The organism is Rhizobium sp. YAF28 (assembly GCF_052113285.1).
Taxonomy (GTDB): domain Bacteria; phylum Pseudomonadota; class Alphaproteobacteria; order Rhizobiales; family Rhizobiaceae; genus Rhizobium.
The window spans coordinates 1-57,671 of the sequence record NZ_JBFRCX010000013.1; the positions used below are offsets into that span (position 1 = coordinate 1).

The 57,671-nt window shown below is 61.2% G+C and carries 52 protein-coding genes and 1 pseudogene (1 of these 53 running past the window's edge); 38 read left to right on the plus strand and 15 right to left on the minus strand.

The features are described from left to right. The coding region (locus AB4Z13_RS26015) for a MobA/MobL family protein (protein WP_442207169.1) at positions 1-1,364 on the minus strand (1,364 nt) is incomplete at its 3' end. A gap of 909 nt (positions 1,365-2,273) precedes the next feature. Further along, positions 2,274-2,744, minus strand: a complete 471-nt coding sequence (locus AB4Z13_RS26020; RefSeq protein ID WP_113324417.1) for a DUF992 domain-containing protein — start codon at positions 2,742-2,744, stop codon at positions 2,274-2,276. A 524-nt stretch (positions 2,745-3,268) separates the two neighbouring features. On the opposite strand from AB4Z13_RS26020, the gene AB4Z13_RS26025 reads away from it, so the two are divergent. Genes AB4Z13_RS26025 through AB4Z13_RS26035 form a run of 3 tightly spaced genes read left to right on the plus strand, consistent with a single transcriptional unit; the run spans position 3,269 to position 6,871 of the window. Beyond that, the gene (locus AB4Z13_RS26025; protein WP_113324418.1) at positions 3,269-4,102 is read left to right on the plus strand and encodes a formate/nitrite transporter family protein; all 834 of its coding nucleotides are present in this window, start codon (positions 3,269-3,271) and stop codon (positions 4,100-4,102) included. 7 nt (positions 4,103-4,109) lie between these two features. Continuing rightward, on the plus strand, positions 4,110-5,258 hold the full coding sequence (locus AB4Z13_RS26030) for an HlyD family secretion protein (protein WP_442207170.1): 1,149 nt from the start codon (positions 4,110-4,112) through the stop codon (positions 5,256-5,258). Further along, complete coding sequence (locus AB4Z13_RS26035; protein WP_442207171.1) at positions 5,255-6,871, plus strand: MFS transporter; 1,617 nt, start codon at positions 5,255-5,257, stop codon at positions 6,869-6,871. The genes AB4Z13_RS26030 and AB4Z13_RS26035 overlap by 4 nt, the downstream gene beginning before the upstream one ends. Positions 6,872-7,027: 156 nt before the next feature. On the opposite strand, the gene AB4Z13_RS26040 is transcribed toward AB4Z13_RS26035, so the two are convergent. Together AB4Z13_RS26040 and AB4Z13_RS26045 are read right to left on the minus strand one after the other, a co-directional pair. Beyond that, entirely contained in the window at positions 7,028-7,675 is a 648-nt protein-coding gene (locus AB4Z13_RS26040; RefSeq protein WP_442207172.1) for an HAD hydrolase-like protein, read from the minus strand. Between the two features lie 58 nt (positions 7,676-7,733). Continuing rightward, positions 7,734-7,920, minus strand: a pseudogene (locus AB4Z13_RS26045) (non-homologous end-joining DNA ligase); the annotation flags it as partial. Between the two features lie 324 nt (positions 7,921-8,244). Between AB4Z13_RS26045 and AB4Z13_RS26050 the strand changes: the two are divergent. The 6 genes from AB4Z13_RS26050 to AB4Z13_RS26075 all read left to right on the plus strand — a co-directional run bounded on the left by AB4Z13_RS26050 (position 8,245) and on the right by AB4Z13_RS26075 (position 16,039). Next, positions 8,245-9,432, plus strand: coding sequence for an efflux RND transporter periplasmic adaptor subunit (locus tag AB4Z13_RS26050; protein ID WP_442207173.1), 1,188 nt, complete (start codon positions 8,245-8,247; stop codon positions 9,430-9,432). Between the two features lie 3 nt (positions 9,433-9,435). Next, positions 9,436-12,546: an efflux RND transporter permease subunit gene (locus AB4Z13_RS26055; RefSeq protein WP_442207174.1), complete on the plus strand. Its 3,111-nt coding sequence runs from the start codon at positions 9,436-9,438 to the stop codon at positions 12,544-12,546. Positions 12,547-12,577: 31 nt separating this feature from the next. Further along, positions 12,578-13,828, plus strand: a complete 1,251-nt coding sequence (locus tag AB4Z13_RS26060) for an oxalate decarboxylase family bicupin (protein WP_442207175.1) — start codon at positions 12,578-12,580, stop codon at positions 13,826-13,828. 180 nt (positions 13,829-14,008) lie between these two features. Continuing rightward, entirely contained in the window at positions 14,009-14,548 is a 540-nt protein-coding gene (locus AB4Z13_RS26065) for a sigma-70 family RNA polymerase sigma factor (RefSeq protein WP_442207176.1), read from the plus strand. Next, positions 14,535-15,302: an anti-sigma factor family protein gene (locus AB4Z13_RS26070; RefSeq protein ID WP_442207177.1), complete on the plus strand. Its 768-nt coding sequence runs from the start codon at positions 14,535-14,537 to the stop codon at positions 15,300-15,302. The genes AB4Z13_RS26065 and AB4Z13_RS26070 overlap by 14 nt, the downstream gene beginning before the upstream one ends. 20 nt (positions 15,303-15,322) lie before the next feature. After that, on the plus strand, positions 15,323-16,039 hold the full coding sequence (locus AB4Z13_RS26075) for a Bax inhibitor-1/YccA family protein (protein ID WP_113185105.1): 717 nt from the start codon (positions 15,323-15,325) through the stop codon (positions 16,037-16,039). Positions 16,040-16,180: 141 nt separating this feature from the next. On the opposite strand, the gene AB4Z13_RS26080 is transcribed toward AB4Z13_RS26075, so the two are convergent. The 3 genes from AB4Z13_RS26080 to repA (AB4Z13_RS26090) form a co-directional block, all read right to left on the minus strand. Continuing rightward, positions 16,181-17,308 (minus strand): RHE_PE00001 family protein, encoded by a 1,128-nt coding sequence (locus AB4Z13_RS26080; RefSeq protein WP_442207178.1) that lies wholly within the window; start codon positions 17,306-17,308, stop codon positions 16,181-16,183. A gap of 196 nt (positions 17,309-17,504) precedes the next feature. Beyond that, a complete protein-coding gene (gene repB, locus AB4Z13_RS26085; protein ID WP_442207179.1) occupies positions 17,505-18,494 on the minus strand; it encodes a plasmid partitioning protein RepB in 990 nt (329 codons plus the stop codon). Beyond that, on the minus strand, positions 18,491-19,687 hold the full coding sequence (gene repA / locus AB4Z13_RS26090; RefSeq protein ID WP_113320303.1) for a plasmid partitioning protein RepA: 1,197 nt from the start codon (positions 19,685-19,687) through the stop codon (positions 18,491-18,493). The genes repB (AB4Z13_RS26085) and repA (AB4Z13_RS26090) overlap by 4 nt, the downstream gene beginning before the upstream one ends. A gap of 201 nt (positions 19,688-19,888) precedes the next feature. On the opposite strand from repA (AB4Z13_RS26090), the gene cobF reads away from it, so the two are divergent. The 5 genes from cobF to AB4Z13_RS26115 all read left to right on the plus strand — a co-directional run bounded on the left by cobF (position 19,889) and on the right by AB4Z13_RS26115 (position 24,211). Beyond that, entirely contained in the window at positions 19,889-20,653 is a 765-nt protein-coding gene (gene cobF, locus AB4Z13_RS26095) for a precorrin-6A synthase (deacetylating) (RefSeq protein ID WP_442207180.1), read from the plus strand. Between the two features lie 78 nt (positions 20,654-20,731). Beyond that, positions 20,732-22,093 carry a precorrin-3B synthase gene (cobG, locus tag AB4Z13_RS26100; RefSeq protein ID WP_442207181.1) on the plus strand — a complete coding sequence of 454 codons (1,362 nt, stop codon included), beginning with the start codon at positions 20,732-20,734 and terminating at the stop codon, positions 22,091-22,093. Positions 22,094-22,095: 2 nt separating this feature from the next. Next, a complete protein-coding gene (locus tag AB4Z13_RS26105) occupies positions 22,096-22,728 on the plus strand; it encodes a precorrin-8X methylmutase (protein WP_442207182.1) in 633 nt (210 codons plus the stop codon). Then, positions 22,725-23,450, plus strand: coding sequence for a precorrin-2 C(20)-methyltransferase (locus AB4Z13_RS26110; protein ID WP_442207183.1), 726 nt, complete (start codon positions 22,725-22,727; stop codon positions 23,448-23,450). The genes AB4Z13_RS26105 and AB4Z13_RS26110 overlap by 4 nt, the downstream gene beginning before the upstream one ends. Further along, on the plus strand, positions 23,447-24,211 hold the full coding sequence (locus tag AB4Z13_RS26115) for a precorrin-3B C(17)-methyltransferase (protein ID WP_442207184.1): 765 nt from the start codon (positions 23,447-23,449) through the stop codon (positions 24,209-24,211). Before AB4Z13_RS26110 ends, AB4Z13_RS26115 begins: the two co-directional genes overlap by 4 nt. On the opposite strand, the gene AB4Z13_RS26120 is transcribed toward AB4Z13_RS26115, so the two are convergent. Then, positions 24,175-24,945 (minus strand): cobalt-precorrin-6A reductase, encoded by a 771-nt coding sequence (locus tag AB4Z13_RS26120; protein ID WP_442207185.1) that lies wholly within the window; start codon positions 24,943-24,945, stop codon positions 24,175-24,177. The two genes, AB4Z13_RS26115 and AB4Z13_RS26120, sit on opposite strands and share 37 nt — an antisense overlap. Here AB4Z13_RS26120 and cbiE point away from each other — a divergent pair. After that, positions 24,944-26,173 (plus strand): precorrin-6y C5,15-methyltransferase (decarboxylating) subunit CbiE, encoded by a 1,230-nt coding sequence (cbiE, locus tag AB4Z13_RS26125; protein ID WP_442207186.1) that lies wholly within the window; start codon positions 24,944-24,946, stop codon positions 26,171-26,173. The genes AB4Z13_RS26120 and cbiE overlap by 2 nt on opposite strands. Before the next feature lie 4 nt (positions 26,174-26,177). Continuing rightward, positions 26,178-26,936 carry a precorrin-4 C(11)-methyltransferase gene (cobM, locus tag AB4Z13_RS26130; RefSeq protein WP_442207187.1) on the plus strand — a complete coding sequence of 253 codons (759 nt, stop codon included), beginning with the start codon at positions 26,178-26,180 and terminating at the stop codon, positions 26,934-26,936. 5 nt (positions 26,937-26,941) lie between these two features. Here the strand turns inward: cobM and AB4Z13_RS26135 are convergent, their stop codons facing one another. Continuing rightward, positions 26,942-27,754 (minus strand): TIM barrel protein, encoded by an 813-nt coding sequence (locus AB4Z13_RS26135; protein WP_442207188.1) that lies wholly within the window; start codon positions 27,752-27,754, stop codon positions 26,942-26,944. Positions 27,755-27,965: 211 nt separating this feature from the next. After that, on the minus strand, positions 27,966-28,994 hold the full coding sequence (locus AB4Z13_RS26140) for a LacI family DNA-binding transcriptional regulator (RefSeq protein ID WP_442207189.1): 1,029 nt from the start codon (positions 28,992-28,994) through the stop codon (positions 27,966-27,968). Between the two features lie 134 nt (positions 28,995-29,128). On the opposite strand from AB4Z13_RS26140, the gene AB4Z13_RS26145 reads away from it, so the two are divergent. The 14 genes from AB4Z13_RS26145 to AB4Z13_RS26210 all read left to right on the plus strand — a co-directional run bounded on the left by AB4Z13_RS26145 (position 29,129) and on the right by AB4Z13_RS26210 (position 43,399). Next, positions 29,129-30,217, plus strand: a complete 1,089-nt coding sequence (locus AB4Z13_RS26145) for a fatty acid desaturase family protein (RefSeq protein WP_442207190.1) — start codon at positions 29,129-29,131, stop codon at positions 30,215-30,217. Between the two features lie 36 nt (positions 30,218-30,253). After that, positions 30,254-30,568 carry a MocE family 2Fe-2S type ferredoxin gene (locus AB4Z13_RS26150; protein WP_192732019.1) on the plus strand — a complete coding sequence of 105 codons (315 nt, stop codon included), beginning with the start codon at positions 30,254-30,256 and terminating at the stop codon, positions 30,566-30,568. An 8-nt stretch (positions 30,569-30,576) separates the two neighbouring features. Next, positions 30,577-31,803 (plus strand): NAD(P)/FAD-dependent oxidoreductase, encoded by a 1,227-nt coding sequence (locus AB4Z13_RS26155; RefSeq protein WP_442207191.1) that lies wholly within the window; start codon positions 30,577-30,579, stop codon positions 31,801-31,803. A gap of 50 nt (positions 31,804-31,853) precedes the next feature. Then, positions 31,854-32,657 (plus strand): 3-methyl-2-oxobutanoate hydroxymethyltransferase, encoded by an 804-nt coding sequence (locus AB4Z13_RS26160; protein WP_442207192.1) that lies wholly within the window; start codon positions 31,854-31,856, stop codon positions 32,655-32,657. A gap of 99 nt (positions 32,658-32,756) precedes the next feature. Then, positions 32,757-33,653 (plus strand): NUDIX hydrolase, encoded by an 897-nt coding sequence (locus AB4Z13_RS26165; RefSeq protein ID WP_442207193.1) that lies wholly within the window; start codon positions 32,757-32,759, stop codon positions 33,651-33,653. A gap of 71 nt (positions 33,654-33,724) precedes the next feature. Further along, positions 33,725-34,696: a quinolinate synthase NadA gene (gene nadA, locus AB4Z13_RS26170; RefSeq protein ID WP_442207194.1), complete on the plus strand. Its 972-nt coding sequence runs from the start codon at positions 33,725-33,727 to the stop codon at positions 34,694-34,696. Further along, positions 34,693-36,237 (plus strand): L-aspartate oxidase, encoded by a 1,545-nt coding sequence (locus tag AB4Z13_RS26175; protein ID WP_442207195.1) that lies wholly within the window; start codon positions 34,693-34,695, stop codon positions 36,235-36,237. The genes nadA and AB4Z13_RS26175 overlap by 4 nt, the downstream gene beginning before the upstream one ends. Position 36,238: 1 nt before the next feature. Beyond that, a complete protein-coding gene (gene nadC / locus AB4Z13_RS26180; RefSeq protein ID WP_442207196.1) occupies positions 36,239-37,138 on the plus strand; it encodes a carboxylating nicotinate-nucleotide diphosphorylase in 900 nt (299 codons plus the stop codon). Between the two features lie 219 nt (positions 37,139-37,357). Next, entirely contained in the window at positions 37,358-38,170 is an 813-nt protein-coding gene (locus AB4Z13_RS26185; RefSeq protein ID WP_442207197.1) for an aldo/keto reductase, read from the plus strand. A gap of 683 nt (positions 38,171-38,853) precedes the next feature. Then, positions 38,854-40,809, plus strand: coding sequence for a BTAD domain-containing putative transcriptional regulator (locus tag AB4Z13_RS26190; protein WP_442207198.1), 1,956 nt, complete (start codon positions 38,854-38,856; stop codon positions 40,807-40,809). A gap of 102 nt (positions 40,810-40,911) precedes the next feature. Next, positions 40,912-41,055, plus strand: a complete 144-nt coding sequence (locus tag AB4Z13_RS26195; RefSeq protein ID WP_439018821.1) for a hypothetical protein — start codon at positions 40,912-40,914, stop codon at positions 41,053-41,055. Between the two features lie 13 nt (positions 41,056-41,068). After that, entirely contained in the window at positions 41,069-42,331 is a 1,263-nt protein-coding gene (locus AB4Z13_RS26200; protein WP_442207199.1) for a YcaO-like family protein, read from the plus strand. Beyond that, positions 42,328-43,074, plus strand: coding sequence for a TfuA-like protein (locus tag AB4Z13_RS26205; protein WP_442207200.1), 747 nt, complete (start codon positions 42,328-42,330; stop codon positions 43,072-43,074). Before AB4Z13_RS26200 ends, AB4Z13_RS26205 begins: the two co-directional genes overlap by 4 nt. A gap of 58 nt (positions 43,075-43,132) precedes the next feature. After that, positions 43,133-43,399, plus strand: coding sequence for a hypothetical protein (locus tag AB4Z13_RS26210; protein WP_007812121.1), 267 nt, complete (start codon positions 43,133-43,135; stop codon positions 43,397-43,399). A 46-nt stretch (positions 43,400-43,445) separates the two neighbouring features. On the opposite strand, the gene AB4Z13_RS26215 is transcribed toward AB4Z13_RS26210, so the two are convergent. From AB4Z13_RS26215 to AB4Z13_RS26225, 3 genes are all read right to left on the minus strand, one after another. Continuing rightward, positions 43,446-43,853: a helix-turn-helix domain-containing protein gene (locus AB4Z13_RS26215; RefSeq protein WP_113320281.1), complete on the minus strand. Its 408-nt coding sequence runs from the start codon at positions 43,851-43,853 to the stop codon at positions 43,446-43,448. A gap of 219 nt (positions 43,854-44,072) precedes the next feature. Continuing rightward, entirely contained in the window at positions 44,073-44,897 is an 825-nt protein-coding gene (locus AB4Z13_RS26220; protein ID WP_442207201.1) for an amidohydrolase family protein, read from the minus strand. Between the two features lie 77 nt (positions 44,898-44,974). Further along, on the minus strand, positions 44,975-45,760 hold the full coding sequence (locus AB4Z13_RS26225; RefSeq protein WP_113320279.1) for an IclR family transcriptional regulator: 786 nt from the start codon (positions 45,758-45,760) through the stop codon (positions 44,975-44,977). Positions 45,761-46,128: 368 nt separating this feature from the next. Here AB4Z13_RS26225 and AB4Z13_RS26230 point away from each other — a divergent pair, with 368 nt between their 5' ends. The 8 genes from AB4Z13_RS26230 (at position 46,129) to AB4Z13_RS26265 (ending at position 55,819) form a co-directional block, all read left to right on the plus strand. Beyond that, positions 46,129-46,863 (plus strand): SDR family oxidoreductase, encoded by a 735-nt coding sequence (locus AB4Z13_RS26230; RefSeq protein WP_113320278.1) that lies wholly within the window; start codon positions 46,129-46,131, stop codon positions 46,861-46,863. Between the two features lie 59 nt (positions 46,864-46,922). Beyond that, positions 46,923-48,200, plus strand: coding sequence for an L-fuconate dehydratase (locus AB4Z13_RS26235; protein ID WP_113320277.1), 1,278 nt, complete (start codon positions 46,923-46,925; stop codon positions 48,198-48,200). A gap of 750 nt (positions 48,201-48,950) precedes the next feature. Continuing rightward, entirely contained in the window at positions 48,951-50,171 is a 1,221-nt protein-coding gene (gene repA, locus AB4Z13_RS26240) for a plasmid partitioning protein RepA (protein ID WP_442207202.1), read from the plus strand. A 193-nt stretch (positions 50,172-50,364) separates the two neighbouring features. Beyond that, complete coding sequence (repB, locus tag AB4Z13_RS26245; RefSeq protein ID WP_442207203.1) at positions 50,365-51,357, plus strand: plasmid partitioning protein RepB; 993 nt, start codon at positions 50,365-50,367, stop codon at positions 51,355-51,357. Between the two features lie 206 nt (positions 51,358-51,563). Next, positions 51,564-52,775, plus strand: coding sequence for a plasmid replication protein RepC (repC, locus tag AB4Z13_RS26250; protein ID WP_442207204.1), 1,212 nt, complete (start codon positions 51,564-51,566; stop codon positions 52,773-52,775). A 34-nt stretch (positions 52,776-52,809) separates the two neighbouring features. Beyond that, positions 52,810-53,076, plus strand: coding sequence for a hypothetical protein (locus AB4Z13_RS26255; protein ID WP_442207205.1), 267 nt, complete (start codon positions 52,810-52,812; stop codon positions 53,074-53,076). A gap of 54 nt (positions 53,077-53,130) precedes the next feature. Beyond that, on the plus strand, positions 53,131-53,712 hold the full coding sequence (locus AB4Z13_RS26260; protein ID WP_442207206.1) for a sugar transferase: 582 nt from the start codon (positions 53,131-53,133) through the stop codon (positions 53,710-53,712). 118 nt (positions 53,713-53,830) lie between these two features. Next, positions 53,831-55,819, plus strand: coding sequence for a polysaccharide biosynthesis protein (locus tag AB4Z13_RS26265; protein ID WP_442207207.1), 1,989 nt, complete (start codon positions 53,831-53,833; stop codon positions 55,817-55,819). Positions 55,820-56,134: 315 nt separating this feature from the next. On the opposite strand, the gene AB4Z13_RS26270 is transcribed toward AB4Z13_RS26265, so the two are convergent. After that, positions 56,135-57,112 (minus strand): L,D-transpeptidase family protein, encoded by a 978-nt coding sequence (locus AB4Z13_RS26270; protein WP_442207208.1) that lies wholly within the window; start codon positions 57,110-57,112, stop codon positions 56,135-56,137. Between the two features lie 149 nt (positions 57,113-57,261). Then, positions 57,262-57,671, minus strand: the 3' portion of a protein-coding gene (locus tag AB4Z13_RS26275) for a nuclear transport factor 2 family protein (RefSeq protein ID WP_442207209.1). 82 nt of this gene lie beyond the right edge of the window; only the last 410 of its 492 coding nucleotides appear in the window; its start codon lies off the right edge, out of view — the gene reads right to left on this strand; it ends in the stop codon at positions 57,262-57,264.

Genomic DNA, 57,671 nt, shown 5'->3' on the forward strand with positions numbered 1-57,671 from the left:
CAGGACGACAGGGTGCGAGAGACGATGCCCGCTTCCTTCTCCAGTCCTTCCGCCGCCTTGCCGGCAAGTGCTGCGCCGATGACACGGTAACCTTGCGCCTCCCAGGCCTCGCGGGCCGCCTTCATCATCGTCGTCTTGCCGGCACCGGCACGGCCGATCACGGTTGCGATCCGCTCGCCGCCGGCAATATGTTCGATCGCCACCTTCTGCTCGTCCGAAAGACGCGGATGGCGCAAAAACGTCGCCTCCAGAACTCTGTGTCTGACACCATGCGACGAGCGCTGCGACAGCCAGATCGCCCGGTTCGCCATCTCGGCTTCCAGGCGGATCATCTCGCGGGTCGTGTACTTCGCCGGCGAGCGCAGGCCGGTGGCAAAATCGGTCCGCGCCTCCTCGAGTTTCAAAGCACGCGGGCTCTGGACGATCCGTGCCATCACGCTCTGAAACAGGCCAGGATCGTCGATGTAGCGATGCAGCACCTTGGCCACATCGCGCTCGTCGAAAACGCTTTTCTCCCGCGTGACCAGGTCAAGCACGATATCGGGAGTGAGCTGGATACGGCGAGCATTCTCTGCACGCCGCGCCTCCTGCAATTGCAGTCGATCGAGCACAACGGCTTGACCGGAATTCGAGGCCTTTTGTAGGAGCGCCTTCGTGGCAACACCCAGATGGGCGGTTGGCGCCAGCTCGATCCCCTGCTTTTCGAAGGAGCGCCCATCGACCCTGACGTCGAGACCGGCAAGCGCCAGATGCCGGTTCTGGCAGGCAAACCACCCGTCGCGGAATGCATTGAACTCGTCGATGTCGCCCACCCAGCGCTCGTAGACGATCTTACCGGCGCCATAGCGGATCGGTTGGCCGTCAGGACCGAGCACGGCGACGATCTTGGGTCCGAATCCATCCTCGGTCAGCGGCCGCAGCGTCATCATCAGATGCACATGCGGATTGCCCGGAGCGTCGTGATAGACCCAGTCGGCAACCATGCCCTTCGCGGTGACATGGGTCTCCACGAAGTCGCGCATCAGGGCGATATTCTGCTCGGACGAGAGCTCGATCGGCAGGCCGATTGTGACCTCCTTGGCAAGCTGTGCGTTGGCTCGCTTCGAGGAAGACTCCACCTTGTTCCAGAAGGACTCGGATGCGCTGGAAACGGAAAGATCATCGATCATCGACTGTAGCCACTGCGGCGCGTCCCAAGGAATGGAGAACTCCTCGTGCAAAAGCCCCTTCTTGCGCGTGTAGTCGATAGTTCGCGCTTCCCGTTCGAATTCCATTCTGGCGCAATGGCAATAGGCCGCCAGCTGCACCGCGCTGCGTCCAGAGCCGCGGCCGACGATCCTGACGAAGAAATGTGATATGGCCACGTAAAAGCCTCTTGCGAACGAAACCTATGGGTTCGTCGAAAGCGGAGACACTCTTACGAACAAGACGCGACGGAAATGCTCTTAGCTCCGCTCCTTCGGAACGGTCGCAAGGATGCGCAAACGTGTTGTCTGCGCCAACTCGCATTTGTGTTAGTTATCGCACCGAGGCGCAACCAACTGACGCTGTACCAATGCGGAGCAGTCGCCGCACTCAGTCCAATCTAAAGAATTTCTCAAGTGTGTTGACGCACTTATTCGGGTATTTCATGGATCGCGGCTACGGCAATCGTAGCCTCACCCGCCTGTGTCCTCCGTGTTGGCCTTACTCTCCACGAGACGTTGCGCCCGTCGGCTAGCATCGCAAATACGTTCGTATTCGCCAAAGATGAACACGGCTGCTTCAACGCTGGGGGCGTCAATTTGAATAGTCTCAAGACGGATTCGGACACGCCGTGCCGCAAGCCATGATTTGTAGCACGTTGATAGGGCGAACGCTGTGGCGGCAATAGCGCCGGGAACACCTGCCATGCGTGCAATCTCTTCTAGAAGGTCGCTCATAGGCCAACCATTACGGCCGAATGGTTGGTGCCAAAACTATCTCGGAAGGAGCGCGAGTTGAGATCAGTGGCTCGTCCGCTCGATTTGGCTGATCCGCTATGTTTGCGCGGCTGCCAGCATCAGCTCCACGCACTCATTGGACTTGCTCTCTCAACGAGGTGACCCTCTTCGTTCCTCAAAAGGAGTGAGCGCACCTTGCAGGACGTTCCGGAGGTGAGAACGATGATTGATAGCCTCGGGGGGGTGTGGCCATGTTGCGAGCCATCGGCGATCGCAATAGAAGCTCGTTCGCATTTTGCCGGCCTCCCGAACGCTGCCCGCGAAGCCGGTCTTTTGGGCTCGACTTCGGGATCAGTTTGCCGGCTGCAGCTTCAGAGCTGTGACGCCGACGGCCAGATTGACGCCGACATCGCCTTCGAGCGAAACCGGCTGCAGCGAGACGGTTCTGCTCGTTCCGCCGACCAGCACATTGGCGCCGCCGCCAATACCGACGCTGGCGTCAGCCGTGACACCGGCATAATTGCCCTCCAGGCCGGCAACCGGTTCGCGCGTGGCATTGAAGACGAGCCAGACCATCCGACCCTTCTCCACGGTGCCGACATCGAGGCCGAAATCGGTGATGGTGCCGACATAGTGCTGGCCAGCATCGCCGGAAGCGCTCGGCGTAAAGATGCAGTCGACATCCTGCTTGGAGCCGACAATGACACCGATGCCCTTGGAAACGTCGCAATCCAGCTTGCCGACATCGGCCTGGGCGGCGTTTGCAACGACAGGGGCGGCCAGCATGCCGGCGACGAGAAGGGAAAGAAGGGCGGTTTTCATGATGGATCCTGTTCGAAGTTAAGGTTGCTGTCGGCAGCGCAGTTCATGGGAGCTGACCGCGGGTACTGCCTGACATCGTCGACGAGGACTCGCCGATCGACGAAAAGAATAGGGGTGCGGTCGGATCGGATGAAATCGCGCGCTGGTCTAGGCGGGCCAATACGTAAGTTTAGTTCCGCCCGGTACGAATTGGGCGTAACTTGCTACCCGTCGCCTGGGGCCTCCTCCTGACAGGCGATAGAAATCTCGGTTAAGGCTTCCCGGTGTCCCTCCCCTCCGCTCGAAGTCACGGATTGCCCGAGGATCCGCAAATGGCCGCCTTTCCGTATCGGAAGGCGGCCTCTTTTTTTTCAGCATTGCGCGATGTCGCGACCGAAGTAGCATGCGAGCATGACAACAGATGTCCCGGCCTGTTCGGAGATAGCCTAGACGTAGGTATGATTCAGCAATGCGGCTTGCGCGACTAGCTTTTCGAGCGTCCGGGACGAAGCCCGGTTCGACCATCAAAGAGACGAGGTACTGTCATGTATCAGGATTCGATTGATCACTTTGCCCAGTCCGGCGAAGAGAAAGCCGAAGAGGTCCGTAGCCACTTTCCCGCCTTCCTGATCGGGGCGGCGATGGCCGGCGCCTATATCGGTTTCGGCGATATCATCATGTTTACCGCCGGCGCTCATGCCGATCCGGCCTGGGCGCATCTCGTTATGGGCGTGGTCTTCTCCTCTGCCCTGACAATCGTCGTCTTTGCCGGCAGCGAGCTTTTCACGGGAACGGCGATGTATATGCCGCTTGCCGTGCTGACGCGGCGCAGCCGCGTTGCCGATATGCTACTTGTCTGGATCGCGGCCTGGATCGGCAACCTGATCGGCGCCGTGGTACTCGCCGGCCTCTTCCATCTGGCCGGCGGCGGTGTGCTTCTCGGCGACGGAAGCCAGGCGTTCTTTTCGATTGTCTCGGCCAAGATGTCGGCGGGATCGCTGGAGCTTCTTGCCCGCGGTATTCTCTGCAACTGGCTTGTTTGTCTCGCCATCTGGATGGCTGGACGCACGGAAAATGCCGCTGCCAAGATCATGTTGATCTTCTGGCCGATCACCATCTTCGTGGCCGCCGGCTACGAACACAGCGTCGCCAACATGTTCACTTTCTCGATGGCGCTGATGGGTGAGCATCCCGCAAACATCACGCTTGCTGCCGCCGTCCATAATCTCGTCTGGGTCACGCTCGGCAACCTCATCGGCGGCGCGGTTTTCATGGCGCTTGGCTACTGGCTGCAGGTCCATGGCACCGGCCACGTCTCTTTCACGCCGGTCCCGGTTCGCGTCCGCGCAAAGATTTCCGCTGACCACAGCAAGAAGTGAGGCGCGCATGGCCAAGCAGATCACCGTCACCAGCCTTAGCCCATCCGAGCCAGCGCGCTCGCCGCCGCCGGAAGCTCCCGCCGCGCCGGCTGCGCCCTCCCCGGGAGCCGTGGTGTCGTTGAGACGGCTTGCCATTCCCCTTCTCGCCATCACGCTCGTGGGCGCCGGAGTGGCCATCGTGAGCGTCGACTGGAACCGTTGGGTGGCGGGCGCATCGCATCAATCGACGGACGATGCCGTGGTCAGCGCCGATGTCTCGACGCTGAGCGCCCAGATCAGCGGCATCGTCCAGAGCACCCCGGTCACCGATTATCAGGCGGTGACGAAGGGCCAGTTGCTCGCTGAAATCGATCCGCGGGAATATGACGCCGCGGTCGCCGCCTCGAAGGCCAATCTTGCAGCCGCAAACGCATCGCTTGCCAATCTCGCAAACCAGATCGAATTGCAAAAGGCCGTCGTGCAGGTGGCTGAAGCGCAGAACGCATCGGCCCTGGCACAGCAGACACAAACGGAGCAGGAGTTCCACCGCCAGACCAGCCTTGGCGGCGCGACCTCGCAACAGCTGCTGCAGCAGGCGCAGGCCGCCTATCTGCAGGCTCAGGCTTCGGTCAAATCGACGGCAGCCTCGATCGCGCAGCAAAAGGCCCAGTTGAACGTTCTGAACGGACAATCTCCGCTGCTGCAGGCGCAGGTGAATGCGGCTGAGGCATCGCTCGATACCGCCCTGATCCACCAGGGCTATGCCCGCATCTACGCGCCTTTCGATGGCGTCATTGGCCGCAGGCTCGTCCATGAAGGCGATTTTGTCGCGGCCGGCACCAACCTCGTGTCGGAAGTGCCGCTTCCGAGCGTCTATATCACCGCGAATTTCAAGGAGACACAGCTTTCCCGGATCACGCCGGGCCGCGCTGCGGAGGTTTCCATCGACACCTTCCCCGGCCAGTCGCTGCATGGCAAGGTCGTCGGCCTGTCTCCGGCAAGCGGCTCGATCTTCGCGCTGCTGCCGCCCGACAACGCGACCGGAAACTATACCAAGGTCGTCCAGCGCATCCCGGTCAAGATCGTCTTCGATCCCGGCCAGCCGCTAGTTGATCGGCTCAAGCCCGGAATGTCGGCCGTCGTCAGGGTGGATACCAAGCAGGACCCGGACCAATGAGCGCGGCTCCGCGCGCCTTTGGTCCGCTGACCAGCGGCACGACGACGAGCCATCCGTATCTTATCGTCGCAGCCCTGTTGCTCGCTTCCTTCGTCGTCGGCTTCGATACGCGTGTCTTTGCCGTCGGCCTGCCCGATATCCGTGGCGCCTATTCGCTTGGCTTCGACGAAGCCTCATGGCTTAGCACCGTCGCCAACGCACCGCAGATCCTCATTTCATCGGCGGTCGCCTGGATCGCCACCGTTTTCGGTGTGCGCCGCGTAATGATCCCGACGACATTGGTCTATGCCTGCATTTCGCTCATTATTCCCATGGTCCATGACGGCGGCGCACTCTTTGCGCTGCATGCGGCGCGAGCGCTGCTGCTCGGCGTCTTCATCCCGGCCACCATCATGGTTATCTTCCGCAATCTCGACATGAAATACTGGCTGATCGGCCTTTCGATCTACGCGCTTCGCGTTCCGCTATCGCAGAATCTCGGCTTCGTGCTCGTCGGCATCTATGATGATTATCTCGGCTGGCAGTGGGCCTATTGGCAGGATGTGATCGTCACGCCGATCATCGCCCTTCTCCTCATCATCGGTGCTCCCAAGGAAGAGATCAATTCAAGCCTGCTAAAGGATGCCGACTGGGGCGGCATGATGCTGCTCGGATGCTCGATGACGATGATTTATGTCGGTCTCGATCAGGGCAACAGGCTGGACTGGTTCAATTCCGGCATCGTCACCTCGCTGCTGGCAGGCGGGACGATTCTCTTCATCGGCTTCCTCATCAACGAGAGTGTCGTCGCCAATCCCTGGGCGCATGCGAGCGTGATCCTGTCGCGCAATATCGGCATCGGCTATGCGATCATCATTGCCTTCACCTTTGCCAGTTCCGGCGCCTCGATTTCCATTCCGGGCTTCCTGCAGTCGGTCGTCGGATTGCGGCCGATCGCCATATCCGAACTCTACATTTTCGGCGCGGTCATCCCGGTCTTTCTGTTCATCGCGTTTGCGATCTTCCTGCTGCGCCGGATCGATGCGCGCCTTTGCATCATGATGGGGTTATCGGCGATGGCGCTCGGCTCTCTCTGGGGATCGAACCTCTCCATAACATGGGCGCCGTTTAATTTCCTGCCGGCCGTGCTCCTCCATACGGCGGGGCAATCCTTCGCCTTCTTCGCAACCGTCGTCTACCTGATCGCAAATTCCGACCCGAAACGCTCGACGGCCGTATCCGCCTATATCCAGGTCATCCGGCTCGGTAGCGTCGAACTGGCCCTGAGCCTCTTGAACACCTGGTTCCGACAACGCGAGCAGTACCATTCCAATATCCTGACGGGGCCGATCTCGGGATCGTCGAGCAATCTTCACGGCGTACTGGCTAAGCTGGAGACGCTGTTCGGGACAAGCCATCGCGGGAGTCTCGAAGCCCTCTCCGCAGTTGCGGCTGATATCCATGCGCAGGCAAGCGTGCTTGCCTATGCCGATATCTTCGTCCTGTCCTTCTGTTCTGCGATCGCCGGCCTTGCGCTTGTCGCCTGCATGGGCGCCATGCCCTTCGGACCGCTGCATCCCGATTTCCGCAAGAACCCGCCGGCCGCCGACGCACACCCGGCCTCAGCCAGCTGACCGGGCGACGCTCGATATTCCTTCGAATAAGCCTTGGTGCATCGATCGCGGCATGGACGGATTCCCCATAGCCCTCCCCTTGTCTTGCGGGCCGTCGGCCCGCGCGCTGAGTTGCGCAACAATTCGTAAGTGACGCGCCAGCCTCGATTTCCCCCGCTAAGATTGCGACTGACCCTTAGCCCGAGCGAGGCGGACAAGATCATCTGCCGTCTCGACCAGATGCGTCGGAGAAGCGGCTTCGAGCGCCTCGCGCCGGGCGTATCCCCAGGTCACCGCCGCTGACGCCACACCCTGGCTGGCCGCTGCCTCGACGTCTCTCACCTCGTCGCCAACGACGATGGCCTCGGCTGGCGGTCGGCCGGTCGCTTGCAACACACGTCTGATCCGTTTGCCCTTGCCGAAGAGAGAGGCACCGCATTCGAAATGCGTGAACAGGCCGGCCGACGGACCGAGGGCGCGCTCAATGTTGACGCGGCTGTTCGAGCTAACGATCGCGAGCGAGACGCCCTGCGCGGCGAGTTCCGAAAGGAGTTTCCCCGTGCTCGGGAAGAGCTCGACGGTTGCCATGCCGGCGAGTTTGCGCATGTCCCGCGCGATGAAGGGTAGCCGCCAACCTGGGATCTCCAGCCATTTGAGGATTTCGCGATTGGAAAGACCGCGAAGATAATCGATCTCGGAATCGGTGGGCTTCCTGAACCCGTGACGATCGGCCATCTGCCGGAGCGCGCCGACCATCCAGGCGCCGCTGTCGGCCAGCGTGCCGTCAAAGTCAAAAAGAAAAAGCCGGTAGGTCGAGGCGATCATAAGTAGCTGAGTAACAGGTCCGAGCCTTCTGATCGAGGGGGCCGATCTCGACCTATCGTCACGGTAGCCCGTCGGACAGATCGAAGATAGTGGCGTTGTCCTCTACCTCGCCCAGTCCCTTGTAGGACGCATGACGCGGGCTCCTTCATGATCCAGCCGCGAAACTCGATCTCGGCAATCAACGTCGGCTCGCCGAAGTCCAGGGTCTTCCCCTGAGCGGGACCGCCCGGCGTCGTCGTCTTCAACGTGTTGTATAGGTGCAGTGAGCCGGTGCGACTGCTTTTCGCGCCGGTCCTTCCACATGCCGGCGGCTATCCGGATGCGGGAGCGTATACCTATGGGGAACGGCGACTAGACCTGCGTATAGATGCGCCAGTGCCCGCCCGGACGTAGCCTTCTCGCATTGAATTGATCCGGCAGGACACAGAAGCGCCGGTCGGCCTGCCGATAATCGGCAGCCTGACCCCTGGTTTTGGCACCAGCCCGTCAATTCAGGAGACAGATACGGAGGCCGCCCAATGCCGGCGGCCGTTGCAGCATAATTCAACCTTTAGCCTATGGAGCCGGCAGTGACATCCATCCGTACCGTGATTGAACCCCGTCGTCGCCGCAAACCGGCGATCCTCGCTGCTGCCGCCATTCTCGCCATTGCGGGCGGTTCGGCCGCAGCCTTCTGGTTTGCAGGAACCGAGCCGACCATTGCCGCACCGGAGCCCGGTACGCCGGCAGTGCCGGTCGAGGTCGCGACCCCAGCCGTTACCGACGTGCCTGTCTATCTCGACGGCCTTGGCACGGTGCAGGCGAACTATACGGTCAATATCACGACGCGTGTCGACGGAGAGCTCCAGAGCGTGATGTTTGTCGAGGGGCAGGCCGTCAAGAAGGGCGATGTGCTCGCCATCATCGACCCGCGCCCTTTCCAGGCAGCCGACGATCAGGCTGCCGCCAAGATCAAGCAGGACCAGGCCGATCTCGCCAACGCCCAATATCTGCTCGGCAAGGACCAGAAACTGGGCCAGCAGCAGATCGTCACGCAGGAAACCGTCGAGCAGCAGCAAAGCATGGTGGCAAGTGCACAGGCACAACTTGCGCAGGATCAGGCCGCCAAGGAGGCTGCTGACGTGTCGCTCTCTTATACCGAGATCCGCTCACCGATCGACGGCCGCACGGGTATCCGTCGGGTCGATCCCGGCAACGAAGTCCAGACGACCGATACGACACCGATCGTCACCGTCACCCAGACGCAGCCGATCACTGTCATCTCCACGCTGCGTGAGGACGATCTCGACGCAGTGCGTAACGCGCTGAACGCCGGCCCGGTCGAGGTGACGGCGATGTCGATGGACCAGTCGCGGCAGCTTGCGTCAGGCACGCTCTCGCTCATCGACAACGAAATCGATCAGGCAAGCGGCACGATCCGCATCAAATCGATTTTTGAGAACAAGGATGATGCGCTCTGGCCCGGTCAATTCGTGACGCTGAGGGTCAAGCAGCAGACGCTCCAGAAGGCCGTGACCATTCCTTCCGCAGCGCTTGAGCGGGGAGAGGACGGCTTCTTCGTCTACGTTATCGATGCCACCGGCACGGCTGCCGTGCGCAAGGTCACCCCCGGGCCGATCGAGAACGGCCACGCCGTCATCGAAAAGGGCCTTTCCGGCAACGAACAGGTCGTCACGTCGGGCCAGTATCGGCTGGATGTCGGCACTCATGTCAGCATTCAACAGGCGGCCGCTACGCAAGCCGCCAGCAAGGAGTAGGCCATGTCGATCTCCTCCTGGTTCATCGAGCGGCCGATCGCCGCCTCACTAATGATGGCAGGCCTCTTCGGCATCGGTATAGTCGCCTACCCTCTGCTGCCGGTTGCACCCCTGCCGCAAGTCGATTTTCCGACAATCCAGGTTTCGACACAGCTCCCCGGCGCCGATCCAAAGACGATGGCATCGGCGGTAACGCAGCCGCTAGAACGGCAGTTCGGGCAGATCCCCGGCGTCACCCAGATGACCTCGACGAGTACGCTCGGCTCGAGCGCGATCACTCTGCAATTCGATCTGTCGCGCGACGTCGATAGTGCCGCCCAGGACGTGCAGACCGCAATCAACGCAGCCGGCGGGCAATTGCCGACGGACCTGCCTTCGCCGCCAACCTATCGCAAGGTCAATCCCGCCGATCCGCCGGTCATGGTTCTTGCGCTCACTTCAGATACCCTGCCGCTGACGCAAGTCGACGATTTTGCCGAGAGCGTGCTCGCGCAGCATGTCAGCCAGATCGACGGCGTTTCGCAGGTTCTGATCTTCGGCCAGCAGAAGCCGGCCGTACGGCTGCAGATCGATCCCGGCAAGATCGCCGAGATGGGACTTTCGCTTGAGGATATCCGCAGCGCCGTTACCGGCATCACCAGCAACTCACCGAAAGGCAGTGTGCAGGGTGGAGAGCACACCTACACGATCTATGACAATGACCAGCTCCTGAAGGCCGCCCCCTGGAACGATTCGATCGTCGCTTATCGTGACGGGGCTCCGGTCCGCATCAGCGATATCGGCCAGGCGATCGACGGACCGGAGAACGATCAGCTGGCGGCCTGGGCTGATGGCAAGAGGGCGATCCTTCTGCCGATCTTCAAGCTCCCGGGTGCCAACATCATCGATACGGTCGGTGCGATCCGCGCTGCCCTGCCGCAGCTGCAAGCGATCGCACCGGCCGCCATCCACCTCTCCATCCTCAGCGACCGGACGACCACGATCCGCGCCTCGGTGGCGGATGTCGAAACGACGCTTGTCATCACCATCGCCCTTGTGGTCATGGTGATCTTCATCTTCCTGCGCAATGTCTGGGTGACGGTGATCCCGAGCGTCACAGTGCCGCTGGCGCTACTGGCCACATTGGCGCTGATGTATGCCGCTGGCTTCAGCCTCGACAATCTCTCGCTGATGGGCTTGAGTATCGCCGTCGGTTTCGTCGTCGACGATGCGATCGTGATGGTCGAGAACATCCATCGCCATATGGAGATGGACAAAACGCCGAAACAAGCGGCAATCGACGGCGCGCGCGAAATCGGCTTCACCATCATTTCGATCAGTATCTCGCTCGTCGCCGTCTTCATTCCGCTGCTCCTGATGGGCGGCATTGTCGGCCGGCTATTCCGGGAGTTCGCAATCACCGTGACGATGACGATCGTCGTCTCGGCAATCGTCTCACTGACCATCACACCGATGATGAGCTCACGCTTCCTGAAGCCGGAAAAAGACGCCCGCCACGGCAGGCTGTACAATATGAGCGAGAAGGCGTTCGACGGGCTTCTTGCCGCCTATCGCTACACGCTCGATATCGCGCTGCGCCATCACCGGCTGACCATGACGGTCTTCATCGCTTCGCTTGCGGCAACAGGCTTCCTGTTCGTCAATATTCCCAAGGGCTTCTTCCCAATCCAGGACACCGGCCTGATCAGCGGTACACTCGAAGCCGCGCAGGATATTTCCTTCGCGGAAATGTCGCGCCACCAGCTCGAAGCAGGCAATATCGTTGCCAGCGATCCCGGAGTTGCGACCGTCGGCATGGCCGTCGGCAGCGGAGCGGGCCAGACCGTCAATAACGGCCGCATGTTCATCACGCTAAAGCCTGAAGACCAGCGCGATGCCTCGGCAAGCGAAATCATCAACCGGCTTCGTCCGAAACTCGCGCAGATGCAGGGTGCAGAACTCTTCTTGCAGCCAGCGCAGGATATCAATGTCGGCGGACGGGCCTCGGCCACGCAGTTCCAGTATACGCTGCAGGACGGTGATGCCGGAGAACTCGACGACTGGGCAGCCAAGCTGCTCGCCACATTCAAGACGCTGCCGGAGCTGACCGATGTCGCCACCGACCAGCAGAATAGCGGCGCTACCGTGACGCTTACGATCGACCGTGACCAGGCATCGCGCTTCGGCATTGCGCCGCAAACGATCGACGATACACTTAACGATGCTTTCGGCCAGCGCCAGGTCACCCAGTATTTCACCGACCTGAACAGCTACCATGTGGTTCTCGAGCTTGCGCCGCAGTTCCAGAATTCACCGCTGGCGATCAACGGTCTCTATATCAAATCGCCGCTGACCGGCGAGCAGGTTCCCTTGAGCCAGCTCGTCAAACAGACGACGGAGCCGACGGCCGTGCTTGCCGTCAACCACCAGAGCCAGTTTCCGGCCGTTACACTCTCCTTCAACCTTGCAAAGGGGACCGCGCTCAGCCAGGCGGTTGCCGCGATCAGCAAGGCTGAGGCCGATCTCGGCAAGCCGGCAACCGTCATCGGCACGTTCCAGGGCAATGCTCAGGCCTATCAGAGCTCGCTCTCGAGCGAACCGCTGCTGGTGCTTGCAGCGATTGCCGTGATCTATCTGATCCTCGGCGTACTTTACGAGAGCTATTTCCACCCGCTGACGATCCTGTCGACGCTCCCCTCCGCCGGCCTCGGTGCTCTCGCCATGCTCTGGGCCTTCGGCTTCGACTTTACCGTGATCGCGCTGATCGGCGTGATCCTGCTGATCGGCATCGTCAAGAAGAACGGCATCATGATCGTCGACTTCGCCATCGCCGCCCAGCGCGAGCAGGGACTGTCGCCGGAAGACGCAATCCGTCAGGCCTGTCTCCTGCGCTTCCGCCCGATCATCATGACGACAGCGGCGGCACTTCTTGCCGGCCTGCCGCTGATGCTCGGCCACGGCACCGGCTCGGAACTGCGCCAGCCACTCGGCTACGCCATGGTCGGCGGTCTGCTCATCAGCCAGGTGATGACGCTCTACACCACGCCGGTCGTTTACCTCTACCTGGAAAAGCTGAGCGAATTCGTCAGCCGGAAACGGCCCGCCATCGCCCGCGCAGACGCCCCGGCGGAATAACCCTCCCAATCGACACGAAAGGATTAAAACCATGGAACCTCTTTCTAGACGTACGGTTCTAGCGCTCGGAGCGATGGGAGGAACGGCACTTGCGGCGGGTGCTGCGCGGGCGGCGAGTTTCGGCAATCCCGACCAGCCGGCCGAGGGCGCGATCAACGCCAATCCAGCCGGCCTGTCCGATCCCGGCCCGAAGAACCCTGCCATCAACGACCAGTTTCCCTCGTTCGGCAGTCCGCCGGCAACCGATGTCGGCGACATGCAGCTCTTCTGGGGCTCGTTCAACAATGCGCCCAAGCGCATCCAGAACGGCGGCTGGGCACGGCAGGTGACGAAGGCCGATTTTGCAATTTCCGAAGCGGTCTCCGGCGTCAACATGCGCCTTGGCCCCGGCGGCATCCGCGAGATGCACTGGCACCGGGCCTCCGAATGGGCGATCATGACCAATGGCCGCTGCCGGGTGACCGTGCTTGATCCGCAGGGCCGCGCCTATGTGCAGGACGTCGAGGCTGGCGATCTCTGGTATTTTCCAGCCGGTTTCCCGCATTCACTGCAGGGTCTTGGGCCCGAGGGCTGCGAATTCGTCCTCGTCTTCGACGAGGGCGACCAGTCCGAATACGGCACGTTGCTCCTGACCGACTGGCTGGCACATACGTCGCCCGAACTGCTTGCCAAAAACTTCGGCGTACCGCAGGACACGTTCAAGAACATCCCATTGCAGGATCTCTGGATCTTCCAGGGCAAGGAGCCGGGTCCGCTTTCGGCCGACCAGGAAGCCGTCGCTTCTGCTGGCCTGCCGCCCTACCCTTTCACCTACCGGCTGACGGCATCGGCACCGCTGAAGCAGAATGCGTCGGGCACGATCCAGCTTGCCGACAGCAGCATCTTCAAGGTCTCTAAGACGATCGCTGCGGCGATCGAGACGATCAAGCCGGGTGGCGTGCGTGAAATGCACTGGCATCCGAATGCCGACGAATGGCAGTACTGGATCAAGGGCGAAGGTCGCATGACGGTATTCGATGCCGGCCCGCGCAGCCAGACCGCCGATTTCCGACCCGGCGATATCGGTTATGTCAAACGCAGCCAGGGCCATATCATCGAGAATACCGGCAAGACCGATCTGCAATTCGTCGCCGTCTTCAAGGTCGCCGATTATCAGGAGGTCGGGCTTTCCTCGTGGCTCACGCATACGCCGGCCGCCCTCGTTGCCCAACATCTCAATGTCAGCGTCCAGGACATTGCGAAATTCCCTTCAGATCAGCCGGGTATCATGCCCGAGGGCTGACCCCCGGGGTACCTGCCCAAGGGTTACTTCCTTGCATTAAGGCTGCGAGATACCACCTCCGCCGTGGCAAAGGGCGGAGGTTTTTGGCGTTGCCCGAAAACCGGCACTCCCTTTCCGGCCGATCCAAAAAAATCTGCATCGCTTCGGAATAAAATCTGCGAGGCTTTCGTATACTCAATCATGGAACGGAAAGAACGCCCCTTCGATGTCATCGGTCAGCTCGCAGCGCTTCGTCGCTACGCGCGCTCGCTGGTGCGCAACTCGGATGAGGCGGAGGATCTTGTGCATGATGCCCTGGTTCGGGCCTTTGAGAAGCGCAAGAGCTTCCGCAGCGGCGGAAACCTGCGCACCTGGCTGCTTTCCATTCTGCACAATGCGCATATCGACCGCGTGCGGCAGACCCGCTCGCTGACGCGCCGCCATGACGAGGCGGCGGTCGAGGCGGAGCAGTCGCTGCCGGCCGGACAGGAGCATGCGGTGCGCCTGCAGCAGGTGCGCAACGCCTTTTTCAATTTGCCGGAAGAGCAGCGCGAAGCGCTGCATCTCGTGGCGATCGAGGACCTGTCCTATCAGGAAGCCGCCAATGCGCTCGGCATTCCCGTCGGCACGCTGATGTCGCGTATTTCCCGCGCCCGCGCCCAGTTGCGCGAGTTCGAGGAGAAGACACCGCGCATTTCGCATCTGAGATTAATTGGAGGGAACGGCAATGAAGGCGATTGATCCAATCATCGATGCCGATCTCGACGCCTACGTAGACGGCGAGCTCGATGTTGCGCGGCGTATCCAGGTGGAATCCTATCTGTCGGAGAATCCGGCGATCGCCGCCAAGGTCATGGCCGATCTCAGCATGAAGGGCGAGTTGCGCCTGGCGCTGGCAGGCGAAAGCGCCTTTGGCCGCCCCGAAACGCGCGATGCCGCCCGAAAGCTGGAACGCGGTCTTTCCTATGGTCGCATCCTGCATTCGGTGCAGCGCATCGCTGCTGTCGGTGTTCTGCTTGCCGCCGGCTGGGTGGCGCATAATTCCTTCGGCGCCTTTACGGCAACGGAGGTTTCGGCTTCTGTTCCGGCCCCGGCCTATGTCGAGGATGCGGTGCGCGCCTATCGTACGGCAGCGCTTCGTGAAACCATCCCGTCGCAGACGGCGCCGGCCTATAGCGCCGATGAAATCCGCGCTGCGACCGCAATCGTGATGCCCGAACTGCCAAAGGACTGGAAGGTTGCCGACGTGCAAATCTTCCCGTCGGATTTTGGCCCGAGCGTCGAAATGGCCATCGAGGAGACCGACGGCAAGCGCCTGTCGCTCTTTGCGGTGCGGCCGGGTGCCTTCGAGGTGAAGCCGGTCAGCCATGTTGCCCTTGAAAAGACAGAGGCCGCCTACTGGCAGATCGGCGACGTCGCTTATGCGCTGATCGCCGACAACAGCGGCACCAATCTCGATCAGGCAGCCGAACGGCTTGCCCGCTCGCTCTACTAGTTCAACCGAGGAGATCAGTCATGAACCCGATCAATCCCCGCTATGGTTACGGCTCCGGCGCCCAAACACAGACCCTTTTCGACGAAGGTCTGCGCCAGCACATGCTGCGCGTCTACAACTATATGGCGCTCGGCCTCGTGATCACCGGCATCGTTGCCTTCATCGTCGGCTCGACCCCGGCGCTCTACGTGCCGATTTTCCAGACGCCGCTCAAGTGGGTGGTGATGCTGGCACCGCTCGCCTTCGTGTTCTTCTTCTCGTTCCGCATCCAGTCGATGTCGTCGAGCACCGCACAGATGACCTTCTGGGCTTTCTGCGCTGTCATGGGCCTGTCGCTCGCCTCCGTCTTCCTGGTCTTCACCAAGACGAGCATCGCGCAGACCTTTTTCATCACAGCTGCCATGTTCGGCGCGATCAGCCTCTATGGCTACACGACGAAGCGTGACCTTTCGAAGATGGGCTCGTTCCTGATGATGGGCCTGTTCGGCATCATCATCGCCGGTATCGTCAACATCTTCCTAGGTTCGTCGGCCCTGCAATTCGCCATCTCGGTGATCGGCATCGTCGTCTTCGTCGGCCTGACCGCCTACGACACGCAGAGCATCAAGGAACAGTATTCGGAAAACTACGATCAGGAATCGAACCAGAAGCTGGCCGTCTTCGGCGCGCTCTCGCTCTACCTGAACTTCGTCAACATCTTCCAGCTTCTGCTCAACTTCACGGGCGAGCGGGAATAAGGACTGCGCTTCTGGGGGCAATGGAAGCGCAGAGCGCCCGGTTCGAAATCTGTGACAGGATGGCGGATCGGGTGCTCACCCTAAAGAAACGGCCGGGCTTGACGCCCGGCCGTTCTCGTTTGTGGCAACGGTCCGTGGGTTTCAGATGATACCCCAGGCCCGGTAGCGGCCGCGACCGGTGATCTCGCGAATGCCGATCTCGTTAATCAGGTTCAGCGCGCCACGTTGCGTGACGCCAAGCTCGCGGGCGATCATGGCGGCCGACACCATCGGCCGCGACAGAATGAAATCGGCAAGCTGCGGCAGGCTGCTATTGGAGCGTCGGCCGCGAAAGCGCAGCTCCATCTGCGTGCGCGCCAGCGACAGGCGATCGATCTCCTTGAGGCCGGTGATCGCACTCTCCCGCATCGCATCGAGAAAGGCCTGCAGGCGTGTGACCCGGTCACGCGAGCGGCGGCGCTCATGACGGATCTGCTTCAGCCCTGTGTGAAAAGAAAAGAGATGCGAGGCGACCTTGCCTCTGAGACGCAGGCTGCTGGCAATCAGCAGGCCACCCAGCCAATGTTGGCGACGCACCGGTTCGATCCGTTCCCAGGCGTCAAAGAGGATGGCGGCGGCCAGACTGGGCGGCAGTTCCTCGACGAGTGGGATCAGACCACGCCATTCCCGAAGCCGTTCCTCCTCGTTCCATTCGTCGTCACAAAACAGGCCGAGCGGATCGTCATCGCGCTGCGAGGGCGCAGTCCGCTCCGGCTCCTGCGCAACAGGCTTTCCGGCATGACGGTCGAGAAGTTGTTGCGAGCGGGCGAGCAGCGCATCGAGCTCGGCGATTTCGGCGGCAAGCGGCGCCTCGTCATCCTCATCATCAGGCTCGCTCCCAGGCTCCGCACTTCCCGCGTCTGGCAGCCTCTCCTGCCCTTCCAATGTGCTGGCAGTCAAAACACTAAGACCTGCTGGGCTTAGCGCCCAGCCGGGATCGGCCGTCTCGATGCGCCTGCGGATACGCAGCACGGAATGGGCAATCGTCAGCTCATGGCTTGGCGCGCGGCTATCCATATGCGCATCGTGCAGAACGAGATCCTCGACATGCACAAGCTCGCCTGCCACCCACAGGGCGCCTGCCGCATCGAGATAATGGCTGCGCTCGGCAAAGCCCTGCCCCACCGGCGAGCGCGCTACCCGCTCATCAAGCCGTGCCAAGGCATCTTCCGCCTCGGCAATGGCTGGAAGCAGCGTTTGGAGCATTGCGGCGTCGATATCGTATCGCATTGTTAGGCTTGGTGGATTCTCACAAAGGGAAGCGAAACCCGCGTTTCCTTCCGTCAGTTATCTCATGGCGCAAAGACACGAACAATGGCGCGATCCCCGCGCCCCGGAAGTTTCCACCGGGTTTTCGGATGGGACCATTTACGAGCGTTGATGAATTGCGCGCACAGGGCAAACGGCTCGCGCCGTCCATCCTGCCTTAATCGGCTTTCCCCGCCTTATAGGCGTCATAGAGCTCATCGAGACGACCAGAGAGATAGGCACCGAAATCCGGCGCGTCACCGGTCTTCAGGGCGATGGTGAAGGACGTGCCGGAACTCTTGATGCGGCCGGCGATCTTGCCGCCGCTGGCAGGCTTCCAGGCAAATTCCGTGCCCTCGGGCTTTGTCTCTTCCTTCTTCGAAAGCTCGGCGATCACAAGCTCGAAGCGGCGGTCACTCTCGACGGCGTTAAAGGTGGAAGAGCCAATCAGCTTGGTCAGACGTGAGGCCGCGGCTTCAGTCCAATCCTGCGCAAGCGCCATCCAGCGTCTGCGGCCGATACCGGGGGCGGCTCCGACGGCCTGGATGATATCGGCGGGAATAGCCCTTGCCACGGAGATGAGCTTCGACAGTTCCGTCTTGTCGGTCGAGAGCGCCTTCATGATGACAGGGCGATCGAACTTCTTCAGTTCAAGATTGAGCGCAAAGACGGCGCGCTCGATATAAGACAGATTGCGGCGCGCCGAGTTTTCGATGCCCTGGGCGATCACGAGATCGGTATCGTCGAGCTTGCGGATGACGGCCTGCACCTTTCGACCGAGCAGCTTGACGGCCTGGAGGCGGCGATGGCCATAGGCGACCTGGTAACGCCCGTCGTGATGCGGATTGCGCCGCACCAGGATCGGCACTTCCTGGCCGTTCTCGGCGATCGACTGCACGAGTTCGTCTTCGAGATCGAGCGGCTCATCAGCGAGGCGATCGCGGATGAAGGACGAATCGATCAGCTCAGGGTCGAGTTCGACGATATGTTCGCCTGACAGCAGGGCCTCCTCCATCGCCCTGCTCTCTTCCTCCATGCGGCCGAGTGTCAGGGCCATGGTGCGCACCGGACCGGCGGCACCGCGCGCAGCGGTTTCCTCGAAGTTGGCCGCGGCCAACTCCTGCGCCGTGTCGGTGAACAATCCCTTCAGTCGATCTCGTCTGCTCATGCGCGGCCCCATGCTTTATGGATGCTGGTGATAATTTCGCCGTTGGCGGCGTTAACCGATTCCAGTGCCCGGTCATAGGTGGAGCGGCGAACCTGGCCCTTTTCAATTTCATAAAGGGTCTGCTTGGTCAGGCCCGCATCGGCAATTGCCGTCGATTTCAGGATGGTCGCCGTCAGCACATCATCCCCGAAGAGACTGCGCAAGAGTGCCACGATCTGCGACTGCGGCGCGTCAAAAGGCTCATGGCGGGTGACGACATATTTAATGAAATCATGCTGCAGGTCGCCGCCGGCCTTGCGCACCACCGACAAGAGGTCGGACGTCATCAACAGGAATTGCGACATGGAGGCGACATCAACCATTTGCGGGTGGATGGTGATGAGAAGCGAGGTGGCGGCGCAGACGGCGCCGAGCGTCAGATAGCCGAGCTGTGGCGGGCAGTCGATGACGACGATATCGTAATCCGCCTCAACCTCGGCGATTGCATTGCCGACGCGCCGAAAGAATAGCTCCTCCGGCTTCTGACGATCACTCAAGGCACGCGGCGTTTCATGCTCGAACTCCATCAGTTCGAGATTGCCCGGGACCATATCGAGACCGTCGAAATAGGTCTTACGGATAATATCCTTCAACGGGCGTCGTTGCGCATCGTAGCGGATCGCACCATAGAGCGTGTCGCCATCGCCGAGATCGAATTCCGGCTGAACGCCGAGCAAGGAGGAGAGCGAGGCCTGCGGATCGAGATCGATCGCCAGAACACGATAGCCTTCCAGCGCCAGATGCTGCGCCAGATAAAGCGTCGTCGTCGTCTTGGCCGAACCGCCCTTGAAATTGGTGATCGCAATCGTCTGCAGCTTCTCGCTGTCGCGGCGCCGGGGCAGGTAGGAGAGCGCATCCTTCGGCTTGATCTTCGCCATATGTTGGCGCAACTCGTTGATCTGACCGAGCGTGTAGGAGCGACGGCCATTCTGCGAGACATCCGGCTGCGGACCCTTACCGTCCAAGGACAGCTGGCGAAGATAGCCATCGGAGACGCCGATCATCTGCGCCGCCTCACCCGAGGTGAATGTCCGGAGCGTCTTTTGCGAGAGCGGCGGGAAGAGCCTTTCTCGCAGCAGCTTCAGCTGGCGTGAAAGCTGCGTGGCGTGCCGTTCGATGCGAACGTCCGTCGTTGATACGCTAATGTTGTCCAAAACACTTGCCCCTTCTTAAAGCGCTTTTCTTTCAACATAGCGTCAAAAAGCGTATCGAAGATGACATGATTCGGGGATGGCGACAATAAACGGTTCGCAAACCACACAGTTAGAAAGTTGGCCGCGGCCAACTCCTGGGTGCGCCCTTGCCAAAGACCTGCTTTGGCGGCACAAACCGCTGGAAATCGCGAGGCAGAAAGCGTGCGGCATATCCACATCATCGGTATCGGAACGGGCAATCCCGAACATCTGACCATCCAGGCGATCAACGCCATGAACGCTGCAGACGTCGTGTTCATCCCGACCAAGGGTGCCGCACAGGCGGATCTTGCCGAGGTTCGCCGGGAAATCTGCGAGCGATATTTGACCCGCGAAGCTGTGCGCATCGTTGAATTCGAGGTACCGAAGCGCGCAACCCAGGACCGGAGTTACGTCCAGAGCGTGGACGACTGGCATGCTGCGATCGCCCTTATCTATGAAGGACTGATCGGCGACCTGCCGGAAAACGGTGCTGGTGCCTTCCTCGTCTGGGGCGATCCAAGCCTCTATGATAGCACGATCCGCATTATCGAACGGGTGCGCAACACCTGTGCCTGCTCCTTCGACTATCATGTCGTTCCCGGGATCACCAGCATCCAGGCGCTGGCAGCAAGCCATCGCATCCCTGTCAATCTCGTCGGCAAGCCGGTCGAGATCACCACCGGCCGGCGGCTGAGCGAAACGGGGCTGACGCGTGAGAGCACCATCGTCATGCTCGATGGCGAACAGGCTTTCTCGAAGATCGACGATCCCGATGCGGAGATCTTCTGGGGCGCCTATCTCGGCACGGAGAACGAAGTGATCCGCTCGGGCCGGCTTGGCGATATCGCTGACGACATCCTCCGGCTCCGGGCCGAAGAGCGCGAGCGGCATGGCTGGATCATGGATATCTATCTCCTGCGCAAGGGACGGGACTTCGAAGAGTAGCCGTCCCCATATCCAACCCCGATCTCGCTTTGCTGCATCCGGCGCGATCATGTAAGACATGGGCCAAAGGATGGTTGAATGCGCAGCGTTGCCGGCAAGATCTTGGAAGCAGAACGCCCTGATAGAACAGGCATGCACCGTGGCGCCTGCCCGGCGCTCGCGGCCCCCATGCAAACCGGCGATGGTCTGCTCGTTCGCCTGCGGCCAGCGGGCGGCGCACTCACGATCTCCCAGTTCCAGCAGTTGGCCTCGGGAGCGGCGCGACATGGAAACGGTATTCTTGAAATCACCGCCCGCGGCAATTTGCAGATCCGGGGTCTTCAAACCGGCTCCGTTGGGCCGCTGGCAACCGAGATCGATGCTAGCGGCATCATTATACCTGACGGCGTTGCGATTGAGATGTCGCCGCTGCACGGCATCGATTCCGACGAGATCGCCGATGCGGCGGACATGGAAGCGGAACTGCGCAGCAAGCTCGGCGACCTTCTGAGCTCTCCGCACCTTGCTCCGAAACTCTCCATCCTGATCGATGGGGGCGGTCCGTTTTCACTTTCCGCGCTCGTTGCCGATATCCGCATCGTCGCAGAGCCCGCCGGGCAATGGCTGGTCTCAATCGCCGGCGACGAAGATGGCGCGATGCCATTGGCCCTCTGTAGTGCAGATGCCGCCGTCAATGCGGTCGGCGATCTGCTCCAGATGCTGATTGGAGGGGGCCGCCGGACACGCGCCCGAGATATCGACGCAACAATACTGCGCGCCCATTATCCGCAGATCGATAGCATCCGATCTACCCGGCCAGCGCCAAGGAAATCGTCCTTCGTCGGTGTCACGAGACTAGGGAATGGCAGCACGGTACTCGGCGTGCGCCTGACGTTCGGTCAGGCAAGAGCCGCCGATCTGCTCTCCTTTCTCACGTCAGCTGAAAGCGCTGGCGCACGGGAAATCCGGCTGGCTCCGGATCGTGGTTTCTTCGTGATTGGTCTGGCCGAGACGGCAATGCCGACTATTCAAAAAGTAGCCGCCGATCATGGCTTCAGCGTCACGGCGAACGAGCCGACCGAGCAGATCGCCGCCTGCGCCGGGGCAGGGGCCTGTGCCTCGGCCTTCTACGATACCAGGGCTCTCGCCAGCCGGTTGATCGACCAGGTTCCCGCGCTCTTCGACGGCTCGCTGAAGCTTCACCTTTCGGGCTGTGCGAAGGGTTGCGCGCATCGGTGCGCGGATCTCGCGATTGTCGGTACGGGCGAAGGTTACGGCTTCATCGTCAACGGTCTCGCGGCAGACAGACCCGCTGCAAGGATTGCTGGCGAACGGATCGATTTCGCTATAGAGAGGCTCGCCCGGCTGATCAAAGACAAAAGAAGCGCCGGCGAGTCGAGCGCCGATTGCCTGAAAAGGCTTGGCCCCAACGGCCTCGCCGAGGCGCTGCAACAGGAATAGCAATGCCAGACTACGATTATATCCGCAGCGGAGACGCAATCTACGAGCGCTCCTTCGCAATCATTCGCAGCGAAGCCGATCTTTCGCGTTTCTCGCCCGAGGAAGCCGATATTGCTGTCCGCATGATCCATGCCTGCGGGTTGGTCGAAGCCGCACAGAATTTCGTCTTTTCACCCGATTTCGTCCATGCCGCGCGCATCGCCCTGCAGGATGGCGCCCCGATCTTCTGCGATGCGGAGATGGTGTCGCATGGTGTGACGCGGGCCCGGCTGCCGGCTCAGAACGAGGTGATCTGCACTCTGCATGATCCGCGCACCCACGAGCTTGCCCATCGGACCGGCAATACCCGCTCGGCTGCCGCTATCCATCTCTGGCTCGACCGGCTCGCCGGCAGCGTGATTGCGATCGGCAACGCACCCACGGCCCTCTTCCATCTTCTCGAATTGTTGCGCGACGGGGCACCGAAACCGGCGGCGATCATCGGCATGCCGGTCGGCTTTGTCGGGGCTGCCGAATCCAAGGATGCGCTTGCGGAAAACTCCTATGGCGTTCCCTATGCGATCGTGCGCGGCCGGCTCGGCGGAAGCGCCATGACGGCGGCCGCCATCAATGCGCTTTCGAGGCCCGGCCTATGAGCGGCCGTCTGATCGGCGTCGGCACCGGGCCTGGCGATCCGGAGCTTCTGACCATCAAAGCGGTGCGCGCAATCGAGGGTGCCGACGTGATTGCCTATTTCGCCAAGCAGGGCAGAAGCGGCAATGGCAAGGCAATCGTCGAGCATCTCTTGAAGCCCGACATAGAACTGTTGCCGCTTTATTATCCTGTCACGACCGAGCTCGACAAGGACGACCCGCTCTACCAGAGCCGCATCACCGATTTCTACAATAGATCCGCCGATGCCGTTGCCCGTCAGCTTGAGGCAGGCCGCACGGTCGCGGTGCTGAGCGAAGGCGACCCGCTCTTCTATGGCTCTTATATGCATCTGCATGTGCGGCTGTCGCAGCGCTACCCGACCGAAGTCATTCCCGGCGTCAGCGCCATGTCCGGCTGCTGGTCGCTGGCGGGCATGCCGATCGTCCAGGGCGACGACGTGCTCTCCGTGCTGCCGGGCACGATGGGCGAGCAGGAGCTGACCCGGCGTCTTGCCGATACAGAAGCCGCCGTCATCATGAAGGTCGGCCGCAACCTGCCGAAGATCCGCCGTGCTCTGGAGGCCGCCGGGCGTCTTGGCGACGCGCTCTATGTCGAACGCGGCACCATGGCAAATGCCGCAATGGTCAAGCTTGCCGAACGCGGCGAGGGCGATGCGCCCTATTTCTCGCTGGTGCTGGTGCCCGGCTGGGAGGCCCGCCGATGAGCGGCCGGCTATTTGTGATCGGCACCGGTCCCGGCAATCCGGAGCAGATGACCCCGGAAGCACTGGCCGCCGTTGAAGCCGCCAATGATTTCTTCGGCTACGGACCCTATCTCGACCGCCTGACGCTGCGCGCCGACCAGACCCGCCATGCTTCCGACAATCGCGAGGAACTGGACCGGGCAGGGGCTGCTTTGGCGCTCGCCACCGGGGGTGCTGATGTCTGCGTCGTCTCCGGCGGCGACCCCGGCGTCTTTGCCATGGCCGCTGCCGTCTGTGAAGCGATCGACCAGGGGCCGGCGGAATGGCGCGGCGTCGATCTCACCGTTCTGCCCGGCATCACCGCCATGCTGGCGGTTGCCGCGCGCGTCGGTGCACCGCTCGGGCATGATTTCTGCGCACTGTCGCTATCGGATAATCTGAAGCCCTGGACCGTCATCGAGAACCGTCTGGCGTTAGCGGCACAAGCCGGTTTTGTCATTGCCCTCTATAATCCGATCAGCAAGGCCCGCCCCTGGCAGCTCGGCAGCGCCTTTGAACTGCTGCGCCGGCATCTGCCGGCCACTACACCCGTCATCTTCGGCCGCGCGGCCGGACGACCCGACGAGCGGATTACCGTGCAGCCGCTTGAAGGAGCCGATGCCGCCATTGCCGATATGGCGACCTGCGTGATCATCGGTTCGCCCGAGACCCGGGTGATTGCCCGTGAAGGACGGCCGGATCTGATCTATACGCCGCGCTTCATGGCCGGGGAGACGAGATGATCGATCGCCTCGAGCGCCGCTTCCACCGTTTCGACCGACGTCATGATGGCAGCGGGCGCGCGGGCGATCACGACAACCTTGATACCGAGCAGGCGTGCGGCCTCGATCTTGGCATAGGCCGCCATGCCACCGCTGTTCTTGGTGATGACGGCGTCGATACTGTGCTGCCGCATCAGGTCGATTTCGCTCTCGAGCGTGAAGGGACCACGGTCGAGGACGTAGTCGACATCGGCAAGGGCAAGCGGCGGATCGACGGGATCGACGCTGCGCACCAGATAGAAATGCTGTGGGGCGACCTCGGCATGATGGGCGCCCTGACGTCCGGTCGCCAGAAAGACGCGGCGCGGGGCGGGGCCAAGTGCCGCAATCGCCGCCGGAATATCCGCAACGATATGCCAGTGATCGCCCGGTTCGGGCATCCATTCAGGGCGAACGAGCGCGAGCGCACGGATACCGGTGCGTTCAGCAGCAACGGCGGCATTGGCCGAAATGCGCTCGGCGAAGGGATGGGTGGCATCGACCAGCAGGTGATAGCCTCCTTCCGTCAGGAATTTCGCCAGCCCCTCCCCACCGCCGAAACCGCCGATACGGACGGGAACCGGTTGCTGGGCGGGAGCCTGCGTGCGGCCCGCCAGCGACAGGAGAATGTCGAACTCTTCCCGCGTGGCCAGTTCTGCGGCGAGCCTGCGCGCCTCGCTGGTGCCGCCGAGGATCAGAATACGGGTCTTCTCCATGTCTGACACCTCCCCCTCCGGCCCGCGCTGGCTCACTCTTATCGGCATCGGCGAAGATGGTCCAGACGGGCTCGCCGAGGAGGCTAAGCGCCGGATCGCTGCTGCACCCGCCGTCTTCGGCGGTGCGCGCCATCTTGAACTTGCTGATAGACTGATCACCGGCGAACGCTTTGCCTGGCAGAGCCCCTTCGAAAAATCGGTCGAGGCGATCGAGGCTCGGCGCGGCACGCCCGTCGCCGTGCTGGCCTCGGGCGATCCCTTCCTTTACGGCGTCGGGGCGACGCTGTCACGCCGTTTCGCGGCGCACGAAATGCACACCATCCCGGCACCCTCCGCGTTCAGCCTTGCTGCGGCGCGTCTCGGCTGGCCGCTGCAGGAGACTGCCTGTGTGTCGCTGCATGGACGCCCGCTCGACCTCATCCGCCCGCATCTGCATGCCGGCAGGCATATTCTGGCGCTGACCTCTGACGAGAAAGGGCCGGAGGCGCTGGCCGACCTGCTTGTCGCCAACGGCTTTTCCGAGACACGGCTGACGGTTCTGGAGGCACTCGGCGGCGGGCGGGAGCGCATCCGCAGCGCGACGGCATCGGGATTTGATCTCGACACGATCGACCCGCTGAATGTCTGCGCCCTCGAGGTGGCGGCGGGGAAAGCGGCACGCATCCTGCCTTATGCTTCAGGTCTCGACGACGCGCTTTTCGAGCATGACGGTCAGATCACCAAGCGGGAGATCCGCGCCGCTACCCTGTCGGCACTGTCGCCGCGCCATGGCGAACTGCTGTGGGATATCGGCGCCGGTTCCGGATCTGTTGGCATCGAGTGGATGCTCGCCGATCCGTCGCTCAAAGCAATCGCCATCGAACAGGCGCCGGAACGGGCTGCCCGCATTGCCCGCAATGCCGTCTCATTCGGCGTGCCGCAGCTTGCCCTCATCGAGGGGACGGCACCTGTTGCGCTCGCCAGCTTGCCCGCACCCGATGCGATCTTCATCGGCGGTGGCGGCAGCGAGACCGGCGTCATGGATGCCGCGATCAAAGCATTGAAGCGGGGAGGTCGGCTCGTTGCCAACGCCGTCACGCTGGAAATGGAAGCGTTGCTGTTCGCCGAATATGCGGCGCGCGGCGGCGCACTGACGAAAATCGAAATCGCCCGCGCCGCACCCGTCGGCCGCATGAGCGGCTGGCGGCCGGCCATGCCCGTGACCCAATGGCGCTGGACCAAGGAATAGAAGAATGGTCGTTCATTTTATCGGCGCCGGACCGGGTGCAGCGGATCTCATCACGGTGCGCGGACGCGACCTGATCGGCAAATGCCCTGTTTGCCTCTATGCCGGCTCCATCGTCTCGCCCGAGCTCCTGCAATATTGCCCCTCGGAGGCGCGCATCGTCGATACCGCACCGCTGTCGCTGGACGAGATCGAGGCCGTATTTCTTGATGCCGCCAATGCCGGCCAGGACGTGGCGCGGCTGCATTCGGGCGATCTCTCCGTCTGGAGCGCGGTTGCCGAGCAGATCCGCCGGCTGGAGAAACACGGCATCTCCTATACGATGACGCCGGGCGTTCCAGCCTTTGCGGCAGCGGCCTCAGCACTCGGCCGCGAATTGACGATCCCCGCCGTGGCGCAGAGCCTCGTTCTGACGCGTGTCTCGGGTCGCGCCTCGCCGATGCCGAATGAGGAGACGCTCGAAAAATTCGGCGCGACGGGGGCGACGCTGGCAATCCATCTCGCCATCCATGAGCTGGCTCAGGTCGTGACTGGACTGACGCCGCTCTACGGTGCCGATTGCCCTGTCGCCATCGTGGTGAAAGCCAGCTGGCCGGACGAGCGTATCCTGCGCGGCACGCTTGCCGATATCGAGGAGAAGGTGGCGGCCGAGCCGATCGAGCGCACGGCCATCATCTTCGTCGGCCGGTCGCTTGCATCAGAGGATTTCCGCGAAAGCTCGCTCTACGACCCCGCCTATCAGCGCCGTTTCCGCGGACGCGAATAGGCGTCTCAAACCTTCGCGGCGATATAATCCATGCTCGCCTTCAACGCGGCGCCGGGGTCCTTCAGCATATGGACTTCGGATGCGAAGGGCTCGAAGGAGAAGGGGCCCTTGTAGCTTGCCTGCAGCAAAGCGCGGATCTGGCCGGCATTGCCAAGCCGGTCATCGGCATCGACGAGAACGCGGTGCGGATCACGCATGTCGGCGACGGAAACGGCGGCATCGCTGACGCCGGAAATATGCACGAGCCCCGTCAGATGCGGGAAGAAATGCGTTTCGCCGGCAAGGTGATGGTGGAACGTGTCATGCACCAGCCGGAAGGTCGGCTGCACGCCCAGCGTCTCGATCGCATCGGCCGCTTCCGCCTTGGAGCGCAGCGAGCAGATTTCGAAGCCGAGCGGTTCCACCAGACCGACGATGCCTGCGGTATCGAGCATGGGGCGGAGTGCCGTCAAGGACTGGCGCAGATTGGCCTGGCGCTCGCCGTCGATGCGACCCGTACCGTCATTCTTGGGAACCAGCACCAGCGCCTGCGAGCCGACAACCCTTGCATAATCGATCAGCTCGCGAGCTTCCCGCTCGCGCGTCGCATTCCATTCGTTGAAGCGCTGCAGCGCGTTGATCGAGATGATCGCAACGCCGTGGCGGGCCGCCGCCTCCTTGATGACCTCAGGCTTTGTACCATCGAGAATCGCATTGCCTGAGAGATCATTACGGATCTCCACCGCGTCGATGCCGAGCGAAGCGGCAAGCGCAAAGAAATCCTCGATCGGAAGCGAAGGTGCCGCCATATGGTTCAGCGCGAAACGGATGGATGCCATGCGAAATCTCCTCCTCGCCCCTCATGCGTGAGAAGCATTATGAATGACTAATCCAATCTCTACTGGAATTTGCCGCCCAATCCATCCGCTGGACACTATCAAACTCTATCATCGCTGCTAGATTTTCTGCACGAATGATAGAATTCCATCATTCACTCAGCATTCCGCAATTCCGGGCGCAAAACCGCTTCGAACTTGTGCTGGAATTGCTCTAGATATTCTCAGGCAGAAAGATCTCGAAGGGCAGGAAGGACTGGCCAGGGATGGTGATCTCGCCCTCTTCCAGCGCGCCGGTCATCAACGCCACCACTTCCTTGCAGAGCGCCGGCAGCGGCGTGCCGATCGCCATGGTGACGATGCCGTCGGCAAGGCCCGCCTTGCTATCGGCGGTGAGTTCGTTGACGATGAGCACGATGCGGCCGCCGATCTCCTCTTCCCGGAATGCCGAGATCGCCCCTTCCATGCCGCCGCCACAGACATAGAGGCCGACGAGATCGGGATGTTTCTGCAGGAGCGTCAGTGTCGCCTCATGGGTGATTTCGGGTGTCTCCAGATTGATCAGCGTTTCGACCACTTCGAAATCAGGCGCCTCCTCGCGAAAATAGGAGCGGAAGCCCATTTCGCGAAGCTCGTGGCCATGAAAACGGTGACTGCCGACGAAGCAGGCGACCTTGCCAGGCCGGCGGGCAGCTTTGGCAATCATCCAGGCGGCGGTGCGACCAACCTTGCGGTTGTTGACGCCGACATAGGCGTCCCGCACCCCTGTCGCGAGATCGGACAGCAGCGAGAAGACCGGAACGCCGCGCGCCTTCAACTCCTCGACGGCTGCCGTCACGGCCGGATAATCCGGCCCGACAAGCGCGACCGCCTGGCTTCGGGCGCCGAGCAGCTTGATCTTTTCGATGATGGCGGCGGGCGTAGCCGCAGCGGGATATTCCACTTGCGTCTGGATCCGCGCAGTTGTGACGTTGCGGGCCGCCGTTTCGATCTCGCGGGCAAAGGCTTGGTAGAAGGGCTGCGTCGGCTTCTGCAGCAGGAAGGCCAGCCGATATTGCGGCAGATCCTCGAAGAGGCGCTGGCGGATCAGGCCGACGGCGTGGTAGCCGATCGATTGCGCGGCATCATAGACACGGCGCGCCGTTTCCTCGCGCACCCGATGGCGGCCGTTCAGCACGCGATCGACGGTCGCAACGCTGACGCCGGAGACCTGAGCGAGATCGGAGATTGTTGGGCGGCGCATAGCTATTCCTGATGGTTTTCAATCATGAATGAAAGCCGTCTTTGATGGCTTTTGATAGAATATATCAAGCCTGCATTGAGCGCCTTTCGAAGTCAACCTATTCTCCTGATCCAAGAGCTGATGAGGAGGAAGGCATGGCTGGCGAGGCAACAAAGCGCGATTACCGCCTCTTGGGAGAGAGCGGCAGGACGGCGGTCGAAACCGGTCTTGCGGCCGCGCAATGGTATCATACCGATATTGCCCGCAAGGAGATGAAGGCGCTGATGCAGCGCTCCGACGACCAGGCGATCCGTGACACCGCGCTCTGGCTCGGCAGTATGGTGATCTTTGCCGCGCTCGGCATTTTCTTCTGGGGCTCCTGGATCGCCGTGCCTTTTTTCCTCGCCTATGGTGTGCTCTACGGTTCGGCCTCCGACAGCCGCTGGCATGAATGCGGCCACGGCACCGCCTTCAAGACGCGCTGGATGAACGATGTCGTCTACCAGATCGCCTGCTTCATGATCATGCGCAATCCGGTGACCTGGCGCTGGAGCCATGCCCGCCACCATACCGACACCGTCATCGTCGGCCGCGACCCTGAGATCGCCGTCATGCGCCCGCCCGATCTCTTTCGGCTGATCCTGAATTTCTTCGGTATCCTCGATGCCTGGCACGCGGTCATCGACATGGTCCGAAATTCGGCCGGCGTCATCAGTGCTGCGGAAAAGACCTTCATTCCTCAGATGGAGCAGCCGAAGGCGATCCGCATTGCGCGTATCTGGCTTGCGATCTACGCCGTCACCATTGCGCTTGGGCTTTACCTGGGCTCGATCCTGCCCCTGATGCTGATCGGCCTGCCGCGCCTCTATGGCGCCTGGCATCACGTGCTGACCGGCCTGCTGCAGCATGGTGGGCTTGCCGACAACGTCATCGACCACCGGCTGAACAGCCGCACGGTCTACATGAACCCGATCAGCCGCTTCATCTACTGGAACATGAACTACCACGTCGAACACCACATGTTCCCGATGGTGCCCTACCACGCGCTGCCGAAGCTGCACGCGATGATCAAGCACGACCTGCCGGCGCCCAATCCGTCGATCTGGTCTGGCTATAGGGAAATGATCCCGGCTTTCCTGCGCCAGCTTCGCAACGAAGACTATTTCCTGAAGCGGGAACTGCCGGCGACAGCGCGGCCCTATCGCGAGGAATTTCACGCCGAGCTGGCGCCTGCGGCCCAGTAGGCTGCTCAATAGAACAAGATCGAGGGAGGAAAAGAGATGAGCGGAAACTGGATCGAGGTTTGCGGCAAGGACGAGATCGACGAGGAGGATGTCATCCGCTTCGACCATGGCGGGCGCACCTTCGCGGTCTATCGCAGCCCGGACGATGAGTTCTTTGCGACTGATGGGCTCTGTACCCATGAGCAGATCCATCTCGCCGACGGCCTCGTCATGGACGAGATCATCGAATGTCCCAAGCACAATGGCCGCTTCAACTACAAGACGGGCGAGGCCAAGGGCGCCCCCGTCTGCGTCAACCTCAAAACCTATCCCGTCAAGATCGAAGGCGGCGCCGTCTTCATCGCGATCTGAGGTGCGCCATGGCCCATTTTGTCATCCTAGGGGCAGGGGAATGCGGGGCACGCGCCGCCTTCGCGCTGCGGGAAAAGGGATTTGACGGTGAGATCACGCTCGTCGGTTCCGAACCGCACGCTCCCTATGAGCGCCCGCCGCTCTCCAAAGCCGGCCTTGCCGGCAATGTCGATCCGAAATTCATCGCCGCACAGGAAACCTATGAGGCCGGCAATATCCGCCTGCTGACTGGTATCACGGCAACCGGCCTCGATGCCGCGGTCCATACCGTTACCCTGTCAGACGGCAATCGCCTCAACTATGACCGGCTGCTGCTTGCAACGGGCGCCAGCGCCCGCGCCTTTCCCAATGCTCCCAGTGAAAGCAGCCATATCCGCCTCCTGCGCACGCATCATGATGCGGTGACGCTGCGCGCCATGCTGCAGCCCGGCAAGCGGCTTGCCGTCATCGGCGGCGGCTTCATCGGCCTGGAGGTTGCAGCAACCGCGCGTCAGCTTGGTGCCGATGTCGTTCTCGTCGAAGGGCTGGAGCGGGTGCTGAAGCGCGGCGTTCCCGAGGATGTCGCCCATCTTGTCGCCGAGCGCCACCGTGCAGAGGGCGTCGATCTGCGCTGCGGTGTCTCCATCAAATCCCTGACGGAGCGGGATAGCAAGGCTGTCATTCGGCTTTCCAACGAAGAGACGGTCGAGGCCGACATTGCGCTTGTCGGCATCGGCGCCCGGCCGAATACCGAGCTTGCCGAAGCGGCCGGACTTGTTATCGACAACGGCATTGCCGTCGATGACCGGCTGCGCACCTCCGCCGCCGATATATTCGCTGCCGGCGACTGCTGCTCCTTTCCACTCACAATCTATGGCGGCCGGCGTGTGCGGTTGGAATCCTGGCGCAATGCGCAGGAACAAGGCACGCTTGCCGCCGCCAACATGCTGGGCGCCGATGAGCCGGTCTCCGCGGTGCCGTGGTTCTGGTCAGATCAGTATGAGATGACGTTGCAGATAACAGGGCTTGCCGATGGCGCGGTCGCCCATCTGCGCCGCGATCTCGGCGAGGGGACCTTCATCCTTTTCCATCTCGACGCCCAAGGCCGGCTGATCGCCGCAAGCGGCATCGGGCCCGGCAATGCGGTCGCCCGGGACATCCGTCTGGCGGAAATGCTGATTGCCGCACGCGCCCATCCCGATCCGGCCGCGCTGACGGCCAGCAACGTCAAGCTGAAGACGCTTCTCGCCGCCTGACCGCTTCCCCGAATACCGACCCAATGAATACTGGCCCAAAGGATATTGCGATGAAAAAACATAATCGCGCCACGGTCGCCGACCTCCTGGCGCTCAAGGGAAAACGGCAGCTCACGATGCTGCGCGTCACCTCGCTCGATGAGGCGGAAGCGGCGGAAAAAGCCGGCATGGACATGATCTCCGTGCCGCCAGCCCTCTTGGGACCGGTCTTTCGCGAGGCGGCCCCCACACTCTTTGCCATTCCCGGCCTCGAATATGGCGACCATGTCTCGGCCGAGGACTATATAGGCGAGGCCTTCAAGGCGCTGAAGGCGGGCGGCGATGCCGTCTATTGCGCCGCAAGCCTGCAGACGATCCGCCGCATGCGCGACGAGGGTATTCCCGTCTGCGGCCATGTCGGACTGATCCCTTCGAAGGCGACCTGGACCGGCGGCTTTCGCGCCGTCGGCAAGTCGGCCGCTAGCGCCTTCGACGTCTGGCGCCAGACGAAGGCGCTGCAGGATGCCGGCGCATTCGCGGCCGAGATCGAGGTCGTTCCCGGCGATGTCGCGGCTGCGATTTCCAACCGCACCTCGATGCTGATGGTCTCGATGGGCGCCGGGCGCGGCTGCGATGCGCAGTATCTCTTCGCCGACGACGTGCTCGGCACGACCAGAGACCACACGCCGCGACACGCCAAGGTCTACCGCAACTTCGCAGCCGAATATGACCGGCTACAGCGCGAGCGCATTGCGGCCTTCAGCGAATTCGTCGAGGATATCCGCTCGGGAGCCTATCCGGAAAAGCGTCATCTTGTCGGTATCGACGAAGCCGAGTTGCGCAATTTCCTGCATCGGCTGGAAGCCGAGGGATAGAAGGCCCTCGGTCGCTGGGGAGAAGAGGAACCCGTCATTGGCATCTGATGCGCCCTGTGTCAGAGAATAGAGCGATCACGAACAGATTCTCAGGCTCTGGTGACGATAGGCTTTGCACATGCGGAATTGATCGCGGTTCTCGTCGCGGTGACGGGCGATGAACCGCGTGTCATGACGATCCAGAGTGGCGATGCGCTTCCATCAGGCCCTTTCGAGATGGGGCATCGCACCCTGCAGTCAGGCCTGCGCGAATGGATCCAGGAACAGACCGCCCATCCCGTCGGTTTCCTCGAGCAGCTTTATACTTTCGCCGACCGCGACCGGAACAACGACATCCAGGGCGGACGCACCATATCCATCAGCTATCTCGGCCTCGTTTACGAACAGACGGGCGCCGGACGGCCGGGCTGGCACGGCTGGTATGAATATTTCCCCTGGGAAGACCATCGCGACGGGCGGCCAGCCGTCATGGACGAATTGATCGCACGGTTGCGCCTGTGGGCCGATGCCGATCCCGCCAGGCGCGAATATCGTCATCGCCGCGCCGATTTTACCTTCGGGCTCGATGGCGGCGGCTGGAACGAAGACCTGACATTGCAGCGTTACGAACTGCTCTATGAGGCGGGCCTTGTCACGGAAGCCGGCGCTAGCAAGAACGACAATCTCGGCCGGCCGATGTTTGCCGACCACCGACGGATTCTCGCGACCGGCATTGCAAGGCTTCGCGCCAAGATCAAATACCGCCCGGTCGTTTTCGAACTTATGCCCGAAAGCTTTACGCTTCTGCAATTGCAGCGGGCCGTCGAAGCGCTGGCCGGCCTGACGCTGCATAAGCAGAACTTCCGCCGCCTGATCGAACAGCAGGAACTGGTGGAGGAAACCGGCGAGGCGACGAGCGAAACCGGCGGCCGGCCGGCCAAGCTTTTCCGCTTCCGCCAGACCATTCTCGAAGAGCGCGCGCTCGCCGGAACGAAATTACCGCTCTCCCGCAATTGACATATGCTCACCGTGAGAATATCTCTGTGCGCAGGATATGCTCAAATCGAGCATAATTGATGGAGCCGGCCATGAACCACCTTGTATCCGCGTCGTCCCTCTATGATCGCGTCAGCCGCGTCATTCCCAATGCCGAATGGATGATGTTCCAGGACGATGTCGATGCGATCCTCGAGTTGAAGCGCAAGCGCAACGCCGTCATCCTGGCGCATAACTATCAGACGCCGGAAATCTTCCATGGCGTGGCCGATATCGTCGGCGACAGCCTGGCTCTGGCGCGGAAAGCCATCGAGGTCGATGCCGACGTGATCGTGCTGGCCGGCGTGCATTTCATGGCCGAGACGGCAAAGCTCCTGAACCCGGAAAAGACAGTGCTGATCCCCGATATGGGGGCCGGCTGTTCGCTGGCGGACTCGATCACGCCCGAGGATATCGCGCTGCTGCGCCAGGCTCATCCAGGCGTGCCCATCATCACCTATGTCAACACGTCTGCAGCCGTCAAAGCGGCCTCGGACATCTGCTGCACCTCGGGCAATGCCAAACAGGTCGTCGAATCCCTTGGCGTTCCCCGGGTGCTGATGATCCCGGACGAGTATCTTGCCCAGAATGTCGCCAAGGAAACCAATGTCGAAATTATCGCCTGGCATGGCCATTGTGAGGTGCATGAGCTTTTCACTGCCGAAGATGTTCGCCAATTGCGGGAGAACCACCCCGGCGTGACGGTGCTTGCCCATCCCGAATGCCCGCCGGATGTCGTTGCCGAGGCTGACTTCGCCGGCTCCACCGCCGTCATGTCCGATTATGTCGGGCAGAAGAAGCCGGCCCGCGTCGTGTTGCTCACCGAATGCTCGATGAGCGATAATGTCGCCGTGCATCATCCCGATGTCGAATTCATCCGCCCCTGCAATCTCTGCCCGCACATGAAGCGGATCACGCTTTCCAATATCCGCGCGGCACTGGAAGAAAACCGCCACGAAGTGACCGTCGATCCCGCGATCGCTGTCGCTGCTCGCCGGGCTGTCGAGAGGATGCTGGCAATATGAGCGAGATTGCTGACCAAGTCACCGGCCGCACCGTCATCGTCGGCAGCGGCCTTGCGGGACTGATGACGGCGCTGACGCTTGCGCCGGAGCCAGTTGTCATCGTCACGCGCGCTGGCCTCGGCGCTGAAACGTCGAGCGCCTGGGCGCAGGGCGGCATTGCCGCCAGTCTCGGTGCCGATGACAGCGCCGGCCTGCATCTGGCCGATACGCTCGCCGCCGGCGACGGGCTTTGCGATCCCGTCATCGCTGCCGGCATCGTCGCCGAGGCGCCGGCCGCGATCGCCGCGCTGGAGCGAGCAGGGGTCGGCTTCGACAAGACGCCGGATGGCAGCTTTTCCCTGGGGCTTGAGGCCGCCCATAGCCGCCGCCGCATCGTGCATGCGCAAGGCGACGGCTCGGGTGCGGCGATCGTGCGTGCACTGGTCGCAGCCGTTACCGCGACACCCTCCATCACCGTGCTCGAAGGGCTGGAGGCCCGCCGCATCCTGACGGACGAGAGCGGTGTCAGCGGCCTCGTCTGCGCGAGCGAGAATGGCGCCGTCATCCTTCCGACACGGCGGATCGTGCTGGCGACCGGCGGCATTGGCGGCCTCTATGAGGCGACGACCAATCCGACCGGCAATTTCGGGCAAGGCATCATGCTTGCCGCGCGCGCCGGCGCCGAACTTGCCGACATGGAATTCGTGCAGTTCCACCCGACTGCACTTGATTCCCGCCGCCGGCCACTGGCGTTGGTGAGCGAAGCCGTGCGCGGGGAGGGTGCCGTGCTCGTCAATGAGAGCTGCGATCGCTTCATGGCCGGCGTGCCCGGCGCTGAATTGGCACCGCGCGATGTGGTGGCCCGCGCCATCAGCGCCGAACTCGCGCGTGGCGGCAGGGTGTTCCTCGACGCGCGCGCAGCACTTGGCGATCGTTTCGCCACGCGTTTTCCGGTCATTGACGCTCTGTGCCGGGAAGCCGGCCTCGATGCCTCGCGTCAGCTGATCCCGGTGCGCCCTGCCGTCCATTATCACATGGGCGGGGTAGCGACCGATGCTGCCGGCCGCAGCTCCATTGCAGGCCTGTGGGTTGCCGGCGAGGCGGCCTCAACCGGCTTGCACGGCGCAAATCGGCTCGCCAGCAATTCACTACTGGAAGCCGCCATCATGGGAATGCGTGCGGCACGTGACATTCTTGCGACCCCAACCGAAAAACCCTCGACAGCTAAATCCGTAGTAACGCTGCCCGCGGCGGCCGATCCTTCGCCCGTCCGACCGATCGTCTCGCGCCATCTCGGCGTATTGCGCAATGCAGGTGCCACCCATGGCGCCGTCGCAAGCCTGCTGCCGCTTGTCGAAGCCGAGGGGCCGGCTTCCGATCCGGCAATCGTTGCGCTGTTGATTGCCGTCTTCGCGAGCCTTCGAGCGGAATCGCGCGGAGCCCATGCGCGCACCGATTTTCCGCTGAAGCGGGCCGAAGCCGTACGGCGGAAAATGACGCTGAGTGACGTCCTGGAAATTGCCAGGGCGACCGCTTCCCATCCCCTTGCAAGGAGTGCCTGAGATGAACCTCGCTTCCCTTCCGCGCGTCATTGTCGAGCCGCTGGTGCGTGCCGCCCTTGCCGAGGATCTCGGCCTTGCCGGTGATATCACCTCGGCAGCTGTCATCCCGGAAGAGCATCGCTCGACGGTCGTCATGGCCGCCCGCCAGCCGGGTGTGGTTGCTGGTCTCGACGCCGCAGACCTTGCCTTCCAGCTCGTCGATCCCGCCATCACGATGAGGCGGCATCTGTTTGACGGTGCCGCCGTAGAGCCAGGCAGCCTGATCGCCACCATCGAAGGCCCGTCGCGCGGGCTGTTGACGGCCGAGCGCACGGCACTGAACTTCCTCGGCCATCTCTCGGGCATCGCCACAGTGACATCAGGCATCGTCGAGGCGATCCGCAACACCAAAGCCTCCGTCGTCTGCACCCGCAAGACGACGCCCGGCCTTAGGGCGCTCGAAAAATATGCCGTGCGGGCGGGCGGCGGTATGAACCACCGCTTTGCGCTCAATGATGCGGTGCTGATCAAGGACAATCACGTCGCCATTGCCGGAGGCGTGGCAGAAGCGATCCGCCGCGCCAAGGCCGGCGTTGGCCACATGGTCAAGATCGAGGTGGAGGTCGACACGCTTGATCAATTGCACGAGGCCATGGGCGAAGGGGTCGATGCCGTCCTCCTCGACAATATGACGCCCGATCAGTTGCGCGAGGCCGTCGGCATCGTTGCCGGTCGCGCCATCACCGAAGCCTCCGGCCGCGTGACACCGGCAACCGCGCCTGCCATTGCCGCCTCCGGCGTCGACCTGATCTCGGTCGGCTGGCTGACGCACAGCGCCCCGGTTCTCGATATCGGTCTTGATTTCGTCGAAGCCGCTGCCGAAAGCGCGACGCCATTGCGCCGGCTTGCCCAGGCTTTCTAAGATGGCTTTGTTTTTCGGGCTGCCCAAACCGCCAGGATGATACAGTAGCCGACCTCGGCCGGCTGCCGTATCAGCTCCAAATTTGCGCCCGTATTTTCTTTAAACCGCCATCAGGATTTGCCCGAAATTCTATCGGCGTTTTTCGCTGGACACAGCCTCAAGCTATTGCAAAGCTCCGCAAGCCCGCTGGAGGAGCGAGGCGAATTGGAGGCAATAGATTTGCAAAAACATGATGTTATTCCGTTGGTGGGATTTGGCACCTTTGGGCGCAACGGCAAGGATGGTATCGATGCGATCCTGTGTGCGCTCGAAACCGGCTATAGGCACCTCGACACTGCGCAGACTTATGATACCGAATTCGAAGTCGGCGAAGCGCTGCATCGCTCGGGCCTGAACCGAAACGAGGTCTTCCTGACGACGAAGATCTCGACCGACAATTTCGGTCCCGGCGCACTCGTTCCCTCGCTGGAAAAGAGCCTCGAAGCGCTCAAGGTCGACCAGGTCGACCTGACGCTGATCCACTGGCCCTCGCCCAATGGCCGCATTCCGCTCGACGTCTACATCACCCAGATCGCCGAAGCGCAGGCCCGCGGCCTGACGAAGCTGATCGGCGTGTCGAATTTCACGATCGCCCTTCTGGAGGAGACCGAAGCGCTGCTCGGCAAGGGCAGGATCGCCAACAACCAGTTCGAGCTCAATCCGATCCTGCAGAACAAGAAGCTCGCAAACTCTTGCCGGGAAAAAGACATTCTCGTCACCTGCTACCTGCCGATCGCCCGCGGCATTTTGTCCGACGAGCCGGTGCTGAGCACAATCGGTGAAAAACACGATGCGACGCCGGAACAGGTGGCGATCGCCTTCGAACTCGCCAAGGGCTATTGCACCATCCCGACATCGGGCCGGCCGGAGCGCATCCGCTCGAACTTCAAGGCAAGCTCGATCAGGCTTTCACCTGAGGAAGTCGCCCGCATCGAAGCCATCGACCGCAATCATCGCGTCGTCGATCCGGACTGGGGCCCGAAGTGGGACTAGGTTGTTCCGGCGGCCGACGGTTGCGTGCGACCGGGTCGAGCGCGGTCGCGATGATCGCCAAACAAGCCGCGTGTCGGCGTGAAGGGCAGGCGTTGCTCATGCAAGCAGTCCTTCGTTTTCGCTAGCCGGACTCGACCGCGCGTTCGTCCGACAGGCCGCAGTTGCGGCGCTTGGCCGCTGATTTCAGCCTTTACATCATTGTCTCAATCGCGTCGTAACGTGCACGATAGTCGGTCTGACAGAGTAATGAACCGCTGCTGCCGCAGTGGCGGAATTGCGGTTGCTTGAGGCTTCGGAGGCGATACAGAACGCCGGTGGCTTCCCGGCATCGAACGCGCAGTGCCCTGATTTGGGCGACGGTTTGGAGATTGGGTGTGAGCGATCGTATCAACGATATTTTTGTCATTGGCGGCGGGATCGAGGAAACCACGGCATTGGACGAATACATCGCGGCAGCGCCGGTTCGCATGGCGGGATGATGCTCCGAACTAGAGCGGCGTCTCACGTCCATATGCAGTATTCGTAAAGTGTGTTGGTAGCAAGCACCGGCGGGAGCGTAAATATTCGATGAAAATATTGCTCCAGCAAAGCAAAAGCGCTTCCCGTTGCCCGCTATTCACTCTAACATCATGTAATCGGTCGGTCCGTTCCAAGCGTTCCGGCTTTTGAAGGTGAGAACCCTGATGGACGGGTCAACCGGGGAAGTGAAAGCGAACAGATTATGTCTGCTCGGCAGGCCGCGATTGTCGGCCGCCGGGACTGAGCTTCCGTTGCCCGAAAAGTCCTATTTCCTGCTGGCAATGTTAGCGCTGTCGGCGGAACCGCTGGTCGACCGTGAAACCATCCGATGCCAGCTATGGCAATCCGAACTTCCCGAAAAACGGGCCGGCAGCCTTCGCCAGCTTCTGTCGCGCATCGACCAGAGCATTCCCGAAGGCCTGCCGCCCTTGCTGACTGCCACGCGCACCCATCTCGGCCTAGCGCCCGGCTGGGAGATCGACCTCAATATCCTCAAGCAGAAGGATGTGCTGGGGCCGGACGAAAGCAGTATCCTGCTCGGAGAATTGCTCGAAAGCGTCAAATCACCAACGCAGGGTGCCGAGGACTGGCTGACGTTCGAGCGCCAGCGGATTAACGAAGCGCGCTCGGCGCATCTTGTCCGCCTGTTGGAAAGTCAAGACGAGCGCCCGGACGAGGAACAGATCGCCTTCGCCAAGCGGCTGATCGAGCTCGACCCCGCCAATGAGATCGCCTGCCGGGCGCTGATGCGCGCCCACGCCCGCATGAATGACCTGCCGGCGGCGCGTCAGGCCTATCTGAAATGCCGCAGCCAGCTCAAGGACGATTTCGATATCGAGCCGGACGAGGCCACGACGGCCCTTGCCCGCGAACTCGGCATCCTGTCTGCGGTACAGCCGGCGGCGGCGGAACGTCCGCATCCGGTGTCGGAATTGCTGATCGATCCGGCCGGCCAGCCGCGCATCGTCATCCTGCCGCCCGAAAGCATCTTTACCGACCCGCTGATGGAGCGCGTCGGCCGCGCGCTGCTCGAAGATGTCACGATCGGGCTCAGCCAGCAGCGCGGCTTCAAGGTGATTGCCGCTCATACGAGCCTGGAAATGCTGAGCCGCGCGCTCGACCCGACGCGCCCGACCATCGGTCCGCTCGACCTGTCCTTCGACTATGCCGTCTATGTGACGATCCAGAGCCGCGACGAGGATGTCTATTCTACCTGCCGGCTGACGCGCACGGCGACTTCCGAAGTGCTCTGGGCGGTTGAAATTCCTTTTGCGATGCAAAAAATCAGCGAAGCCTTCAGCCAGCTGACCCGGCGTATCGTGATGACGCTTGCCGATACGATCGAGCGCTACGAACTGGCGATGCCGCTTGGCGACGTGCCGGCTTCCGCCTATCGTCTCTATCTCGAAGGCAAGCGGCTGATTTCACAGACCGACCTGCAGCACCTGCGGCAGGCGCGCAAATGGTTCAAGTCGTCCCTCAGCCGCTACGAACATTTCTCGCCGGCCCATGCCGGCATGTCTCGCGCCCTCGGCATGGAATGGCTGATCCGCGGGATGCGCGATCGGGAACTGCTCGACGAAGCCTACAGCGCCGCAAGGATGGCGCGGCAGACCGACCCGAACAGCGGCCGGGCCTATCGCGAACTCGGCTTCGTGGCGCTCTATCGCCGCCGGTTCGAAGAAAGCCTCGATTCCTTCCAGCAAGCTCAGGATCTCAATCCCAACGATGCCGACATCCTGGCCGATTTCGCCGACGCACTTTCCCATGACGGCGATTTCGATCGGGCCCTCGAGCTCAGCCGCGCTGCCTTCAAGCTCAATCCGCTGCCGCCGGACTATTATTACTGGAACCTCGGCGGCATCCATTTCATGCGCGAAGAGTATGAAAAGGCGATCGATGCGCTGGAGCCGGTGAAGGCAAAACAGGCGACGGCGCGCCTGCTCGCAGCCGCCCATGCCATGGCGGGCGATACTGCGAAGGCTCGGAATTACGCCAAGGTGGTATTGGAAAACTTCCCCGATTTCCGCAGCGAAGGGATCCGTCATTTCGTCCCCGATCGCGATCCGGCCTTCACCGAACCGTTGATAAAGGGCCTGCAACTCGCCGGTCTTCCGTGATACACAGCCTTTTAACGAAGCCTGTAACGCTTAAATGACGCAGGCAATGTTCTTTTTGAATGGTTAACGGCGGTCAGCCGCCCAACCATTTGGAGAGAGATCATGAAAACCGTTGAAACCAACGCTGCAATCCAGGCCCCCACACTCCGTTTCTCTGCTGCTGCCAAGGCAGCCGTCAAGCAGGACCAGCTCAGCGTTTCGGCAAATGGCCTTGAAAGCCTGACGCATGCGCTGAGGTTCCGCTGAGGAATCGATCAGCATGTCTGCTTTGGCCGACCTTGAAACGCTTGCCGCTGACCTCAACAGATCATCGGCAGGCATCAACAGCTACCACGACCGGTCGATGACCCCGGCGCAGACCTTTGCGGCGATCAAGCCGCATCTGCGCGAGTTCGGCATCACCCGCGTCGGACTGCTGACCGGCCTTGACGTGCTGAACATTCCGGTTGCCTTCGCCACAAGGCCGAACAGCCACACGCTGTCAGTCTTCCAGGGCAAGGGCATCGACAAGGAAGCGGCGATGACCTCTGCCGCCATGGAGGCGATCGAGACCCGCATCGCCGAAATTGCACCTGCCGATCTGACGTTTTCCAACCTCGAGACCATGAGGGCCGAACGGGCCGCCATGATCGATCTCGACAGCGTGGCGCGCTGCGCGCCCGAGGAGATCGGCGATGGTCAAATCCCCTGGTGCTCCGGCTTCGATCTTCTTTCGGGCAGCACCACTTTCGTGCCGTGGTGGATGGTCGGCCTCGACCATCGCGGCGAACGCCCGCCGGGCTTCGAACAATCGAGTGATGGCCTGGCCTCGGGCAATACGCCGGCCGAAGCCGTGTTGCACGGGCTCTGCGAACTCGTCGAGCGCGATGCCTGGGCGCTGACCCAGCTCAAATCTCCTGAACAACTCAAGCAGAACCGCATCGATCCGCTCGCCTTCGGCGATGCCGTAATCGACGTCTTGGTCGATCGCATCCGCCAAGCCGGCATGCGCCTTCTGCTGATCGACATGACCACCGATATCGGTGTCCCGGCTTTTCTTGCCGTCATCATTCCCGGCAATCTCTCGGACCGCGTCGATGCTCGCTGGGCCCAGGTCTGCGGCGGTTGCGGCTGCCATCCTGATCCGGTGCGCGCAGCTCTTCGCGCCATTACCGAGGCAGCCCAGAGCCGGTTGACGGCGATTGCCGGCAGCCGCGACGATTTTTCACCGAAGATCTACCAGCGGATCGACCGCAGCGCCGGCATGCGCCAGGTCGTCGATCTCTGCAACAATGATGCGGCGCTAAAACCCTTCCCGATGCGCCCGCAGCGCCCGATGACGATCCAGGATACGGTCCGCCACATTTCCGGCCGGCTGAGGGCTGCCGGCATCGGCCAGATCATCGCCGTGCCACTGTCACACCCCACCCTTCCGGTTTCGATCGTGCGCGTCATCGTGCCAGGCCTCGAGGTCGATATCAGCGGCCAGTACATCCAGCTTGGCCTGCGCGCCGTCAACGTCATCAGGGAGGCCGCGGCATGAAGATCCTCTTCGTCGGTCCGAGCCTTGCAAGCGAGATTGCTGATGCCCGCAGAAAGCATCCCGATATCGATTTCCGCCCGCCTGCCGCCTGCGGTGACATTCTAAAAGCCGCGCAGGAGGGGGCGACAGCAATCGGTCTGATCGACGGCTATTTCGGCGATCTGCCGTCCGTCTGGCACAAGGAAATCCTCTTTGCCTTGGAAAAGGGCGTTGCCGTTGCCGGCGGTTCCAGCATGGGCGCGCTGCGCGCTGCCGAATGCGCCGCCTTCGGCATGGTCGGCATCGGCTCGATCTTCGACGATTACGAATCCGGCGAACTCATCGATGATGAGGCAGTGGCGCTCGTCCATGCACCGCAGGAGCTTGGCTGGCTGCCGCTTTCCGTTCCCTGGGTCGATTTCGAGCCGACGATCGAAGGTCTCTATGCGAAGGGTGAGATTACCGTCAGCGAACGCAAGAAGCTGCTGCTCGCTGGCCGCTTCCTGCATTTCTCGGAACGGACCTATGCCAAGGTGGTCGAAGAATCTCACTTTGCCCGCAAACCGCGGCGCGAGCAGATCCTCGCGGCGATCCGCGCCAATCGCGCCGAGCGCAAGCGCACCGACGCAAGGCTCGTGCTGGAATGGCTGCAAAAGGGAGAGTTTGCGTCAGCCAAGCGTGATTGGAGCTTTGCCGCGACCTCGCATTTCGAAGTGCTGCAGGCCGAAGTCACGCAGCAGACGCAGCCTGTAACGCTCGAATAACGGTTCCAAGCCCAAGGTAACCTGCGTGGGGATATGACTGTTGTCGAGGGCCAAAACAATGTTCGAAAAAAGGGACCAAGGTGCAGGCAGGGAATACGCAAGACTCTTCCGGCTGCTATCGGCAGCCAAGGACGAGGCTGAAAAACTTCAGCTGCGCAATCTCATGCACCTAACTAACATGGCGTTGCTACAGGTGGTCATCGATTGGGACGGCATCGATCCGGATAGGGAACTCGATGCGAACCTCGAAAAACTCGTCGGCAGCAAAGCTAAGATCGCAATGAAGGACGCTGGCGAAAATCTGATCGTGATCGATCGCCATTAGCCCTGATGCAGGGTGCGACTGAGCGCTAGAAAATCAGGCCGACGCGTTATTCGGCAGCGTCGACTTCAGTCTGCTCGGTGCTGGCAATCGCCTGGACGAGCTTTAGGATTTTCTTGCGAAGCTGCTCGTTCTTGATAGAGAAAAAGGCAGCGTTGAGCTGGACGCCTTCACGCGAAATGATGAATTCTTCGCTTGGAGCGGGATTATCGTTTGCGTTGGCGGCGGGCGCCGTCAGGTCGTCGAAGAAGGTCCTGACATCGACGCTGAGCGCGCCGGCGATTTCGACGAGCATGCTGGCAGAGACGCGGTTGGAGCCCTTTTCGTATTTTTGTATTTGCTGGAAGGTCACGCCAACACGATCGCCCAACTCCGTCTGAGAAACCTTTCTCAGCAGGCGCTGTATACGGATCGTCTTGCCGACGTGAACGTCTACGGAATGCGGTTCTTCTTTCATCTGATATTCCCTCCTGCGAAAACCGGGCCGACAACTTACACGGCCGGTAACAACAACTTTTAGCCGAGTTAGTTCAACCTAGCAATTGCTTGGATGTAGTTTAGGCTGGGCCAAAACATCGCGCCAACCGAGAGCCCCTCCGGATTGCACGTGGCGACAGATCACTTCAAGCGGGAATCCGGCAGAATTGAACCCTAAAAGGGCGGAGCTGAGTGAAACTCAGAGCATCCACAGACGCTGTGCATTGCCGTGAAGGAGCCTCGAACGCTCCGTTTCCGCGGTGCCTGACAGCACTGCCTGGGTGGCCGCGACCCAGGTGGAAAGGCCGTTCGCCAGCGTGCAGACAGGCCAGTCGCTGCCCCAGACCACACGATCCCAGCCGAAGCTCGATATGACATGCTCGATATAAGGCCGCAGGTTTTCCGCCGTCCAGCTTGCCGGATCGGCATTAGTGACGATACCGGAAATCTTGGCGACGACATTTGGCCGGCGGGCGATTTCGGCAATGCCGCGGCTCCAGGGCTCGAAGGCTTTCGACTTAATATCCGGATTGCCACAATGATCGAGGATGAACTGCACATCGGGGGCGGCATCGGCGAGCGCAACCACCCTGCCAACCTGATGCGGCAGCGTGCAGAGGTCGAAGGTCAGGCCGGTGCCTGAGAGCCTTCTGATGTTCTCGCGGAAGAGCACACCTTCCGAGACATCGTCAGGCACCACATGCAGCACGCGGCGAAAGCCCTTGACGAAGGGATCGGCTTTCTGGCGCTCCAGATAGTCGGCGAAACAGTCTTCTTCCGGCCGGCAGGAGACGACCGCGCCAGCGACCAGATCGCCGAGGCGGCTGATATAATCGGTCTCGGCCTGCATGATGACCGGATCGACATCCACCTCCATGTGCAACACCTTGGTAATGCCGCAGCGTTTGGCTTCGCTCGCATAGGTCTCGTAGAGAAAATCGCGGTCGAGGGCCGGCACATCGGCAAGCCAGGGATAATTCAGCGCCGACCGGTCGATGACGTGCAGATGGGTATCGATAAACACGCTCTTCTCCTCCAAAGAGTGGTTGGCAGAACCTATCGTTGGTGAATGAATTATTCAAATTGAAATTCTGCTGGATCTTAACCCGGCAGGGAAATCGTTGCGCCGGCGAGCGCCGAAAGCTCAGCCGCCGTCTTCTGCACCATGCCGATCGCCTGGCTGATATCGGGCGCTGCCGGCGCATTTACCAGCGCGATATAGGGGCAGGTCAGCGCGGCAATACCGCGCCCATCAGGCCCCAGGACCGGTGCCGAGAGATTATAGACGCCGGCCGTCTGGGCGCTTGCCATGATTTCATAGCCGCGCTCGCGGATTTGGTTCAGCCGCTCGTAAAATTCCGGGCCGAGATCGGCGTCTTTGCGGGTGCGCACATGTTCCGAGATCATCATCGCGCGCTCTTCGTCGCTGCGGAAGGCAAGCAGCACATGGCCGGAGCCGGTGTCGAAAAGGCTGATATGGGAACCGACGCGGATCGACAGGCCCCAATAGTCCGGCGCCTCCTGCTGGGCGATGACGACGGCAGCGCCCCGGTCGAATACGGCAAGATGGTTTGCCTGGCGCGAGCGCTGGGCGAGATCGCGCATCAGCGGCGTCGCATAGGAGGCAAGGCGGCGCACCGGCGCATGCAGCTGCGCCAGGCCAAAAAGCTTCAAGGTCAGAGAATAACGGTCGCCATCGAGCCGCGTCACGTAACCGCGCCTCACGAGACGGTCGAGCATTCGATAGAATTCGTTCGGGCTGCGCTCCAGCCGCTTGGCGATTTCCGCCTGCGTCAGGCCGCTGTCGACGCTGGCCAGAAGTTCGAGAATATCAAGACCCTTGTCGAGCGCCGGAGCGCGATAGCGATCTGACTCGTCGGTCTCCATTCTTCCCCCCTGTGAATATCATTCTGCATATACGCAGACGGGCAGACGGAAAAGAAAAAGTTCGCGCTTGACCATGAGGCTATCGTCTGTTTGTCTATAAACAGACAAATTAAAAGTGAGGACATTTTTCGGCATATTCTCACGCCGAACGATCGCAATCCCCGGAAAGGCTCGCCAAGGCGAGACAAAAATAAGATAACGGGAGAGGGAGGAAGGCCATGCAATGCGTGGACATCGTGATTGCCTGCACAAAGATGGCAGCGCCTTGCAAGGCACGTGGCCGAACGCGGCCTTCATCCCGACTGATCCTTTTGAGATAGATTTAGTACCACGCCAGCGCGCGCAAAAATCCCCAAAGAGGCCATGACATGACAAGCAATCTTTCCGGCAAGACCGTTCTCATCACCGCAGCCGGTCAAGGCATCGGCCGCGCCTCCGCGCTTGCCTTCGCCGCTGCCGGCGCCAGGGTGCATGCCACCGACATCAATACCGACGCGCTGGCGACCCTTGCGGCGGAGAGCAAGATTTCCACCCGCAAGCTCAATGTGCTCGAAGACGAGGCGGTCAAGGCGCTGGTGGCCGAAATTGGCGCCGTCGATGTGCTCTTCAATTGCGCCGGTACCGTCCATAACGGCTCCGTGCTCGACATGAAGGATACCGATCTGGAATTTGCCTTCGATCTCAACGTCAAGGCGATGATCCGCACCATCCGCGCGGTGCTGCCGGGCATGCTGGAGCGCAAGGATGGCGCGATCATCAACATGTCCTCGGTCGCCTCGAGCATCAAAGGCGTGCCGAACCGTTTTGCCTACGGTGTGACCAAGGCAGCCGTGATCGGGCTTACCAAGTCGGTCGCTGCCGACTACGTGACGCAGGGCGTGCGCTGCAACTGCATCTGCCCCGGCACCGTGGAAAGCCCTTCGCTGCAGGACCGCATGCGCGCACAGGGCGACTATGACACGGCGCGCGCCGCCTTCATCGCCCGCCAGCCGATGGGCCGCCTCGGCACGCCGGAGGAGATCGCCGATCTCGCCGTCTACCTCGCCGGTGCGACCTACACTTCCGGCCAGGCCTACGCCATCGACGGCGGCTGGACGATCTGAGCTTTTGCATGGCCGGCTTCTTCCAAGGAAGGATACCGGCCCCTCAACGGGAAGACATCATGACCCGCATCACCGACCTCCGTGTTTTCGACCTTCGCTTTCCGACTTCGCAAAGCCTCGATGGTTCCGATGCGATGAACCCGGATCCGGATTATTCCGCTGCCTATGTGATCCTGGAAACCGACAAGCACGGGCTGGCCGGCCACGGCCTGACCTTTACCATCGGCCGCGGCAACGACATCTGCTGCGCGGCGATCGAGGCTATGCGGCATCTCGTCGTCGGCACCGAACTTTCAGAGGTGCTGGCCCATCCCGGCAAATATTGGCGGCATTTGACCAGCGACAGCCAGCTGCGATGGATCGGTCCTGAAAAGGGCGCGATCCATCTGGCGACCGGCGCGATCGTCAATGCCGTCTGGGATCTGCTTGCCAAGGAGGCCGGCAAGCCGGTCTGGCGCCTCGTTGCAGACATGCCTGCCGAAGAGATCGCCGATATCGTCGATTACCGCTACCTCACCGACGTGCTGACGCGCGATGAGGCGATCGCCATCCTGAGACAGGCCGAAGCCGGCAAGGCCGAGCGCATCGCCACGCTCGAAAAGGAAGGCTATCCCTGCTACACGACCTCGGCCGGCTGGCTCGGCTACGAGGACGAGAAACTGCGCCGGCTCTGCCAGGAAGCGATCGATGCCGGCTTCAACCACATCAAGATGAAGGTCGGCCGCGACCTTGAGGACGATATCCGCCGCCTCAGGATCGCCCGCGAGGTGATCGGCCCGGACCGTTACCTGATGATCGACGCCAACCAGGTCTGGGAGGTCGGCCAGGCGATCGACTGGGTCAACCAACTCTCTTTCGCCAAACCCTTCTTCATCGAAGAGCCGACGAGCCCCGACGATGTTGCCGGCCACCGCAAGATCCGCCAGGGCATAACACCGGTAAAGGTCGCGACCGGCGAGATGTGCCAGAACCGCATCATGTTCAAACAGTTCATCGCCGAAGGCGCGATCGATATCGTCCAGATCGACTCCTGCCGCATGGGCGGGCTGAACGAGGTGCTGGCCGTCCTGCTGGTCGCCGCCAAATTCGGCCTGCCGGTCTGGCCCCATGCGGGCGGTGTCGGGCTCTGCGAATATGTCCAGCACCTGTCGATGATCGATTATGTGGCGGTGTCGGGCACCAAGGATGGCCGTGTCATCGAATATGTCGACCACCTGCATGAACATTTCCTCGATCCCTGTATCATCAAGGACGCTGCCTATATGCCGCCAACCCGGCCAGGCTTCTCGATTGAAATGAAACCGGCCTCGATTGCCGGCTACACATTCCGCGGCTAGTGCAGGCGGCCTCGATACGAGGATGGCTTCCCCGGCTCTCTGCTGGGGATAGAAGCATGCCAATCATTGCAGAAACGTCCCGGATGCTTTATAAGAAGAGTATATGGAGATGGGCTCGAAAGAGCCACCTTCGCGAGCTTCGGACAGCCTGTATGGTGCGTTTTTAACTCGCTGTTTTTTCTCACATTTTTCAGCGATACGGAATCTATTTCGCAGATCGATTCCGTCACACCCCTGTTCGATTTTGGGACATCCTGTCGTCGAAAACGGCGTCAGGCAGCCTTTCGCTTGTATTCACTTTCCAGGCGGACGTTGGCGCGCGATCTCGTCTTCCGGGTGTCGAACACACAAGCGCGCCTTCCGTCTTCGTCAACGCTCAGGGGATCGCGGGAACAGGGCAGCCTCGCCCTTCGTCATCAGATCCTTTGCCGGCAAAGATTAGGAATCGATAATAACTGATTCTTCTCAATGGGATGCGCCACGGGCCGACCGCGGGATCAAAACATCAGCTTAGCCGCATCGATGGAAAAAATGATGTAAGGATGGCACAGCATTACAAGCCGAGTGTGATTTCTGTTAACTGGCGGAGATATCAAGGGAAATTGTAATCCTTCTGTCGTAAACTCATGAACGTGACCGCTGCCGCTAAAACCCTGTTCTGCTGGAGTAGCTTGCCAGAATCGCTGCGATCGGTAATCGTCACGGATAAACAGCCGTTTCTGGTGTTTTTCCGTGATGAAAGATTAGAGCGTGAGCAAGCCACAAAGGACTTCTCGGACCCTTCAGCGTAGCGTCGATGAGACGATCGGTGCCCATGCGTCGACGATCAGTTCGCAGTTGCAGGCGATCAGCGAAGCCCTGTTTCCCCCGACCGCCAGCAAGACGCTGCGCCGCTTCACATCCGGCGAGGCGGCCAAGCTGATCGGGGTCTCGGATTCGACCTTGCGAAAGATGACGCTTGCCGGCGAAGGCCCGCAGCCCGATGTCGGCACCAACGGCCGGCGCCTCTATTCCTTGCGCCAGCTCAATGAGCTGCGTGCCCTGCTTGCAGCCTCTGCGCGTGGACGCGAGGCGTATGACTTCCTGCCGCGCCGCAGGGAGAACGAACATCTCCAGGTCATCGCCGTCACCAATTTCAAGGGCGGATCGGGCAAGACCACGACATCGGTGCATCTTGCGCAATATCTTGCGCTGCAAGGCTACCGCGTGCTCGCCCTCGATCTCGACCCGCAGGCCAGCATGTCCGCCATGCTCGGCGTCATGCCCGAGACCGATGTCCGTTCCAACGAGACACTCTATGCGGCGATCCGTTACGATGAGGAGCGACGCCCCCTCTCCGAGGTCGTGCGCAATACCTATTTCGACGGCCTGGATCTCATTCCCGGCAATCTCGAACTCATGGAATTCGAGCATACGACGCCGCGCGCGCTTATGCGCGGCTCCCGGGATGGCGAAGGCGTGTTCTTCATGCGCGTCGCCAAGGCGCTCGACGATGTTGCCGAGAACTACGACGTCGTTGTCCTCGATTGCCCGCCGCAGCTCGGTTACCTGACCTTGAGCGGCCTTTGCGCAGCAACCTCGATGATCGTCACCGTGCATCCGCAGATGCTGGACGTGGCCTCCATGAGCCAGTTCCTGCTGATGACGCATGACCTTCTCTCCGTCGTGCGCGAAGCAGGCGGCGAGCTCAATTACGATTTCATTCGATATCTGCTCACCCGCTACGAGCCGCAGGATGCGCCGCAGACGAAGGTCGCGGCCCTCTTGCGCAATCTGTTCGACGATCACGTCATGATCAATGCGATGGTGAAATCGGCAGCGGTCTCCGATGCCGGCCTCACCAAGCAGACGCTTTACGAGATCGGCCGCGAGAACCTGACACGCTCGACCTATGACCGGGCCATGGAAGCCCTCGATGCTGTCAATGGCGAGGTCGAGACGCTGATCCGGCAAGCATGGGGGCGCACATGACGTTCTGCCCGACCGACGCCGATCTATCAGGTTTCAGCGGTACACCCGATCTGTTGGGAGCTCCCAACAGAGGTTGCCACCGTCTGAGCGCCTGGCAAAAGTCCCTCCATCTGTCGGTAGCCCACAAGCGTGTTGGGAGCTCCCAACTGCGCTCTTCCGGCTTACGAGCTCTTGACTGGAAAGGAGAGAATTGATGAGCCGACGCGATACCGTCAATTCGATCTTTATGCGCAAGGCTGATACGCCGGCGCCTTCCGCTGGCGTCGAGAAGAACCCAGACCGCGTGCGCACCGGCGCCGTCTCAGCCATGGGTGCATCGCTGCAGGAAATGACGGAAGCTGCGCGTACCGCTGGCCGGCTGCAGGCGCAGATTTCCTCCGGGTTCTCCGTTCTTGAAATCGACCCGGCGGATATTTCCAATTCCTCGATCAGCGACCGTATCCCGGTCGAGCGCGATGTCGATTTCGATGCACTGGTAACGAGCATTGCTGAACACGGCCAGAAGGTACCGATCCTGGTGCGTCCCGACCCTGAAATGGAAGGGCACTACCAGATTGCCTATGGCCGTCGCCGTCTGCGTGCCGCGGCAAAGCTTGGGCTCAAGGTCAAGGCGATCGTTCAGAGCTTGAGCGACAACGAACTGGTGATTGCCCAGGGCAAGGAAAATCTCGACCGGCAGGATCTCTCCTTCATTGAGAAGGCGCTGTTTGCCCATCGTCTGGAAGAAGCAGGCTACCCGCGTGATGTCATTATAGCAGCACTCTCGACCGACAAGGCCGATCTCAGCCGTTACCTCTCGGTCGCCCGTGGCGTACCGCAGACAGTGATCCTTGCGATCGGGCCGGCACCGAAGGCAGGCCGCGCCCGATGGCTGGCACTTGTCGATGCTGTCTCTTCCTCACCGATGAAGGTCGAGGCGATCATTGAGGACGATGCCTTTGCCGATCTAGACAGTGATCAGCGCTTGCAGCGTGTGCTGTCGAAAATTGCGGCCCGCGACGGTAAGAAGGTGGCGGGCGATATCTGGAAAACACGGCAAGGACAGAAGGCGGCGCAAATCGAGCGCTCCGGCAACAAGACGCGCATCACTTTCGATGAGCGCATGGTGCCTGAATTTGCCGATTATCTCACCACCCGGCTGGATGAGCTCTTCGACGAGTTCGGCGCCGTCAGGTCACAACGATAACTGTTGGCGGGTTAAGCCGCTGACGAGGATTTGACTGTTAGGAAAAGGAGCCAATAGGCAAAGAAAAAGGCCCCCGAACAAACATCCGGAAGCCCTCTTCTCTCGTTTAGCACCTAGAGAATCGCACTTCCCGGAATCGCTGTCAAGGTTTTTGAACGCCGTTTTGGCGGGCGCCGATGATTTGCCTTTGTATAAGGTGAACCACGATGGATACGGGATTTGTGACGACGCCTTTCGGGCGGCGGCCGATGTCGCTTGCCTTGATGAGAGGTCAGCTTCAGGCCGAATCAGTTAAACCAGATAAGTCCGTGGACAAGTGGAAGGTGTTTCGCGACGTCTGCGAAGCACGACCGCTGCTCGACATTTCTGATCGCACACTCGCTGTGCTGAACGCCCTTCTCTCCTTCTATCCCGAGAACCGTCTCTCCGGGGAGGCGAGCATGGTTGTCTTTCCATCCAACCGGCAGCTGATAGTACGGGCGCACGGCATTGCAGTCACCACGCTGCGCCGGCATCTGGCGGCTCTAGTCGACGCCGGGCTGATCATTCGCAAGGACAGTGCCAACGGAAAACGTTTTGCCCGCCGCAAGACCTCCGGTGAGCTGGAGGATGCCTATGGCTTCAGCCTGGCGCCGCTTCTTGCCCGCAGCGAGGAACTGGCTGCCATGGCTCAAAAGATCGAAGCCGACCGGATAGCACTCCGGCGAGCGCGCGAGCGACTGACGATTTGCCGCCGCGATGTCCGCAAACTGATCGATGCCGCAATCGGGGACGCCGTTCCCGGCAATTGGGACGAGATCGAGGCTGCCTATGCCCGTCACCTCGCATGCCTGCCCCGCAATCCCAAAGCTTCCGATCTGGACAGCGTGCGGCTGAAGTTCGAAGAACTACGCACCGACATCGTCAATCTGTTGACGAACTTCGATAATTTCAAAAAAACGACCGCCAGTGTGGTCCAAAATGAACCGCACATACAGAATTCAGATATAGACTCTCTCGAATTAGAATCTGCACCGGTGGTGCAAGTGGAAACGCTACCGATTGCATCCGGGACGGTTCGGCTGGACGGATCCCAGAAGATATTCCCCCTCGCCCTCATCCTGCAGGCCTGCCCGCAAATGAGCGATTATGCCCAGGGAGGATCGATCAGGGGCTGGCGAGATCTTGTGACCACTGCCGTTACCGTCCGGTCCATGCTGGGGATCACCCCAGAGACCTATCAGGCGGCTTGCGAAAGCCTTGGCCGGGAAAATGCCGCTGTCGTTATCGCCTGCATGCTGGAACGGGCCACCCATATCAACTCACCAGGCGGCTATCTGCGTGACCTGACCCGTAAGGGAGCGCGAGGAGAGTTCTCGCTTGGTCCGATGCTGATGGCGCTGGCACGGCAGAACAGTCCGGTTGCGCGAAAGGCTTGAACACTTTTCGAATAACGGGACGACAACTGACCCCGTGACTGCTCGTTCGCGCGGGACGGCTGCTAAAAAGATTGCAAGGTCTAGTTTTGGCGCTGTCATTGGGACGATTGAAAGACGCATCGTTTTTCAGATGAAGAACAAGGTGTCGGAAATGAAGGCGGAATTAACTTCCGCAAAAGAAGAAGAGGCAAATATTCTCAATGGCATGGCTGACAAATTGTTTTGGAAAACGGTGGTGGAATTACCGGAAATACCTGAGAAACAACGCATAAAGCGCCCCGAGGCCGGAAAGGGTCGTTGACGTGAATTGGCTGAAGATTATAGGGCAAGTCAGGCCATCGCAGGCCAGAAGAGTATGGGAAAAGCGAGGACGGACTTGAAGCGGGCAGTGGACCTTTTCCTGGCTCTGGTGGCATCCCTGATCCTGATCGTTCCGATCGGGGTCGTGGCGCTTTGCGTGCGCCTGACCTCTCCGGGACCGGCACTGTACTGGTCGAACCGGGTGGGGCGCCGCAACGAGATCTTCCGGATGCCGAAATTCCGCAGCATGCGGATCGACACACCGACGGTCCCCACGCATCTTCTCGACGATCCCTCCCGCTATTTGACACCGATCGGCGGTTTCCTGCGAAAGTCGAGCCTCGATGAACTGCCGCAGCTCTGGTGTATCCTGAAGGGCGACATGAGCTTCGTCGGCCCGCGTCCAGCGCTCTATAATCAGGACGATCTGATTGCGCTGCGTACGGCCGAAGGCGTCGATGCGCTGCTGCCAGGGCTGACAGGCTGGGCGCAGGTAAACGGGCGCGACGAGCTGCCGATCCCGGAAAAGGTAAAGTTCGACGTTGATTATCTGCAGCGCCGCTCCTTCTTCATGGATATGCGCATTCTGGCAATGACTGTCGCCAAGGTATTGGGCAGCAAGGGCATAACCCATTGAGGTTACGACTTAAGGTTATAAACAGATTGCATGCGCGACCCTCGATTATTTTGGTTGCGCTTGAAATCGAAAAGGACAAGAAGAAGTCAGGCTGGAATGATGGGTGGGCAGTATAGACATGCATTATGATCCCTCAAACGACGGATCAAAGACCGGCCGGTCCTGGATGTCGATGCAGACGCTAGTCGGCCCGCTCTTGGCGATGCCGCGTCTGGCCAAGCGCATTCTTGCACTGATCGTCGATTCCAGCCTCTGTGTCGTCACCATCTGGCTTGCCTATTGTTTCCGCCTGAATGAGTGGACGATCCTGACGGGCGTGCAATGGCTCGCGGTTCTCGTGTCGCTGTGTCTTGCGCTGCCGATCTTCGTCGTCATGGGCATGTATCGGGCGATCTTCCGTTATGCCGGCATTGCCGCTTTCCTGGCGGTGCTGAAGGCGATCGCGATCTATGGCGTTGCCTTCGCGACGATCTTCACTGCACTCAGCGTTCCCGGCATTCCGCGCACCGTCGGCATTCTGCAGCCCTTGCTTCTGTTGATCGCAATCGGCCTTTCGCGCCTCGGCATCCGCTACTGGCTCGGCGATACCTATCAGCGCATCCTGCACCAGGGTGCGATGGCAAAGGTGCTGATCTATGGCGCGGGCAGTTCCGGCCGGCAGCTTGCGGCTGCACTGACGAATAGTGCCGAGCTCAACGCCGTCGGTTATCTCGACGACGATCCGAAGCTCAAGGGCGGCATCATGGGCGGCCTGCCGATCTATGATCCCTCCGACCTGACCGAGCTCGTCCAGACGCTGAATGTTCACAACGTGCTTTTGGCGCTGCCCTCGGTAACGCGCCAGCGCCGCAACGAGATCCTCGAACAGATCCGCAAGGCGCGGGTGAATGTGCGAACGCTGCCGGATCTGACCGCCCTTGCACAGGGCCGCATTGCCGTTTCCGATATCCGCGAACTCGAAATCGAGGATCTGCTTGGACGCGAGGCCGTGGCGCCACGCCAGGAGCTTCTCGACAAGGCGACACTTGGCAAGGTGGTGATGGTGACGGGCGCCGGCGGCTCGATCGGCAGCGAACTCTGCCGCCAGATCCTGCGTTGCGGTCCGACGCAACTGATCCTCGTCGATCAGAACGAATACGCCCTTTATGCGATCCATGGCGAGTTGTTGAAGCTTTCGGAGCTTTATGAACAGAAGGTACAGATCGTGCCGATCCTCTGTTCGGTGCGCGATCGCGACCGCATGGAACATATCATCATGAGCTGGCGCCCGCAGACGCTCTATCATGCCGCCGCCTACAAGCATGTGCCGCTCGTCGAGCAGAATGCCGTGGAAGGCATCAAGAACAATGTGATGGGCACGCTGATTACCGCACAGGCGGCCGAAAAATACGGAGTCTCCAATTTCGTGCTGATCAGCACCGACAAGGCGGTTCGCCCGACCAATGTGATGGGCGCCAGCAAGCGGCTTGCCGAAATGGTGCTGCAGGCGCTATCGGCCGAAAAGCTGGCCGGCACGCACACCAATTTCTCCATGGTCCGCTTCGGTAATGTGCTCGGTTCCTCCGGTTCCGTCGTACCGCTGTTTCGCCAGCAGATCAGAGATGGCGGCCCGGTGACGCTGACACATCCCGACATCACCCGTTACTTCATGACGATCTCGGAGGCTTCGCAGCTCGTCATTCAGGCAGGCGCCATGGCCGATGGCGGCGACGTTCTCCTGCTTGACATGGGTGAGCCGGTTCGCATTGCCGATCTCGCCCGCCGGATGATCGATCTCTCCGGCCTGTCGGTTCGTAGCGACGACAATCCCGAAGGCGATATAGAGCTTTCGGTCACGGGTCTGCGCCCCGGCGAAAAGCTCTATGAGGAATTGTTGATCGGCGACAATCCCGAGACGACGCAGCATCCGCGCATCATGAAGGCGCGCGAGGATTTTCTCTCCTGGCCGGAGCTTTCCAAGCGCTTGAAGGTTCTGGATGCAGTCCTCGACCGCAACGACATACCCGCCGCTCGCCTAATGCTCGCTGAACTCGTCTCCGGCTATGCCTCGACCGGCGAGGTGACGGATCTGGCGCTGAGCGCTGCCGAGGCCACCTCGGCCGCGTGATCAAAGCACGGCTTGCGCGAGCGGGCCGTCAACGGGGGAGCCGACCGACACCTTCGACTGCGAGGCCACTGCCGTATTCTTCGCCAAGCTGCAGAATGGCATGTCGCTCCTTGCCCGTGACGGCGGTGGAGAGGCGGCGGTGACGACCGTCGCTCGCAGCGGAAGTCCTGCAAAAGGAATGACCCGCGATCATCGCCGCGGTTGAGCTTTTGCATCCGCTCTCTGTACCAACGCAAGCGATACCACCGAACAGACATGCGCAGATCAAGGATCCTGTCGAAGTGGTCGTCCACGCGCCGTTCCGCATAAGATCGCTCAATCGACGAAGTCGACGACGACGCCGGGCTTCACCATGCTGGCAAGTTCCTCGACATCCCAGTTGGTCAGCCGCACGCAGCCGTGCGAACCAGCCTTGTCGATCAGCGAAGGCTCCGGCGATCCATGAATGCCGTAGGTCGGCTCGGAAAGGTCTATCCACACCGTCCCGACCGGGTTGTTGGGTCCGCTCGGCAATTCTAGCAGTTTCTTGTTATGGCCCTGCTGAAAATTTACTTTGGGATTATAGACGTATTTGGGATTACGAGCGACACCGTTTACCTTGTGCCGGCCCGCAGGCGAGGGGTTGTCGTCGCTGCCGATCGTTGCCGGGTAGACCGCCAGAACAGATCCGTCTTCGCCAAAGGCCAGCACCTCGCCGCTTTTCCTGCGGGCCTCGATACGCTTGGCCTTCCCCTTTCTCGGCGTACCGATGACCGCAATGGAAATCGTTTCGCCGGGGGCGAATTGGACCCCAGGGTTCAATGCTTTCAGTAGGTCGATATCCATATGAAAGCGCTCGGACAGCCGCTCGGCGACGCTTGTGTAGCCGAGATGTGTCATCTTCGCTTGCTTTGCGTAGTCCTTCGGAATGTTCTCGACGAGATCAGCGGCATCATCCGGTGCAATGACGTATGGACCGATAACCTTCCGATCGTCCTGAAGGCGAGAGAGCATCTCCAGGTCGGGCCTTCCGTCGACCGTGAGTCGTTGCATGATCTCGAAGCCGGCAATCGCCTTGACGACGTTTTCACCGTAGAAGCCGTCGATCACCCCGGGCGATGCGCCGGCGCGATCCAGCAGCACCTGCAGATGAATGATGGCTGGATCCGGCGTCGTTGCTCTTTCACTCGGAGGGGCCGAGGAGATAGCATCAATCGACGCGTCATTGATGTTTTGAGCCGCAAGCGGCTGGGCGTTCCCGACACCGTGGATTGAAAGCGATATGAAGCCGCAAACTAGCATGGATCTGATCATGCTGTTTAAATCACGGAGGATAAAATGGTTCCCTCAGGACTTTTGCCGCACAGGTTCTTTTTGATCCGCAAAGGGCAGGCCGAGCGTGGCGGACCGCGCCGCAGTCCGCTCGACGGCATGACCGTGGGTAAGCCTGCCCTTTGCCCGTCTCACTCCACCAGCCTCTCCGGCAGCGGCTTCAGCGGATACGCTTGCCAGAAGAAGATGTCGGCGGCGGCCTGGTCGAAGGCGAAGTTGCGGGCTTCTCGGATCTTGCCGTCCTCAATGCGGAAGGCGAGCACCCAGATCGTATCGACATTGGCCGCGCCTTCGCGGTTGGACCAGCCCCGATGCATGTCGACCACCCAGTTCTCGTCGGCCATGAGCGCTATGAGTTCGGCGCGGAAGCCGGACTTGCCGAGTTCGCGGAAGAAGGCGGCGACTTCGTTCCTGCCGCGTTTGGTGCCGGCAAGTGGATGATGGCCGGGAATGTGCCATTCGATATCATCGGCAAAGAATCCGGCGACACGGTTCATGTCGCCGCTCGCATAGGCGGCGTAATAATCGGCAACCACCTGCT

Excerpts from the sequence above, each read along its gene's own strand:
- AB4Z13_RS26020 (WP_113324417.1), bottom strand. The coding sequence starts at position 2,744 with ATGAAAACCGCCCTTCTTTCCCTTCTCGTCGCCGGCATGCTGGCCGCC.
- AB4Z13_RS26025 (WP_113324418.1), top strand. The coding sequence starts at position 3,269 with ATGTATCAGGATTCGATTGATCACTTTGCCCAGTCCGGCGAAGAGAAA.
- AB4Z13_RS26030 (WP_442207170.1), top strand. The coding sequence starts at position 4,110 with ATGGCCAAGCAGATCACCGTCACCAGCCTTAGCCCATCCGAGCCAGCG.
- AB4Z13_RS26035 (WP_442207171.1), top strand. The coding sequence starts at position 5,255 with ATGAGCGCGGCTCCGCGCGCCTTTGGTCCGCTGACCAGCGGCACGACG.
- AB4Z13_RS26040 (WP_442207172.1), bottom strand. The coding sequence starts at position 7,675 with ATGATCGCCTCGACCTACCGGCTTTTTCTTTTTGACTTTGACGGCACG.
- AB4Z13_RS26055 (WP_442207174.1), top strand. The coding sequence starts at position 9,436 with ATGTCGATCTCCTCCTGGTTCATCGAGCGGCCGATCGCCGCCTCACTA.
- AB4Z13_RS26060 (WP_442207175.1), top strand. The coding sequence starts at position 12,578 with ATGGAACCTCTTTCTAGACGTACGGTTCTAGCGCTCGGAGCGATGGGA.
- AB4Z13_RS26065 (WP_442207176.1), top strand. The coding sequence starts at position 14,009 with ATGGAACGGAAAGAACGCCCCTTCGATGTCATCGGTCAGCTCGCAGCG.
- AB4Z13_RS26070 (WP_442207177.1), top strand. The coding sequence starts at position 14,535 with ATGAAGGCGATTGATCCAATCATCGATGCCGATCTCGACGCCTACGTA.
- AB4Z13_RS26075 (WP_113185105.1), top strand. The coding sequence starts at position 15,323 with ATGAACCCGATCAATCCCCGCTATGGTTACGGCTCCGGCGCCCAAACA.
- AB4Z13_RS26080 (WP_442207178.1), bottom strand. The coding sequence starts at position 17,308 with ATGCGATACGATATCGACGCCGCAATGCTCCAAACGCTGCTTCCAGCC.
- repB (WP_442207179.1), bottom strand. The coding sequence starts at position 18,494 with ATGAGCAGACGAGATCGACTGAAGGGATTGTTCACCGACACGGCGCAG.
- cobG (WP_442207181.1), top strand. The coding sequence starts at position 20,732 with ATGCGCAGCGTTGCCGGCAAGATCTTGGAAGCAGAACGCCCTGATAGA.
- AB4Z13_RS26105 (WP_442207182.1), top strand. The coding sequence starts at position 22,096 with ATGCCAGACTACGATTATATCCGCAGCGGAGACGCAATCTACGAGCGC.
- AB4Z13_RS26110 (WP_442207183.1), top strand. The coding sequence starts at position 22,725 with ATGAGCGGCCGTCTGATCGGCGTCGGCACCGGGCCTGGCGATCCGGAG.
- AB4Z13_RS26115 (WP_442207184.1), top strand. The coding sequence starts at position 23,447 with ATGAGCGGCCGGCTATTTGTGATCGGCACCGGTCCCGGCAATCCGGAG.
- cbiE (WP_442207186.1), top strand. The coding sequence starts at position 24,944 with ATGTCTGACACCTCCCCCTCCGGCCCGCGCTGGCTCACTCTTATCGGC.
- AB4Z13_RS26120 (WP_442207185.1), bottom strand. The coding sequence starts at position 24,945 with ATGGAGAAGACCCGTATTCTGATCCTCGGCGGCACCAGCGAGGCGCGC.
- cobM (WP_442207187.1), top strand. The coding sequence starts at position 26,178 with ATGGTCGTTCATTTTATCGGCGCCGGACCGGGTGCAGCGGATCTCATC.
- AB4Z13_RS26135 (WP_442207188.1), bottom strand. The coding sequence starts at position 27,754 with ATGGCATCCATCCGTTTCGCGCTGAACCATATGGCGGCACCTTCGCTT.
- AB4Z13_RS26140 (WP_442207189.1), bottom strand. The coding sequence starts at position 28,994 with ATGCGCCGCCCAACAATCTCCGATCTCGCTCAGGTCTCCGGCGTCAGC.
- AB4Z13_RS26145 (WP_442207190.1), top strand. The coding sequence starts at position 29,129 with ATGGCTGGCGAGGCAACAAAGCGCGATTACCGCCTCTTGGGAGAGAGC.
- AB4Z13_RS26150 (WP_192732019.1), top strand. The coding sequence starts at position 30,254 with ATGAGCGGAAACTGGATCGAGGTTTGCGGCAAGGACGAGATCGACGAG.
- AB4Z13_RS26155 (WP_442207191.1), top strand. The coding sequence starts at position 30,577 with ATGGCCCATTTTGTCATCCTAGGGGCAGGGGAATGCGGGGCACGCGCC.
- AB4Z13_RS26160 (WP_442207192.1), top strand. The coding sequence starts at position 31,854 with ATGAAAAAACATAATCGCGCCACGGTCGCCGACCTCCTGGCGCTCAAG.
- nadA (WP_442207194.1), top strand. The coding sequence starts at position 33,725 with ATGAACCACCTTGTATCCGCGTCGTCCCTCTATGATCGCGTCAGCCGC.
- AB4Z13_RS26175 (WP_442207195.1), top strand. The coding sequence starts at position 34,693 with ATGAGCGAGATTGCTGACCAAGTCACCGGCCGCACCGTCATCGTCGGC.
- nadC (WP_442207196.1), top strand. The coding sequence starts at position 36,239 with ATGAACCTCGCTTCCCTTCCGCGCGTCATTGTCGAGCCGCTGGTGCGT.
- AB4Z13_RS26190 (WP_442207198.1), top strand. The coding sequence starts at position 38,854 with ATGGACGGGTCAACCGGGGAAGTGAAAGCGAACAGATTATGTCTGCTC.
- AB4Z13_RS26195 (WP_439018821.1), top strand. The coding sequence starts at position 40,912 with ATGAAAACCGTTGAAACCAACGCTGCAATCCAGGCCCCCACACTCCGT.
- AB4Z13_RS26200 (WP_442207199.1), top strand. The coding sequence starts at position 41,069 with ATGTCTGCTTTGGCCGACCTTGAAACGCTTGCCGCTGACCTCAACAGA.
- AB4Z13_RS26205 (WP_442207200.1), top strand. The coding sequence starts at position 42,328 with ATGAAGATCCTCTTCGTCGGTCCGAGCCTTGCAAGCGAGATTGCTGAT.
- AB4Z13_RS26210 (WP_007812121.1), top strand. The coding sequence starts at position 43,133 with ATGTTCGAAAAAAGGGACCAAGGTGCAGGCAGGGAATACGCAAGACTC.
- AB4Z13_RS26215 (WP_113320281.1), bottom strand. The coding sequence starts at position 43,853 with ATGAAAGAAGAACCGCATTCCGTAGACGTTCACGTCGGCAAGACGATC.
- AB4Z13_RS26225 (WP_113320279.1), bottom strand. The coding sequence starts at position 45,760 with ATGGAGACCGACGAGTCAGATCGCTATCGCGCTCCGGCGCTCGACAAG.
- AB4Z13_RS26230 (WP_113320278.1), top strand. The coding sequence starts at position 46,129 with ATGACAAGCAATCTTTCCGGCAAGACCGTTCTCATCACCGCAGCCGGT.
- AB4Z13_RS26235 (WP_113320277.1), top strand. The coding sequence starts at position 46,923 with ATGACCCGCATCACCGACCTCCGTGTTTTCGACCTTCGCTTTCCGACT.
- repB (WP_442207203.1), top strand. The coding sequence starts at position 50,365 with ATGAGCCGACGCGATACCGTCAATTCGATCTTTATGCGCAAGGCTGAT.
- repC (WP_442207204.1), top strand. The coding sequence starts at position 51,564 with ATGGATACGGGATTTGTGACGACGCCTTTCGGGCGGCGGCCGATGTCG.
- AB4Z13_RS26260 (WP_442207206.1), top strand. The coding sequence starts at position 53,131 with ATGGGAAAAGCGAGGACGGACTTGAAGCGGGCAGTGGACCTTTTCCTG.
- AB4Z13_RS26265 (WP_442207207.1), top strand. The coding sequence starts at position 53,831 with ATGCATTATGATCCCTCAAACGACGGATCAAAGACCGGCCGGTCCTGG.
- AB4Z13_RS26270 (WP_442207208.1), bottom strand. The coding sequence starts at position 57,112 with ATGATCAGATCCATGCTAGTTTGCGGCTTCATATCGCTTTCAATCCAC.